This is a genomic window from Coleofasciculus sp. E1-EBD-02, assembly GCF_040218245.1.
Classification (GTDB): Bacteria; Cyanobacteriota; Cyanobacteriia; order Cyanobacteriales; family Coleofasciculaceae; genus Coleofasciculus.
In genome coordinates this window covers 1-57,671 of sequence record NZ_JAVJQN010000112.1, presented here as the reverse complement: position 1 = coordinate 57,671, position 57,671 = coordinate 1, and the positions used below count along the sequence as shown (strand labels likewise).

Here is a 57,671-nt window from a genome sequence, read left to right as displayed (position 1 = left end):
AAAAACCCTAGCTGCTATCGTCCGTTCTGACTTTCCCATTTTGCAGGAGAAAGTTCACGATAAACCATTGATTTATCTTGACAGTGCGGCTACCTCTCAGAAGCCGTTGGCGGTGCTGAATGCGTTGCAAAATTACTATGAAAAGGACAATGCCAATGTCCACCGAGGCGCTCATGCGCTGAGTGTCAGGGCGACAGAAGCGTATGAGTCAGCGCGGGATAAGGTGGCGGCGTTTGTGAATGCGGCGTCGCGGAATGAGATTGTTTTTACCCGGAATGCCTCAGAAGCGATTAACCTGGTGGCGTATAGCTGGGGATTAAATCGTTTGCAGCCAGGGGATGAAATAATTCTCTCGGTGATGGAACATCACAGCAACATTGTTCCCTGGCAAATCATTGCCCAGAAGACGGGGGCGGTGTTGAAGTATGTGGAACTGACGGAAAGCCAGGAGTTTGATTTAGAACAGTTCAAGTCTCTGATTTCTGAGAAGACGAAGTTAGTCAGTGTGGTGCATGTCTCGAATACCTTGGGGTGTATTAACCCGGTAGAGGAGATTAGTGCGATCGCACATCAGTATGGCGCTAAGGTATTGATTGATGCTTGCCAATCTGTCCCTCATACACCCATTGATGTCCAGGGGATGGATTGTGACTGGTTAGTGGCATCGGGTCACAAAATGTGTGCGCCTACAGGGATTGGTTTCTTGTATGGCAAGTTAGACTTGTTGCTGGACATGCCGCCGTTTATGGGTGGCGGTGAGATGATTTCGGAAGTCTTTCTCGACTATTCCACCTACGCCGAATTGCCCCATAAATTTGAAGCCGGAACACCTGCGATTGGGGAAGCGATCGCGCTGGGTGCAGCGGTAGACTATTTAATGGGGATTGGTATGGATAAAATCCATGCTTATGAAGAGGAACTGACGGCGTATCTGTTCCAGCAATTACGGGATGTTCCTGATTTGACCCTCTATGGTCCCCAACCGACAGCAGAGGGGAAAGGAAGGGCAGCGTTGGCATCGTTTAATGTAGAGGGACTAGCGGCGAGTGATGTGTCTACTCTATTAGACCATGAAGGCGTGGCGATTCGTTCCGGTCATCATTGTACTCAACCGTTACACCGAATTTTAGACGTAACGGGTTCGGCGCGGGCGAGTTTGTATTTCTACAATACGCAGGAAGAGATTGACGTTTTTGTTCAGGCGTTGAAAGAAACAATTGATTTTTTCAAAAGTGTAATGGAGTAGAGTTCCAATTAGCCCTCAACTCAAGTTGGGGCTAAAAGCTTAAACCCGTTAAAACGGGTTCAAAGTATTATAGCAGTAGACACATCGATTACGAACTGTTGTAGAGACGTTCCGCCGGAACGTCTCTTACCAAATGATGCAATGATGCGTCATATCATGTCCTGACGATTGCCCATAATTGCAATGCCGTAATAACAAGGGTTTCAGGCGTTTTTATTCGGGGTGTTTGACCGGACATGATATCATAACCGCTACGGCAATTGCTATACCCCGTAGGCTAAAGCTTAATTGAGGTTAAAAATAAGAAATTTATTTCCTAGCTCTATGAGTCAGTAACATTAAGGAGCGTGCCATTCAACTGAGATTATAGATATGCTGACAATCTCAACGCTAGCTGAACAACGAACTGTACTGCACAATATTAGCTGGCAAACCTTTGAAGCGTTATTAGCAGAAACGGGTGAAGACAGGGGGTATCGGTTTGCTTATGATGGCGGCACGTTGGAAATTATGACGCCTCGTTTTGACCATGAAAATCCTAAAGCTAATTTGGGTAATTTCATTATTGCATTAGCCGAAGAATTAGACATTGAGATTAAAAGCGCTGGTTCGACAACGCTGAAACGAGAAATAGTCAAGCGGGGGATAGAACCAGATAATTGTTATTATATCCAAAATGAACCTGCTGTTCGAGGTTGGCAAGATATTGATTTAGAAATTGATCCGCCGCCTGACTTAGCGATTGAAATTGATATTACCAGTAGTTCTGTAGATAAGTTGAGGATTTACTCGGCGCTAGGTGTTCCTGAACTTTGGCGGTATAATGGGCAGGTTTTGCGCTTCTATCAAGGGGTAGAAGGAGACTATGTTGAGTGTGAATCTAGTTTGGCTTTTCCTTTGGTAACCGTGAGTGCAATGAGCCGATTTATTCAGCAGAGTAAAACAATGGGGGAAATTGTGCTGTTGAAAGTGTTTCGCGCTTGGGTGAGAGAAAATTTATAAATAAAGTATCAAATACAGGTGTGGTACCGCTAAAATAGTGGAAGAAGCTTTCACGCATTTAAGTTGGGTATGAGTAGCGAGCAGGATGTTCGCACTACAGGGATTTCGTCCTTATCACCTTAGGAGTCATCAGCGATGGGCATTGAGAATAGAAGATGGAAAGGATTATTTGCTCCCACTGAAGTTGTTGAACTCAAACAGATGTGTCTAACCCCTGGACAGATGTTTCAACCGGGAAAATATAAGGCTGAAGATTTACCGGAAATTGCCTTTGAAATGGGTTTGGTTGAGAGTGTTAAAAATGGGGAAACTCAACAGGATAAAGTTGATCCGGCTGCTGAAAAAGAGTAAGCTAATACACATTTAAATTGTGTATTTCCTGTTGCCTGTTTCCTAATCTCAACCTTATGTGGAATGTCACTGACTTAAGTCTGGTGGGCAATGCCCACCCTACTGGCGTTACTATTGCCTATTGCCTATTGCCTATTCCCTCTCCCCACCACAAAACTTATTCAGCAGCCCCTACTTATGACAACCAATCCTTATGCTTGGTTAGAAGACTCTCTTTCTACTATCCACAAAGCCAACTGGTATCGTTCAGTGCAAACGCTGCAAAATCGTCCCGGTGCGGTGGTAAAACTGGAAGGGCGAGAAGTCATTAACTTTGCTAGTAATGATTATTTAGGATTGGCGGGAGATGAACGTTTAATTCAAGCCGCGATGACAGCGACTCAGCACTATGGTACAGGTAGCACCGGTTCTCGGTTACTCAGTGGACATCGGGAATTGCATCGAGAATTAGAATGTGCGATCGCATCTCTGAAACAAACCGAAGATGCATTGGTGTTTAGTTCGGGCTACCTGGCGAATTTAGGTGCGATCGCGGCTTTAGTGGGGAAGCGAGATCTGATTCTGGCAGATCAGTATAATCACTCTAGCCTCAAGAATGGGGCAATTTTAAGTGGTGCGACGGTAATCAACTATAGCCACAGGGATATGGAAGATTTAAAGCGTCAACTGGTTCACCATCGCCACAATTACCGCCGTTGTCTGATTGCAACTGATAGCGTTTTTAGTATGGATGGGGATTTGTGTCCCTTGCCAGACATTCTCTCACTAGCGGATCAATTTAGCAGCATGGTATTAGTTGATGAAGCCCATGCAACGGGTGTTTTAGGTGTTACAGGTGCAGGCTGTGTAGAACATTTTGGCTGTACGGAACACTCCTTAATTCAAATGGGAACATTGAGTAAAGCATTGGGGAGTTTAGGGGGATATATTGCGGGTTCAGCGACTCTAATTGATTTCTTGAGAAATCGCGCCCCTAGCTGGATTTATACTACTGGATTATCTCCGGCTGATACGGCGGCGGCATTAACGGCGATTGAAATTGTCCAAAAAGAACCACAACGTCGCGATCGACTCTGGCAGAATGTAGAGATGCTCCAGTTTCTGATTCGGGAAAAGTTATTTGATCTCCATGTATTGCCGTCTGAATCTCCGATTCTGTGCCTTCAATTTACTAGCGCCAAAGAGGTTATGAACACGGCACAAAAACTAAAATCCGCAGGTATTTTTGCCCCAGCTATTCGTCCTCCCACGGTTCCCACGAGTCGGATTCGCATTTCGGTTATGGCAACTCATGAAGCGACTCACTTTCAGTTATTAGTGCAATCACTGCTGCGGGGGTTGGCTTAATTAGAGGCTGCTGAATAAGTGTTGTGGTGAGGGAAGATGGGGAAGATGGGGGAGCTGGGGGAGCAGAGGGAGCAGAGGGAGCTGGGGAAGATGAGGAAATTGTAGGGGCGGGTTTTACCATTAACATTTGCTTTTCACCCTGATGTCACTAAACCCGCCCCAACGGATGACAAACATTCTGCGACGAATGACAAATGACGAATGACGAATGACGAATGACCATCTCCACCGTTAGTTTGTATTGTGTCCACCTACTAAGTGCTATATTATTCAGACTCAGCATTTTCTGGTTCAAACTTAACCTTGTTGTACGCATCAGTTAAGGAAATTTCAAAATCGAGTGAGGAGAACGCGATCGCCTCATCGGATTCATCATATTCGCGCAATGACCATTGTTTAGTGTCTGTCTTAGAAAAATGTTCAACATATCGTTTAGTTTGATCCAGGAGTAAATATTCCCGAAAACTGGAAATTGTACGGTAAGCCTGAAACTTGTCACTGCGGTCATACCCTTGGGTTGATTTTGACAAAATCTCGATAATCACTTGAGGATTCGTAATTGTGTCAGTGCGGTTATTGTAATAGTTGGGTTCTCCTGCAATAACCATGACATCGGGATAGGTATAGATACGTCTTTTCGGTATCCACAGACGCACATCACTCATGAAAACCCGGTAATCGAGTTGCTTGAAGGCAAAATTAAGTTCGGTACTAAAGTTAAGCGCGATCTGATTGTGATTTGTAGATCCACCTGCCTTATGGTAAATTTGACCGTCAATGTACTCACTTTTATAGTCGGCTGCTTCCTCCAGGGTTAGATATTCCTCTGGAGTGTAGTATCGCTGTTCAGTAACCTGCATGGTTAAACCGGGAATATTGAACGAAGGCTTACTTTTACTGTACCTCCTTAAGGATTAAATAATCAGGATTTACGCAGCAACACTACTTATGGGGGTAAAGGTGCGTTACGCTACGCTAACGCACCCTACGAGTCTTTACCTCCTTAACGGTTAAATAATGACAAATGACGTAGCTTGCTTCTCGCTTGCGCGAGTATGACAAATGACAAATGACTCAGAAGTCGATGAGAACTCGATAAGAACTCGAACAACTCCATCGCGAACTCAAATCACCACCGGGTTTAATAGCAATTAGCAAGAGAAAACCCTTGCTATTAACCGAGTTCACGAGGACATTCATGTGTTATTCCAAGTTTTGGCACAGGCGACGACTCAATCAACCTTTCGGATTACTCCCCCTATATTTTGGCTGATTGCAGGTGTTCTACTTTGCCTAGTTGAATTCTTTATCCCCAAATCTTGGGCGAAGCGATTCCGGTTTATTGCCCTGATGATGGGTGTAGGTGCGCTACTTGTCTCATTTATTGTATGGCAGGGCGCGATCGCACTGGGGTTTGAGTGGCAATTCCTGATGTATGACGGGTTTAGCTTACAGGTGATGTATTGGATGGGATTATCCTTTGCGTTTGCGATCTGGTTGCGCCCTATGTTGATTCGGCGTCCTAAATATACTATCCCAGAGGCGACTCAAGCCCAGGTGTTAACCGAGATATTACCGGGAGAAACGGGACGAGTGATGTATGAGGGTTCCTCTTGGCAAGCCTGTTGTGCCGATCCGCATCTTGCGATCGCACCTAACCAAACGGTTTATGTGTTGCGGCGAGAGGATAATACGTTGATTGTCATGCCATGAGTTGGTCATTCACCATTTGCATTCATCCTTCTATTTGAAAATAGTCAGATGTTCACATTGCTGTTAATGCAGACAGAAGTGAATCGCATTGATGCCCAAACAATTCTGGCACAAGCGACTACGAAATCCGCATTTATTCCTCATCCATCCTTGTTCTGGTTAGGTAGTGGTGTTGTACTTTGCCTACTGGAGTTGTTTCTGCCAAAAGCCTTCAGCAAAAAGTTCAGACTCGTGCCTCTGTCGATGGGAATTATTTCCCTAATCATAGCGTTTAGCTTGTTTAGAATGACAAGATTTATCGCATTTCGCTGGCAGGTGGCTTACTGGATGGTATTGTCTACCGCCTCGGTTATCTGGATACGTCCGATGTTGCTCAAGCGGAAAAAATTTAAAGTTCCAGAAGCAACGGAAGCCAAAACATTAACGGAAATTTCACTAGGAGAAACCGGACGAGTTCTCTATGAAGGCAGTTCTTGGGCAGCGCGTTGTCAAGAACGGCAAATGAGTATTCCTGCCAATCAAACCGTTTATGTTGTCGGACAAGAGGATAACACATTAATTGTTTTGCCGGAACATTTATTTCGAGCGTAATGGGTTCATTATCCGTGGTATTCGCCAAACATCAAGCCAGTACCATTTAATGGCTGATCGGTTCACATTCAATCAAATTGTATCTCAAGAGGATAATTAAAATGTATCAGTGGTTTTTTATGGCATTTATCGCGCTAACAGGTACAACTTTAGCGGGGAGTGTCAAGATTATTAAACAAGGGGAAGAGGCGTTAGTTGAAACCCTGGGTCGATATGATGGTAAAAAACTAGAACCGGGTCTAAATTTTGTTATCCCATTCCTGGATCAAATTGCTTGTCAGGAAACGATTCGCGAACAAGTTTTAGAAATCCCACCGCAAAATTGCATTACTCGTGATAATGTTTCAATTGGAGTGGATGCTGTGGTATATTGGCGGGTAATTAATCTGGAAAAATCTTATTACAAAGTTCAGAATCTTCAAGCAGCGATGGTGAATTTAGTTTTAACTCAAATTCGCTCAGAAATGGGGAAACTTGAACTGAACCAAACCTTTACCGCCCGCACTGAAGTGAATGAAATGCTATTGCGGGAATTAGATATTGCCACAGCTCCTTGGGGAGTCAAGGTAACGCGGGTAGAATTGCGGGATATTGTTCCATCTAAAACCGTGCAAGGGGCAATGGAATTACAGATGTCAGCCGAACGGAAAAAACAGGCGGCAATTCTGACATCGGAAGGGGAACGAGAAGCAGTGGTTAATAGTGCCAGAGGGGAAGCTGAGGCACAAATCATTGAGGCAGAAGCGCGTCAACGAGCCGCTATTTTAGAGGCGGAAGCGCAACAAAAGCAGCAAGTTCTCAAGGCGCAAGGGACAGCCGCCGCGATGGATATTCTTAGCAAAAAGTTAAACACTGCTCCCTCATCAGCCCAAGCACTACAGTTTTTATTGGCACAAAACTATTTGGATATGGGGATAAAAATTGGTAGTAGTAACAGCAGCAAGATCATGTTTATGGACCCGCGCACGATTCCAGCGACGTTAGATGGGATTGGTTCGATAATAACAGAGGAGAGTAATGGAGAGTTAAGTAAGTTGGCTTAGACTTAATTTCATCGGGTGCGTTAGCGAAGCATAACGCACCTAAAATGCTGATTTGCTGTCGTCCTCACCAGAAACCGGGGTTCTGGGAATCTGATCAGCGTAAAGTACGGAGTTTAGTCAGTTTTGAATGTATGCGATCGCGTATTTTCGGATGTAGAAACCTACTCCAATTTTCTGTTTGTTGCGTGTTGTCTTTGTCGGCTAATCTATTGAAAACAATAAACGCAGCTTGATTGAATAAGTAATCCAGAAAAGCCCCTAATCTTAATGGTCATTTTCTACAAACTCGCTTGACTGACATAAACGGAATTAGCTGGATTAGCGATTAAGTCTTGTGCCTGTTTAGAAAGGTTAGTGTTCCCTTCAATAAACCAAATTAAGATATGAGTATCAATTAAATAGTTCAGGGTAGCATATAGTCTTCAAAACCCGGAGGCGTTGCATCAAAATCATCTGCCACATAACTAAAAATACCTTTGCCACAACCAAATTGGCGAGGCTTAGTAGGGACTATATTTTCCGCTGAATTTTCTTTGATAGTCTGGATCTCATTTAAAAGTTGAACATCTTGTAATAATAAAATCCACTGAATCAGTTCTAGTTTTAGATCTTGTATTTTCATGGCTTGTACAGACATCAGTTTTATCTGACGTATAACTATTATAATATTAATTAGCTAGCCAAACTGCGCCACACCCGAACAAATGGGAATGACAGGAATCGAACCTGCAACCCAGTGATTAAGAGTCACCTGCTCTGCCAATTGAGCTACATTCCGTTATATAAGATTTACCCAAACTTATCCAAAGCATGGACATCATTGGAACTTACTTCCTGCTTCATCCTGGCAGTGACGGCACTTAACCAGTCCACAGGCTAACACCACCTAACTGGCGGCTATATAAAGTCACCTATCTAGCTGTGGTTTTTGGCTGGATAGGTACACCAAAAAGTATACATAAGTAGTCGGACATAAATAAACGGCTCTGTGTTAAGAAATGTAAAAAAGCACGAATTTTTATGTCACAAGCGTTGCGGTAATGCTTACAAAACTTTATACAGTTCCCAAAACTTGTGTCCGACTACTTACTCTTGTCGAACCCATTCCATCGGGACAAGTCTCTACCCAATGCATGGGCAATAATGGGTAAATGTTTCCAGCTTTTTGATTACAGCTACTCACCCCCGATCAAACCCCTCTGGATGGAATTGAACCACCGCATCCGATATTCGTAGTATCAGTGCCAGAATCCACTGGCAGAGGGATGAATCCACCGGGAAGGTACTGCCCCTTCTACCTCTGCGTTATCAGCACAGCGCCTCACTTTTCGGCTTCCGGTGGATAGAGGAAGATGGAGGAATCGAACCCCTACGACATCGCTGCCGTACCACGGTTTTCAAGACCGCTTGCCGTCCATTCAGCGGCATCTTCCAGTTAAGGGTGTCTGACGGGACTTGAACCCGCTATTGACTTGTTCCACAAACAAGCGCCGCGACCGCTTTGGCTTCAGACACCATCATGGATCTGGCGGGAGTTGAACCCGCAACCTCCTGTGTGCAAAACAGGCGTTCTTCCATTGGAACTACAGACCCTAAGTGGGTGGACATAATAAAAGCTAACGGTGGAGATTGTCATTCGTCATTTCTCATTTGTCATTTGTCCTTTGTAAGAGGTTGACGCAATATCTCTCGCACTGCCATTAAAATCTCTCCCAATTTATTTTTACCACTGCCATCTTTACCGCATCCCCAGTAGTAATCTCTGGGGGCATTCTCGACAATCAACTCATTCCCTGTCGCCAAAAGTATCTCACGGATATCAGCATGAGTTTCAAACTTCTGCAAAACTCCTCCCTTCATAATTTCGTCCTTGACCTGTTCCCAATCGCTCCGGATAGGGTGTTCCCGACTTCTGCCCATCTTGGCAGCGTCTTTAGGCGTTTTTACTTCGCGGATTTTGTCGAACCAAGGACGATCTGTCTCGACAAATTTCTGTGCTTGGAAGTAATATTCACTCGTTGCCCACCAACAACTATCTAACTCAAAACCATGGCGAGAAAAATTGGAAAAGCAACCGTAGGGTTTTTCGCGGGTGCTGTAGAAGTAGACGGGCATAATGTTATTTAGTAATTTTGTACTATTATAGTTCAATATCTTGTAATTGTGCGATCGCCCTCGCGTGCAAGTTACCAGAGCGTTGTGATGCGTCTTCTCAGTTACTAGAGGACTCCGCCGATGAGTTATTACACACTCTTTAAAGGATGGCTACCTCTAAGCCAACCTATCGGGTTCTTCGCACTCCTCGTTCTCAAACGCCCACTGTTAATAGAACAGCGTTACTCTTCCTCTCGTACTAAGTATGTAGGCTCTTAGAAGTCAGGGCACGCAAGGCGCGATCGCATAGTCTGTTGAGTCAAAGAAAATAACCTCCTTTTTGAACAGTATTCAACGCCCCCACCAGGATTTGAACCTGGAACTCTCAGCTTAGAAGGCTGCTGCTCTATCCCTTGAGCTATGGGAGCTTATATTTCGTCCTTTGTCCTTTATCATTTGGCTGAAAATCGATTCTGAAATTCGGTGATTATCCTTTTTTGTTGGGTTGAATCAAGGACAGAAAATAACACTTTTTTGAATTGTCCCCAAAACTGACCATTGGGTAATAAAAAAACAGCAAACATTTGGGCAACCATTGAGGGTTCATTCTGAAAAACACCACACCCCCAAGCGCCTAAAACTAGCGCATCACATCCCTGATAAACGGCTAAACTCAAGACTTTAGCACCGCGACTATACAAAACTTCGCCTATTTTTGCACCATCTTTCGGTTGATTTCGCCAAATTGCACCCGCATTCGGAGCAGGACTTGTAATGAAATCGACACAATAGGGTTGCTCTAGTAATGTGCCATCATCGTTACGGAAAATTGGACAACCTGGGGAATAAATGATTCGATCTGAGTAGAGGAGTGATTTATGGGAACGATGATACTCATAGTATTCTGGACATTTTAACAAGCTTTTATAAAGGGCAGAACTTCTAGCTAGACTTTCTTCCTGGGCTTGTGCGCCCTTGATAAAGCCACCGCCTGGGTTTTTAGCTGAAGCAAAGTTGAGGACGCCAATCTTGTGAAACTGTTGAGATTGTGCCATGCGTTTTGAGCCGATTAACGTTGTCTCATTTCTGGCTTCAAATTCAGTTGTAGAGAATTTAGGAGTGCTGGAGAGAACATTTTGTTCGAGAGTCGAGAGGCTGTCTGGGTCATAGTATTTTGTCTGCGCCAGACAAGCGTTTAAATCTTGATTAATATCAACCCGTTGACCCGTCGGAGAGTCGTAATAGCCAGCATCAAGAATCTTGAGTGTATCTTGCGCGATCGCAATCCGGTTCATAAGTAATAATTTATACCTTATACGTCAATTGTAGGGGCGGGTTTAGCCACAATTGCAGGGGCAGGTTTAGCCACAATTGTAGGGGCGGGTTTAGGGACTAAAGTCAGCTATTCACCACTAACGGAACAACAAAACCCGCCCTCCCCACTGATAAATGAAAAACAAAACCCGCCCTCCCCACCGATAAATGAAAAACAAAACCCGCCCTGAGTCATCAATCATCAACTGGAAAATCTGATGCTAGAATTAATTAATCTTGCATTAGTATCAACTTAAGGTGAACGGCGCCCTCCTTAAGCAAACTTGGACGCCAGGAAATAAATTTCCGGCTTAAAGCTTAAGTAAGCTAAAGCTTACTACATGAAAGGCTTTGAACCCGTTTTAACGGGTTTTAGCTTTTAGCCTGAACTTTAGTTCAGGGCTTGAGTTGACTCTCCCGAAAACTTAAAGCTCAAGTAAGCTAAAGCTTACTACATGAAAGGCTTTGAACCCGTTTTAACGGGTTTTAGCTTTTAGCCCGAACTTTAGTTCAGGGCATAAGTTGACTTACTCCCCCGAAAACTATGTCCTCGCCACGCCCTGTGAGAATTGAACTCACTGTTTCTGCCTCCAATCCCAAGTTGCTCGAAGGTCTAGATACCTGGTTGCGCTTGGGTTTAATCAGTGATGCCCAAGTTAAACAACTCGGTCGAATCTATTTATCTTGTCGCCTCCCTGAACCAGAGATTGCGCCCCTGCCCTCTCGCCCCCCATCCCGAAAGGTGGAACCCAAGGTCGAGGAACCCGTTGCTACAGTGTCGCCTGTATCCCGCATCTGGCAGTCATGGCAAGAGGAACTGAGTGTGCGCTGGCTGCTGTTTCTGGGTGTCTTTCTGGTTGTTGTCTCCTCCGGTGTCCTCGCCGCGACTCAATGGCAGAATTTTCCGCCAGCGGGACAGTATGGTGTGTTATGGACATATACCATTGTCTTTTGGGGAATTAGCCTGTGGGCGGGAAAACGTTCTAATTTAAAATTAACCTCTCAAACCTTACAACTGATTGCCTTACTTTTAGTCCCGGTTAATTTTTGGGCAATAGATGGTTTTGGGTTATGGCGTCATCCCTGGGAATGGATTGTTGTTGGGGTGGCGGCGTTAAGTTTAACGGGAATTACGGTTATCAATTCGTCTATCCAAACCAACTCATTTCGGCTTACCTCCCGCGCTTCTCTAATTTTATGGTTAAGTTATCTACACTGGGGTTGGAATTGGTCACAGGTTCCATTAGTCGCTGTTTATTTAGGCGTCATCGGAACCGCAATGTTTCTCCCCGCCGCCGCTTCAAACCCTCGCGCTTCTCCATCTTTGCCGAATAATGCACCCACGGGTAGTTTAGTGGTGATTTATGCCCTCACGGTGTTATTAGGACGGGCAATTTTCGTGATGAATGTGCCAATTACCCAACTCGGTTTGGCGATGGGAATCTGTGGTTGGTTGTTGGCGCGACAGGGAAAACCTCCAGCCGTCTCACGAGAGTCTGTTTCCTCCTTTAGCACAAAACTCTGGGATGGAATTGGTGGTGGGTTACTGTTGATCGGTTGGTTGGTTTCGGTAGGAGAAGACATTCCTTGGCAAGCCACGGCGGTTAGCGGGTTGGCGATTGGGTTTTTCGCCCAGCGCTTACAGTATTCTCGGCGGCGTCTGGATTTAGCTGCCATCTTTTTGATTGGCTTGCAAACGCTATTTTTACTATGGCGATTAATCCCTGCAGCGGTACAAGAACAGGTAATCAGTTTCCTCTCTCAACAGATGGGTTCAAACGTGGAAGCCTGTTGGGGTGTCGTCCTATTTCCCTACATTATTCTCTGGGTAGGTTTGACCGATTGGCTATATCGGAAGTCGAACCCTAAATTAGCCCGGTTTGGGGAAGGACTCACATTAGGATTGGGTGTGATGTTAACGGTAATCAGTAGCCTGAATCCGACGGCGCGATCGCTTAATCTTTTACTCTCCACTGTCACCCTGGCTATTGTTACTCATCGCCGCCCTCCGCTGCGGGTTCCTCTGGTTTATCTCACCCATATCGCCGGATTATTAACCCTCTGTTCGTTTATTGATGGATGGTTTCCGACTCTCAGTGAACCCCTCTGGGCAAGTTTATTGTTGGCGTTAATGGTGGGAGAATGGAGTCTGAGTATAAGGCAGGAAGGGCAAACGGTAGCAGCAAATCCCCCATCTCCTGTCCCCCAACAGAGTTGGTATCGCAGTTGTTGGCACATTGGTTTTGTCCTCGCTGGAATTAGTTATGTTTTACTGGCTGAGGAAAGCATTACATATTTGATTCCCTTTCCCACGCACCCTTCGACTTCGCTCAGGGTTAACCCTTGGGGACTTTTATGGTTACTCACCCCATTAACCTTAACTGGAGTTGCCAGTCTGACTCAGCGATCGCGGCGCATTCAGGCTGCTTCGTGGAGTGCGATCGCTTTATTTTTAGTACAAGGGCTAACCCTAGCCTCACCGCAGAGTCGGCTGATTGGCTTAGGGGTTGCCACAGTGTTAATGTTCCTGAATAGTCGCTATTTACGCGAAACGGTAGCCGCCGCGATTACGATTGGATTTGCCCTCAGCTTTTTGGCGGCATGGCTATGGCAAGGAGTGCCTGGATTACCCGCCCTATCCGTCGCCGATTGGTATGTGGTGGGCGCGATCGCAAGTTTCGGATTATGGGTGCTACGAGCTAGTTTAATTTCCCAGTCTGGCGATTTAGCCGCCTTGTATGCCCAAGCCTCGGATAAATGGGCAATTGCCCTGTCTTGTACAGAATTAGGCTTTCTGACGCTGCACAGTACCCAGAGTTACGAGGGATTGATGCCATCGAGTTGGCATTACCTAGCCGCATCAATGTTAATTGGCGGTGCAATTTGGTTTCGCTGTTGGCGATCATTTACAGAGTTTGGTGTCTATGGCATCAGTTGGGCAATCGAATTAGCGATCGCGAATACCATTCTGTTACGAAATGGTTCATCCTTAACCCTAGCCACCGCCAACATTATCCTGGCACTTGTGATACTATTCCTCACCGATTGGTGGTTTACCCGTTTAGAGGGAGACACCGAGGAAGAGGTAGGCGCTAGAAATGCACTGGAGGGTTTACCCTTAATTTATGCCCTAATTGGCATTAGTTTGCGCTGGACGTATTTCACCCCTTATACCGGGTTACTCACCCTCGGTGCAGCGTTAACGGGGATAGGCGTAGGGCGTCGCCGTCTTCCCTGGAAAGGGATCACCTATCTTTCCCTAGCAGGTATTTCCATTGCTTGGTATGAATTGGTAATTTACCAGATGATGCAAGCCGATGGCGGAAATCCGGCGGATGGCTTTACCATTTTAGGAGGTGTAGCGGCTGCGATCGCGATTATTTATCGGCTGTTAGCTTGGTTTTGGCAATCGCGCGATCGTTCCACCCTTCTCAACCTCAGTCTCACTGAAATTAAAATCACCGCCCACATTCACTGGGCAATTGCCAGTTTCCTGATGGTGTTAACGGTGGGAATGTCGGTGTTAACCACACCAAATCTGAGAACCATCGGACTTGCCATCAGTTGGATACTGGCTATCTATGCGTTATTACAGGGGCGTACAAAACACACACGCCAGTTTTCCCCCTCATCTCCCTCATCACCCCCATCATCTAACCTCTGGATATACGCCGGATTAACCGAAGTCGCCGCCACAGGTGTTTATGCGCGTTTGACATGGACACAGTTGAGTATATTTGACCCCTGGAGAGGGGTAATGGCTTGTATATTCGCGATCGCGCTTTTTCAACTACCCTGGCGACGCTGGGGATGGAATGATAAACCTTGGCAACATTACGCCATCATCTCTCCTTTGCTAACAGTTTGCCTCAATTATCAAACCCTATCTTCAATAAATTTACTGGCGGTTGCTGGGTTTTATGCCTGGGTTGCCAACCGCCAGTCTAATGTACGCTGGACTTATTTGAGTCTATTTTTTGTTGATTGGGCAATCTGGCGAGTTTTCGTCAATCAACAGATCACTGAACCCTTGTGGTATGCTGCCCTAATTGGCGGATCTTGCCTCTACATTGCCCAAATTGATCCAGAATTAAGACGTCCCCGACAACGACAAACTCGTCATTATCTCCGCTTACTGGGTAGTAGCATCATTTGTTTAACCGCCTTATTTTTCCATCAAGAGACTGGACTGATTCCGGGAATCATTAGCCTGATTGCCATATTTGCTGGATTAGGACTGCGAATTCGGGCATTCTTAATGGTTGGCACAGCAACATTTGTGCTAACGGTTTTTTACCAGTTAGTTGTGTTAAGTTTTCGCTATCCCTTTTCCAAATGGGTCATTGGCTTAATCGCTGGCATTATTTTTATTAGCATTGCCGCTAACTTTGAACAGCGACGGGAGCAAATTTTGGGCATTTTCCAAAACTGGGCGAACCAGTGGCGAGAATGGGAATAGAAACTAGCAATTTTAGGGTACACCTAAATGTAGGGGCGCAAAGCTTGCGCCCTTAACGATGTATCGCATCAAACCGGAAATTGCTATATATTCCGCTTCCCTCCCCTCGTAATTGAGGGCTAGGGAGAGGTTTTGGGAGAGGTCTTTCCCCTAGTTAATTAACCAACAGAATCATAAATTTCCGCGTCAAAGCCAAAGTAAGAATCGAACTTACAAAGGAAGCCTTTGAACCCGTTTCAACGGGTTTAAGCTTTTAGCCCCAACTTTAGTTGAGGGCTTAAGTGAGTGCTGACCACTCAGCCAGGTGGAAACCTCAAGGTTTTATGGAACCTACAACCAACACCCTGGATTTTATCGATCGTTAACCTTTATGGTTTGAGAGTTAATGGTCTAACCTTTAACGATTGAAGTTTAAGCGTTAAGCGTTGAGCGTTAAGCTTTAAAGGTAGTGGAAGATGGAGTCGGTTGCGAATCGACACCTCATGCTTCTACTAGCATGTGCTCTACGCCATTGAGCTATCCATCTAATACCATAAATTTAGAGACTTTCGAGTGACCAGCACTTCTAGTTTAGTCGGGAATTTCAATCATGGTGCGGGCATTGCTAATTGACAGTACCCGGTCAACCGTTGATTTAAACTCTTCAACAAATACTTGCCGTCTCTCGCTCTCTTCTGCGAGGTTAGTGGGATCGAGCATTTCGACACCTTCTCGCTCTAAGAAACTATCCGCCAGAGATTGATATTTTTCAGACGCCGCATTTTTACCCAACACCTCCTTGGCTAACTTATCCAGTCGATCTTTCACTCGCGTTTGAGCGGCTTTGTACTCATTTTTAGTGCGAGTATACACCGACACCATCGTGTGAAAAACGGTCTCATAGTACAAGATAAAATTCTTCATCTCGATAGCTTCAGCCACCGTCATTTCTTGACCCGCGACGGAAACCATGGTGGAGGCATTCGATAAAACAACAGCTCGTTTAATGGTGCGTCGTCTGTCAATTAAAGCATCAACTCGTTGCAAAGCAGCGCGTGCTTTAGAGGCATGGTCTTCTCTTGATTTATAGCCTGTTGGCACTTTACCGACTTCCACAACAGCAATTAACGTATTATTATCTAAATTCGCTCGTGCCGAATCAATCCGTTTTTCCAACAGCGTCAACTCTGCCAAAGCATCAGTTACCGTCATCGTCGTCATTTCTACACCTCCTTAATCTGAAAAACAAAACCTCCAGCATAGTGACAAGCAGACGGCGAGAGTTGAACTCGCATCGGCAGTTTACAAGACTGCTGTGTTGCCATTAACACCACACCTGCATAATCAATCTGAAGCAGGTGGCGAGAGTCGAACTCGCATCAGAAGGATACGACGCTTCTATGCTAGCCATTACACCACCCAAGTCGCGAGGGGCTGCGGCTTCAACCGGAACGAAGTGGAGGTAAGCCGTAGGGGGAGAGCGGGAAATACGAGGGTTAAACGCCCGAAGTATTTCCAAGTATTTCCCGCAAAGTGGTATAATAGCAGCCATGAAGCAAGTTCTCACGATAGTCGTAAAGCTTCAACCCTCCCCTGAACAGGTGGCCTTCTTAGAGGCAACCCTTCAGGCGTTTGCGGATGCTTGTAACTACGTCAATGAACATACAGATCCAAAACTGACCAACAAGATAGCCATCCAATCTTTGACCTATCAAACCATTAAAAGCGAGTTTAACCTCGTGGCAAATATGGCGGTTAGGGCTTGTGCAAGAGTAGCGGCTAACCGGAAAGTTGCCTCTTCAAAGGGAAAGCCTGTCAAAGGTTTTATGCCAAGCAGCATCGATTGTGATAAGGACTTGTTTCGACTTCGTGAATACGACTGGACGGTAAGCCTTGCTACCGTACATGGTAGAGAGCGAGTTAAGTTAAAACCGGGTAACTATCAAAAAGGGAAACTCAAAGGAAGGAAACCAACTTCAGCACAACTATGCAAGCACCGCGACGGCAATTTCTACCTGCATGTTCAGATTAAGGACACCCCTCCCGATCCCCAAAATGCCGATCAGGTAATTGGTGTCGATTTGGGGCGTCGAGATATTGCTTTTACCTCGGAGGATAAAAAGTGGGACGGCTTGCATATCCAGTCGGCACGAGATAAGTTTTCCAGAGTTAGAACATCTCTCCAGAAAAAAGCCTCGAAAGGCACCAGAACAACTCGACGCAGATGTCGAGAAGTTTTGAAACGGCTGTCGGGGAGGGAGAGACGCTACCAACAATGGCTCAATCACAACATCTCCAAGTCAGTGGTCAGACGAGCAGTTGAGTTAAGTGCCTCAATTGCTATAGAAGACCTCACGGGAATTAGGGAGAGAACCAACGAGCAACCCAGAAGCAAGACGGAACGTAGACGCTCGAATTCATGGGCATTCTATCAACTGCGAATGTTTATTGAGTACAAGGCTCTTAGTGCTGGTGTTCAAGTTATTCCTGTTTCCCCTGCTTATACTTCCCAAATGTGTCACAAGTGTCTGCATATTCATCCTGTAAAAGGAAAGTCTTACCGTAGTGGCAAGACTTTTAAATGTGGACATTGTGGTTGGCATGGGGATGCTGACTTTAATGGAGCCAATAATATTGCACTTGTGGGGCTGTCTATAAACCAGCCTGGAGGCACGGGGTTATCGTGCAAGTTAAACCGAACTATTGAGTATGTTCAGCTTAGCTTGTTTGATAACTTCAGGGCTACTGAAAACCCAGACCTCCGCGATAGCAGGTCTGGGTAGTTTATACCTGCATTTTGGTGGCGGGGGCAGGAGTTGCACCTGCTGATGTCCAGGATATGAGCCTAGCAAGCCACTCTTGCTTCATCCCCGCGTATCACCAATACCCCTGACAGGAGTTGAACCTGCAAAACACCGAGTCTGAGTCGGTGATGGTTTCCAATTACATCACAGGGGTTCATCGGGATGGCAGGATTTGTTCGCGAAGCGTTCTCGAAGAGTAGCTGCGACTCCATGCTCCCAAAGCATGGCTTCTCGCCACTGAATTACATCCCGTTATGCTCCCGGTGGGAGTCGAACCCACAATTTTAAGAAATCGGGTTTAAGCCGATCGCGTCTGCCAATTCCGCCACAGGAGCGAGTTTTGGTACTCAGGCGTGGAATTTGAACCCACATTAAGTTGGGCTACAAGAGCATCATTTGGCTGCCCCGCCAGGTTTTGAACCTAGACCGTCTGAGTCAAAGTCAGATATGCTGCCAGTTACACCACAGGGCAATAAATGGCTGCCCCAGTAGGACTCGAACCTACAACCCCCGCGTTAACAGCGCGTGGCTCTACCATTGAGCTATAGGGCAATGCCAGTCCCCCAGGTCAGTATTGAACTGACGACCTCTTGCTTTTCAGGCAAGCGCTCTACCCAACTGAGCTACCAGGGGAAATGATTGATTGGCGCAGGGACTGAGATTTGAACTCAGATCCTCGGTTTTGGAGACCGAGATGTTGCCGTTACACTATCCCTACATTCAATTTGAACTTTGAAACTAAAATTCAATGGGTCGGGCAGGATTCGCACCTGCAACGCATGAAAGCGGCTGTTTTACAGACAGTTGCCCACCCTAATAGGCGAGCCGACCCAGAGTCTATGTAGTATGGCTGGCTCGATATACTACATAAAGCGGAGAGGACAGGATTTGTTCGCAAAGCGTTCTCGAAGAGTAGCTGCAATGGGTTGCCCCACGCTTCCTTAGCAGGGAAGTGCTTTCACCAATTCAGCCACCTCTCCAGATAGCCCCAAGGAGACTTGAACTCCTCTTTCTGCCTTGAGGGGGCAGCGTCCTAACCACTAGACGATGAGGCTGGAGCAGTAGGAGTAGCAGGGATTGAACCTGCGACTGGCACCTTATGAGGGTGCTGCTCTGCCGACTGAGCTATACTCCCAAGCTATTGAGTGGGAGCAGCAGGACTTGTTCGCGAAGCGTTCTCGAAGAGTAGCCGCAACCAGACGGTTAAAAGCCGTATGCTCTGCCAGTTGAGCTATACTCCCCTTCCTCAAATAATCCGCTTCTTTTAAAGGTCAAGTTCGGAGCTGTCAGTATTCCCTTCAACCCCTCGATTACTTGACCTCGTTCATCAATGTCATAGCCCCAACGGGATTTGAACCCGTGTCTTCTGAGCGAAAATCAGAGATCCTTGTCCACTAGACGATGGAGCCAGATAGCGGGAGCGACGAGACTTGAACTCGCAACCTCAGACTCGACAGGTCTTTGCTCTAGCCATTGAGCTACGCCCCCACATTAATGAAAAAATGTGTTACATATTCAGTTTTCAAGGTTCGGTATGAGCGTTTGGAGTCAAGCTGTTTGGCTCTTTCCCCTTCGCTCTTAAATATATACTACAAATATACTACAAGTTCGTCAAGGGTTTGGGCAAAAAATTTTTGAGATTGGCTCAAAAGCTTATGGATAGGACGATTCAAGCGCGATCGCACAACCCATGCCCCAACGAAAAAGCCCGGAACGATTCCGGGCAACTAACAGGGATTTTTTCTGGGTTATGCATCAATTGGGCAGAGGTTGTACGGGACAATCCTTTCCACAATACACTTCGACAAAACGAATCGTCGCCGTATCCTTATACTCCTTCGTCTGGTTAAATTCCTTTTGGGGTGAGCGATAGACCCCAGCCAAACTATCATCATTCGCTGCACCCAGCCGAAATGTCATGTCAGGAGACGGGTGTTGGGCAAACTTGACGTATTCCCGTGACTCGTTAACAGTGTGATAGGTCAAAGTCGCCTCTCCGTAAACCTCTTCTGCTCGCTTGAGGGGGGTTCCGGGTCCAACACCTTCAGCCGTTTGATAATTGGGATTGTCTGTAACTAGCGCCTCGATGATATCGTCATCACTCATGGGTATTCCCGCCGGATACAAGATGTAGTATTGGGGTTTACCATCTTGAACGATCGCGATCGCATCAAAATCGACCATGAATGGTGACGTAACCCGAAACTCAGCTTGATCTGCCAGCAATTCTTTCAGTTCACCCAGCGTCATCCCCACTTGCGCCATTCCAATCCCCTTTGCAGATATCCGTTGGGTTTGAGCCGATTGAGTGGATTTAGACGGATCAACCGTAGGACTTTCGCCAGGTGAGGTGTCAGGGGATGATGGCTGCGCCGAGCGTGCATCTTGAGAAGACACAGGAGATGTATCTGTCGGGTTTGGAGAGTTGTTCTCGCAACTGACGAGTAGGCAAAAAATAAACGTGATTAGAGGGATTTTTAGTTGGCGCATGATTGACCCCATTTTAACTCCAATGGCACGCTCCAGTCAGCATTGTGATCTTATGGGCTTTTGTGTTTCTCTAATATTTTTCCCACACCCCACACCCCATACCCCACACCCTGCCTACCTTTGACGCGAGCTTGTCACCCCCTCAGGTCAATCAGGCTTCTTCCCTAATAATCGAACACCTATCCCCACAGCACCGAATACCAGCAACCCTAACACCGAACCCGGTTCCGGAACAGTAGCCGCTACAGCGCGATCGGCTTGAATTAAACCAAAACCACTGTCAAAGTCAAAACCAGGACTCTCCATATCCAGAGCAGTGGTTTCCAATATACGATAAATTTCACTTGGACTCGTATCCGGCGCAGCGTCCAACATTAAAGCCGCCACAGCCGCCGCATGAGGCGCCGCCGCCGACGTACCAAAGAAGTTGGGAAACCCATCACCTTCGGGATCTCTAGGATCTAAGAAAGGAGGTGGGAAAAAAGTTGTATTCGTTCCATCAGCCGCAATAATCTCTGGCTTCAAGCGAATCTCCGGATTTGCCAAGCGATTACCCGCCGTATCAAACAGAATCGGCGTGGGTCCGGCTGAGGAAAATGGCTCCAATAAAGCTGGATCAACACCAAATTCGGGTGTGTCCTGATAAAACGCCGCACCAACAGCTTCTGCTCCCCTAGCATTAGGATGCCCAAACACCGTTCCACTGGCAGTATCGTACTCGTTCAGCGTACCCTCGCCAAACAAGATGTACTTCATCAATCCAGGATCTAAACCCTCTACCTTTGATATCGCTAAGTTAAACGTATCGGTTCCTAATGAACCATCATTGAAGAACGAGAAAAATTCAACCGCATCATTCCCCACATTTTGATTAACACTGCTCGCCAATATATTCGTTCCTGACTCATCAAACAGGAAAATATCCAGATCATTAAGAGAACCTGCACCACCGCTCACCGAAAAGAATGGTGAATCCCACTGAAATGAGATGCCAAATCCGCTATTCTCAGGAAGCGTCAAACTTTGCAAAATATCAACGCCTGCACCTGAATCAAAATCATGAAATTCACCGCCGACTAACGGTTCAAACAAGTTACTTCCATTAAACGCACTTTCGTAAGACTGTCGAGCATCATTACCCGCCGCCGAGAAATAGGAAACACCCTGATCAACGACAGTATCAATCGCTTGAGCAATGACTCCATCCTGGAACATTGGTTCAGTGGGGTAAAAGATGTCATCGACAATAATGTCCGCACCTGCATCGGCGAGTGCCAGAATCCCCTGGGCAAAATCGGTTTCATTAAAAGCCGCCGTGTGGAACGCCAAATCCGCACCTGGAGCCACATCATGGATCAGTTGCATCATGGCACGACCTTCATCGATACCAAAGATATCACCTAAACTCCCATCATTGGGTAAATCTTTCAGCACGTTGATCCCAGAGGGCAAATCTCCATTCGCCACATCCTCGGCGGCTGTACCAGAAAAATTAAAGCTATCCGATAAAACTCCAATCGTAACCCCGGTTCCATCTACACCAAACTGCTCACGCGCTATATCTGCATATAATGCGACATTAGCCTGACTGGTTGTTTTGCCGACATTGGTTATAGGTTTATAGGCTGGTTTAGCAAATTTCAAGCTTTCTAACTGCGCCGCCGATGCCAAAGCCTCAATCGGCAGCATCCCTGACACAAAGGAACCAAAGGTCGAAGGATTTTGCAATCCTAATCCTTGTAAATCAGACAAGAGAGAATTTACGTCACTCGCAGCAACAGCATCAATGACTATGTTATTATTGTAGGTCTGCAATAAAGATGATGTATTCTGCCCAGAATAATTGCCTCCATTAACAGCCATTGGCGCTAAATCAAACATTAGCTTACTCAGGGAGCCTTGTTTAATGGCGCTTGTTTCAATAGCGTTTCCTCCACTATTGAATGTGATTGCCTCGGCTCTATTGGGTAAATAGCTAATCGTTGCCGTGGCAAGGATTGTAACTGATGCAGCGGTTTGAGCGAGACGTTTCATTTTTTCGTCCTGCCAATGAAATCATTATTTATCTATCTCTAGAATAAATCTTTTTAAAGTCAATATGTTATACGTCTCTGTTGCTTTATCAAGAATTTATTTTTTAATTCAACAGAAAAACTTATTTGTATGAAGATTATGTAAAGGAGAATGACAACTATTATAGTCGTTTAGTGGTAAAAATTTTATAATATCAGGGTTGTTGAAAAAAAAACAGGTAAATCGTTACTTATTGTTGCGAGACTTTTCAGTAAGAGGCAAACGTTGTTTTATTAAGTCCTGCCTTTGCTATTTTTCAATAAGATAAACTTATAGTTTTAGAACGGTTGAGTCCAGTAATTACTTTTACAGACGCTTTATACAAAAGCATCAAGTCTTTACAATCCAGCTATCCTGTTCCTTGCGCTTTTAGATTTTCCGAGTTTTCTGCTCTTGCCAGAACGCAATACTTTGATATAACCCCTCCCTAACCCTCCCCTTATCAAGGGGAGGGAACGTTTCCTGACAGGTGTAGGTTTTTTACATTAGGGTGGGGTCAAGACAAGGAGACTTTGAGTAGCATTGACATTGGCTCATCTTCCAGGAAAGAGAATAAAACTCATCAAAACCCTTGCACCACTATCACCGAAAATGTACCCTTGCTCCCCCAGCTCCCCCAGCTTCCCCGGCTTCCCCCGCTCCCCCTCACCACACCACTTATTCAGCAGCCCCTAAATTAGGTGTGCCACGCCACTACAATTTGGCTTGACCTTGAATAGTGAAAGATGTAGGTTAAAAGCTAAAGGTGGTGCGGATAGCCCCGATTACAATGTCCTCATTATCACTATCGTGATCAGGTGCCGTGAGCCAGATGATTCCCGGTGTGATGGCAATGTTATCGGTTAGCTGATACTGATAAAACGCCTCAATGTGGAGAGACGTATCCTCATCTTCTATATCGATCCCGCCAATATTAACGCTAGAATCCGTAACTTTCGGTTCCATCCCCACCAAAATTCCAGCGACACTCCCTTCTTTGCCTAAATCGGGGAAGGCTAAACTAACTGCCCAATTCCAAATATCTAAGTCACCGCGATCAATTTGTCCATCCAGCGTCGAAAGGGTTGTGGTTTGGGTATAGCCCACCCAACCGCCAAGGGCGAAGCGATCGCTTAACCGCCATGATAGTTCTACACCATAAGAATTGCTAGATGTGGGAACCGCATTACCGATCAAGTCTTCGGTAAAACTGCGAAAATTGGAGCGTCGGCTGCCAGTGTCGGTGTCTCGATTGTAGGCATGGATATAGGTTAATCCAATATTCAGTCTATCGCTTGGCTTAAACAAAATCTGGGCAAGCGCCCCATAAGGACCATTGAATATGCCAGTATCGTCTCCAGGATCAGCTGCCTCACTTGCTAAATATCCAGCACTGAGTTCTAGCTTGTCACCGAATGCGTGATTAATCCCGATACCTGCACCATCGAGATAATAATAGATGGGATGCCTTGTCCCAAAGCGAGACAGCGCCCCACTACCCCCATCACCATCGAGAAAAGGATTAACCGTACTGGCAAAGTCATCAGATGCACCCGCATTGGCGTCAATGACAACACGGGTATTTTCACCTAGGGGAAAATCATAGAGTAAAGCGTCTATCACGACATCACTATCGGTTGCACCGGCAAAGAAAAGATCGCCTTCAGGTGTAATTGTCTGTTCGGTTAGAGAACCTAAACCTTCAGCTTGTAGTCGGGTTCTGAGTACATCTTCCCCAGTGAAACTGGTATTTAATTCCAGGCGGGTACGGTGACCAAAAATGGTTACATTATCGATATCATCTCCATTAGCATCCTCTCCCGCAGCTACACCCGTCAAACCAAAGATGACTTCACCGGATAGTTTGGTGGTTGTGGAAAACTGATTATCCTCTAAGAACGCGACTCGTCCCTCTAAATTATCTACCCGCGCACCTAAGGTGGCGAGTTCGGCTTCAAATTCTTGGATTAACCGTTGCAAGGTTTCTAAGTCACCTTCGCCAACACCGTCAGTCCCCGCAATTAAGCGTTCGATTTGCTGCAAACAGGCATTTAACCCAGCGGCAAATTCATAACGAGTCATAGCACGGTTCCCCCGGTAGGTGCCATCGGGATATCCAGCAATACAACCATAGCGTTCAACGAGCGATCGCAAGGCTTCATACGCCCAGTCTCCAGGCGATACATCCCGTAATTGAGAGACATTGGTCACTTGATCTAAAGCGTTCGTCTCGTTGCTGTAGTGGTTAATTTGTTCCCAAATTTCATCACTGGAATCGCCCCGAGGATTAGGCAGTTGGGCGATCGGTGTTAGTGGAGCAAAGGTTTCGTTGTCTGGATTGGCTGGAACGGCTATGGATGCTTGTGTTTGAGGCGAATCCACTTCTGTTGCGATCGCACTAACTCCCACGCCAAGTATTGCCGCCAATATTGTCTGGCTCACTACTCCATAGTTCCACAGTAGACTGGATTGTTTCATGTCCTCACACCTATGACCTAATAGTTGGGAATTGATTTTCCCTGGACTTAATCAAAATAATGATTGTCATTATCAAAACAAACCGGGATTCCGTCAATCCCCGTACCGGGGACATGACCAGTTTCTTGGCAACAAAAGGGGCCACCCTTGCCGTACTGCCTCAAAGCAGACCGCATGAAGGGTAAGCTGGCAGTCAAGCAGTTCAACGTTTTCATCCCTCGCTTGTTGTTGACTAATCTTTAAAATTGACGAATCTTTGAACTCAATCGTTTGATGACACTGAAGACATACAAGATGATGGTGGTGTTTTAAACCCGAATAATTTAACTCATAATGCTTATGTCCTTCTGCTAGTTCCAGTTCTCGCAGCACACCGATGCGAACCATTAACTTAACGGTTCTGTAGACGGTGGACAGGCTGACATTTTTTCCTTGATCCTCTAACCAATCATGCAATTCTTCGACACTAAGATGCTCACCTGGGGGTAGTTCCTGAAACACTTGCAGAATCGTTTCTCTCTGGGGAGTCATCCGCAAATTTCTCCGGTTGAGGGCTAATTTGAGTGAGTTTGCCGTTAAGACTTCACGCATTTGTCATTTGTCATTTGTCATTTGTCATTTGTCATTTGTCATTTGTCATTTGTCATTTGTCATTTGTCATTTGTCATTTGTCATTTGTAAGACTGTAGGGTGGACATTGCCCACCAGCCGTCCGTGATTACTTAAGAGGGTGACGCCGTAGTTTCGCTTTCGCTAGTCGTTGCGGATGAACTGTTAGCCTCTGGCGTTGTCGGAGTAGAGGTTTGCGGGTTGCCACAGCTTGTCAGGGCAACTAGAGTGGCGGCTGCACCCGTGAGAGATAAAAAACGAACCGATGACATTGTTAAGAATTTTTTGCAATAACTGGGTGAATGGTTCTTAGTCTACAGCTATTGACAGTATTTGGCAATAACTGAGAAAAAAATAACTTTCGCTTACAAGGGGATCACGGTGAACCAACCCATACAGCCATTTTCCGCGATCGCATCTTGGTGAGGATGGAACATATACAGGACTTACGCAGCTACACCACATATCGTGGTAAAGGTGCGTTACCCTACCCTCTCCCCACCCTACATATAGAGGCTTTGCGTAAGCCCTAATATACTCACCAGGGTAGGGATAGGAAAATTCCAGGATATGCCGTCATCAAAACAATAAACAGCATTCATCTTATGTTAAAGATGCTCCTGGCTACTGCTATAGATGATAAGCAGAAAAAACTAATGATCAAAACCGTGGTTTTCTGCACAAATACCGCCACCGATTTAGGTGACGAAAGCCTTAGTAGTTATTTAGGTGGAGTATCTTACAGTTCCGCTGGAGAAACATCAGGACTAGGAACCTGACCATCTCCTAGTAAAAGATACCAGTTAGCTTTTTTTGACAGTAGTGTACCTGCGCCTCGATAGGCAATTGTTACTTGATCTTCAAAATTTTCTAGTCCTTGGTCATTAGTGACGTAACGTCCTTTGATGTTGGCTATCACAAAAACGGGTTTTATCTCGTTGTAGACAACGCTATATTCCTCTACTTCGTGACCCCCGAACTGAGAAATTTTGTCCTCTACAGCTTGTTGTGCTACATATTCTTTTGGAATCAGTTGAAGTATTACATTTTCTTTCTGTTGTTCTAAGCCCAGAATGTATTGCTCAACTACTCGCTCAGGAGTATCAGCACCACGAACACTGCCGAAATTACATCCTCCCAAAACAGCACAGAGAGAGAATCCTAAAAATATGATTGCATTCGCAGAGTTTTTTATCAAAGTCTTTTCTCTACTACATAACACCTTCAATTATAACTAGACAGCAAGCTCCAAGCGTAAAAATTTGCGTTACTTGGAACAGCATTATAAAACTGGTAGAAACTTTTGTCTAGCGTATTGTTAGTATGGTAAGCGACATAAATAGTGCCGTCGTTGGATTTCTTAGAGACTAGCATTGTATGATCCATACCATTGTTGTCCTGAGGATCGCTCACAAGGGAATCACCTTAAACGTACCCATACAGCCATTTTCGGCGATCGCATCTTGGTGGGGATGGAACATATACTCACCAGGGTAGGGGTAGGAAAATTCCAGGATATGCCGTTCAGCCGTCCCCATAGTAATCACATCCGTTTCCATTGTGGGGGTGAGGGTGCGCCCGGTGGGATAAACCTGGAACAGATTGGCATGAATATGAAACGTCGCCGCCGCATCGAATTCAATCATATTTAGCAGATACAGGCATAAACAGCCGTATTTTTGCCATCGTTTTGTTTTTTATGGTTGAAAGTACTGTCGGGGCTAGTTTAGGCTTCAATTCGGAGTTTACAGCTTTGTCCCCCTACAATAAATGTATTAGGACTATTTATCCTTTGACAAGTCGCTTGAGCGCTAATAAATTCAATGTTTTAACCTTGCCAAAGACAAAAAACTGATATCCACAGAATAAACTTAAAATTGACAAAGCAACTAACCCGACAACCTTTGTTAGCACAAAAAGCTGATGGGTCATTATCGCGATTGCCACGCCTGCCGCAATCAAAACCCAACCTAAATGACGTTTGCTTCCACCGTAATTTACAGTTAGCACTCCCAAAATCTCTACAATAACAAAGGGAAGGGCAAAATGTGAAAACCAAAGACTGGAACTAAGAAATGCTAATCCGGCTAGAATTAACCCTGTACCCGTTAACTTGGTAACAAAGGTTTCCTGTTCGCTAAGATTTTCCGGATTAGAGATCACAGCAAGATTGCTGGCGTCTTCAAAGATAAATGTGACTAAGCTATCTTTCCCTAATTCTATTTTGTCGCCCGGATTGAGAAGGTGTCGATTGGCGGGAGTGAGACGCATACCATTTAAGTATGTACCATTGGAACTGCCAACATCTTCGATAAAATAGTGGTTTCCCTCAAGGGAAATAGTGGCATGGTTTCGAGATACAATGTAGGAATTGGGGAAATTGGACACATCAATCTCCGGTTGTATGCTGCCCTCAGCCTTACCAATGTGAATCACCGAACGGTTGGGCGGTAACTCCAGGGGAGTGTTGGTTTGAACGTGGAAGAGTTTTGCCTGTTGTCCCGGTTGTATTTGTGTATTTTTCATAACGTTTGCGTGGAGATAGGTTCCTGAAAGACGGAGAAGACGATGGGAACGTGCTGCCGGATTTCCCAATAAAACAAGTTAGCTCTGATACTTATTATGTTCGATCAATCGGAAATTGAAACGGTTTATCCTCAAGTCGATTGTTAAGATATTCTAATTTATTATGCCAGTCCAACTCAGCCGCCAAGAACTCAAGTTCTTGGCTTATAGCTTAAGTCGGTTAAAACCGACTACAATTCTTGTCCAGAGGTAGGTTGGGTCGAGGAACGAGACCAACATAAGCTAGTACTCTGTTGGGCCCTTGCGAAGTCGAAACCCAACCTACTCACAGATCGCCATCTTAAAAGGTGTGTTTTAGCTTGGGTGGATAGGTAACAAATATAGCTTGACCTATCCAATAGCCTTTCATCTGATCAAACGTCAGGACTTGACGCCCATAAAGCGGATTACCAATGGTTACTGTTTGTGATTGTGTATTAATAGATAATAGGGCGACGGCATGGTTAAATATTACGCCATCTACAGGTTCTTTGACTGTCAGTACAGCCGGTTGATCCGCCGCAATTAAATCATCAATTGTTAAACCCCTTTGATAGTTCGGCGCTAAACCCAGCGTTTCCATTGCCCGAATTGAACCTAATGAGTAAGTTCCTTTTCGTGTCGTATGGGTGAGTTGGACTACATCCCGTTCCGATAAATTTGGATCTAATCCCACCAATCGGGCTAATGTAGCGATACTGGCTGGGGCGCAAGTGTGAGATGTGGTTTGGAGAACCACTCCTTCAATGACTAACGGTTCACTTGCCATCCCCGTAATGGGTAATGTGTAATACAGAATAATCATCAAGGGTAGCATCATTCCTACAACGACTCCCAGCAGCAGACGTAACCGTCGGCGAGAACGTTGTCCAGACAACTCAATTGATACGACTAGCCCTAATGTTAAGCATCCCAACGCCAGGATAATGGGTTTATGATAAGCACCTAGATATAAGCGGACAATTAAGGGTAGAATGCGGTAAACATTGAACTGTACACCGAGAATAATCAACGTTGCAATTGCCGCGATCGCGAGAAACATGCGATTAATCTTGCGGCGGTAATTCTTTGGGTTGTTAGAGAGAGTGATTTGGGCGGCTAAACGATTTCCTACAATTGCACCGCTACTGAGAGGAATCAGGCAAAACAGGGTAATAAACAGGATGAGATAGTGCGATCGCATTGCCCAAAGGGTTAGGGAAACCCCTAGGATATAAGCCGTGAGGAAAAGTTGAGGTAATGTGATATGCGGTTTAAGCGGAAGTTTGAATAGACTGTTCATGGTTGTTTCAACAACAGCAGCTTTGATTGTTTTGAACCCAAAAATTGGAAGCGTTTCAACCTTTGGATTTCTTGCCCACTCTCTGTTACATTAGTACATAATGGCGCAAAATTTGAGTGGTTTACCTATAGGAATTAACCCGGATTCGTCAGGCTGAGAATCCCGACTTGTGGGGAATCTAACTCCCAACTCGAATAGGATGGCTATAGGGTGCGATCGCACTCACCAAAGAAAGCTGCTGTATGGGATAGTAAATCCGTGGCGAGTGGAGGCTACTGCGATATATCTCTAGCCGAGTTGGGGTTATGCAGGTTCGTAGTAAGGGCTTTAGCCTGAGATTCTGTTGGGTTGACGAAACCCAACCTACAACGATATGAGTTGTTCATTTATCGGTGGGGAGGGCGGGTTTTGTTGTTCATTTATCGGTGGGGAGGGCGGGTTTTGTTGTTCATTTATCAGTGACAAGCTAAGTTAGTGGCTAAACCCGCCCCTACAATTATGGCTAAACCCGCCCCTACAATTATGGCTAAACCCGCCCCTACAATTATGGCTAAACTCGCCCCTACAATTATGGCTAAACCTGCCCCTACCATTGACCCTTCACTGCGTTCTAGGGCATACTTATGACTTTTCCATTGTAGTAGTTCAAAAGTATAGTCCCAGCTTCATCTAAGGTTTCGCCAAAGGTAATAATTCCTTCTTCATGTCCCGCCATTACCAGAATCTTTTTTGCCATCAGATTCTCTTGGTCAAATAATCGGAGAATTTCTCGTGCCATTTCCGGAGTGCCGTAGGGACAATCTTGGGCGGTGGTGGGGACTTGGTTGATTAACTGCTGCCACAGGGAGAGATTGTGAACGTGAATAATTGCGTTAATTGTCGGATTTGCAGCATAGAGAGTGGCATGAGTTAACGCTTCCGATGAGGCTTGGATGGGTCCGGTGCAGGTTAAGGAATTCTGGTCTAAATCAAAATCGGTGACAATAGTATAGTGGTGTTCTGTTAATCGGGGAAGACTGCCTGTTTTTGTGCCAGAGATGATAAACTCACCGGAGGGCGTATAACGAATACTGAGATTACCAAAACCAATCCCATTTTCATACATGCCGATTAGATGCAATTGATAGAGCTTATCGCGCCATTGATTAAGTTCGGCAATCTGTTTATAGGGGAGTGGTTTGGTTTCAATCCAATGGCATTGATACTTAACGTAACCTTCATCGATCATAGTCTTTTATTCCTATCGTTATTGGTAATGAAGAGGGAACAGGGGAAGGGGAACGGGGAACAGGGAATAGGGAAGAGTGACAAAGGACAAAGAACGAATGACCAAACTGCGGTAGTCTAGAGTAGGTGACTCTTTATATTTGTTTGACGCGATCGCTCTATGTCCTCCACTGTTACCAGTCCTGCTCGCACGATTCGTATCGGTTCCCGCAAAAGCCAATTGGCTTTGGTGCAAACCTATTGGGTACAGGAACAACTACAAAAACACTACCCGGATCGGGACTTTGAAGTCCAGACGATGAGTACCCACGGGGATAAAATCTTGGATGTGGCACTCTCCAAGATTGGTGATAAGGGACTCTTTACCAAGGAATTGGAAGTAGGGATGCTGAATCAGGAGATTGATTTAGCGGTGCATTCCCTCAAGGATTTGCCCACTGCGTTACCAGAAGGATTAGTGTTGGGGTGTGTCACGGAACGCGAAAACCCCGCCGACGCATTGGTACTTCACGCCAAGCACCAAGGTAAGCAACTGGATACCCTTCCCGAAGGTGCGGTGATTGGCACCTCATCCCTGCGGCGTTTGGCACAATTGCGCTACCACTTCCCCCATTTCACGTTTAAAGATATTCGCGGAAATCTGAATACCCGACTCGGAAAACTGGATGCTGGAGAGTTTGACGCTTTGATTTTAGCCGCCGCCGGGTTAAAACGATTGGATATGAGCGATCGCATCCACCAAGTTATACCCTCGGAGATTTCCCTTCATGCCGTTGGACAAGGGGCGTTGGGCATAGAATGTCGGGGGGATGATCCAGAAATCTTGGATGTACTCAAAGCCATTGAACATTCCCCAACCGCACAACGGTGTTATGCAGAACGGGCATTTTTACGAGAACTCGAAGGCGGTTGTCAAGTCCCCATTGGCGTAAATACAGAGATCAAGGGAAATAATCTGATTCTCACAGGTATGGTTGCCCGTTTAGATGGGACAAGCTTAATTAAAGATACCGTGACCGGGGAGGTGACTGAGGCGGAAGCCTTAGGGGTTGAACTGGCTCAACTATTACGTCAGCAAGGGGCGCAAGAAATATTAGACGAAATCTTCGCTCAAATTCAGCGATAAGGTAGGGGCGCACAGACGTGCGCCCTCCCCCCAAAATTTAAATATAAGCTTCGTGTTAATTCTCATGTAGGGGCGACCCGCTTGCACAAATCAACAACTGTGTCCATTTAAATTGATCGGGTCGCCCTTTACAATTAATATTAATATAGACAAGTTTAACAAGATTAGGGCACGATAATATCGTGCCCCTACCAAATAAATTATCCCTAGGCTGTGGTAGGGGTACGGCACTGCCGTACCCTATTATCTGATACATTAGAAGACGTTCCACAGGAAAGCTAAAATAATGGAATGGATTTTATAGCAGTCGCCAGGGTCATCAGGACATCAGATGAATGCCGCTTATTGTGTCGATGCACGTAAGCGTGTCCTAACCGTTGTGGCGGTTGCTATACTGTTAAATCGGGCGCACATCAGTGCGCCCCTACAGTGTTTATCAGGATACATTCGCCTTCCAGCATTCTAGTTTCAGATTTCTGACTTGATTCATCACTCTGAAATCCCTATCTTCTGAAACAATGATCAAATTATGTTGTATGGCTGTGCAGGCTATCCATAAATCGTTAATTCGCACACCTGCATCCTTGATGTCATACTTTCTGCGCTTTGCCTTATCTTTCGGGGCAAATTTATTAAATATTTCAGCATAAAACCTACCATAAATCCTAGATGTTTCTTGATCTATGGGATAAATATTTAATTGTTTTACAAATTCATCAAGCAAAGCGAGATTTTCTTGTCTTCTTTGAGACTTCTCAACCATTGTCATTAGTTCGCCATAGATGATTGTATTTATAGATATTTCCGTGTCTACAATCAGTGACTCTAGTTTTTGAATCACCTGAGCATCTCTTTGAGCAAACACAAAGCTACAGTGATTTGTGTCTAACAGATACACAATAATTTTACCTGACTACTTTCTCGTTATATTGACATATTCCAAACACTCATCCAAATCATCTCCCTTCCAGGTTGGTGCGCTGTCAAGCCAATTTAATAACTCTCCAACTGTGTTTTTTTTATGCTTTTGGTAATTCTCAAGCTGCCATAGTAAACCTCTTGAGGTATGCTTAAGAGCGGTGAGATAATTGACAAGTTCTGGTAAAAGACCTGGTTGCTCAGGCTGAAGAGTTGGATCTGCCAGAAATTCAAGTGCTATCGTTTTGATGCTCTCAATCAACTGCTCAGGAAAGAAAAAAATGTACTGTTCTAATACGTTTGATAATTTAACCATTCCCGTGTTTAGTTCCCCAGCTTTATCGACTGGATTTTCGTCAGAAAAAGCCTGAAGCATATAGACCTGAGTAATGACCAGTTCTTTAAATCCCTCCATATATTTGTCCTCAGCTTCCAGTTTTTTGACAACTCTGCTGGGCAATAAATCACTGTATTTAGTTCTGAGGTGTTTAGAGAGAGGTTTATACTCAGAAAATAAAAATTTCGTCTTTTCGGCTAGATTATCAGTTGACTTTATATGCTCCGAAGTTTCTACAAGCTTGATCAAGTCATCTCTGATTTCCTCTCTAGATAATTGCCCTGTGCCAGATTTAGACAACTGTTCTAATGCTAGCTTGGCTGTAGCTAAACCATTAACAAGGTTGTCGCTCTTATTTGAGAGTAACGTTGAAAGTGATCGGATTGAATTTTCTGTTGCTATATGCATAATCAGATTCCTTAGCTATGGACTAAAGAAGGTTGAGAGATAAACTCTACTGCTATTATGCCTTGTCCTGGGTTGTAGACGGTGAGGACATTATCATTAAAATTGGCGTAAGTCCGAAGATATGAGAATCCCACGCTAAAACGAGCTAGAGTAACAAAGTCAGCAGGTATTACATTAGACCAATGGGGACACTGTATGTTGTCGGGACGCCAATTGGCAACCTAGAAGATATGACCTTCCGGGCGGTACGCATCTTACAAACAGTCGATACTATCGCCGCCGAAGATACCCGCCACACGGGAAAACTGTTGCAGCATTTTCAAATTAAAACCAACCAAATCAGCTACCACCAGCACAATCGCCAGCAGCGCCTACCCGAATTGCTAAATCGGTTAACGGCGGGAAAAACTATCGCCCTGGTTACGGATGCGGGAATGCCGAGTATATCTGACCCCGGTTATGAACTCGTCCAGGGGGCAATAGAAGCCGGAATTACAGTGATCCCCATCCCCGGTGCTACGGCGGGAATTACCGCCCTCAGCGCCTCTGGACTCCCCACAGACCGATTTGTGTTTGAAGGCTTTTTACCTGCTAGTGGACAAGAACGCCAACAACGATTAGAGGTGTTAGCGGCTGAATCGAGAACGTTAATTTTTTATGAATCGCCCTACCGTCTCCAGCAAACCCTACAAGATTTCGCCAACATCTTTAGTCCTTCCCGTCAAATCGTCCTTGCGCGGGAGTTAACCAAATTACACGAACAATTCTGGCGAGGCACCATTGAAGACGCGATCGCATATTACACTGACCACGAACCCAAAGGTGAATTTACTCTTGTCCTCGCAGGCGCACCCCCTGAAACCCCTGTCCTCTCTGAAGCCGCCCTCAAAGCGGAACTCAGCCAACTGATTAACCAAGGACTTTCGCGATCGCAAGCCGCCCGTCAATTATCTCATCTCACTAATCTGCCGCGACGCCACCTTTACCAAATGGCACTATCGTTAACCGAGATACCGTAGGGGCGGGTTTAGGGATTCAATGAACAGACACACTTTAAACCAGACAACGAAACCCGCCCTCTTCTTGGCGCTGAATTAAGACTGGTGGGCCCTTGCGAAGTCGAAACCCACCCTACGGTATATCAGACGAAGGACGAATGACGAAGGACGAAGGACGAATGACCAATGACCAATGACGAAGGACGAATGACCAATGACCAATGACCAATGACCAATGACCAATAACTGAAAAAGACCATCAACTTGACAGATGGTCTTTCTTGTGCTACAGATGTCGTTGTTGTTCTTGGAGGAAATCTGCTGCCCGTTCCCAAGCGCACAGCTTAAGATTTCTTCATGTTTTTATCGTAACAGAGAATACGTTTTTTATCAAACTTTACATTCTTAACCAGAAATATCTGCCGTCCGATAGTGTTCAGCCTGTTGAGGACGCCCCCACAATATCCGTTCTCGCTTGTAAATCGCCATTCCCGGTTTAGCGCCTTTGGGCTTATAAACATACTTCGGCTCAGTATACACCACAGGCACCACATCACTTTGACGACCTCGACTATAATGGGCAGCTAAGTCAGCCGCAAACTGGAGATCCGCCTCATCCGCCACCGCCCCCGGATCTAACCGTAATAAAACATGACTCCCAGCAATCTCTTGGGTATGAAACCATAGGTCATAATCCCCAGCCGTGCGAAACGTGAGCTGGTCATTTTGGCGATTGTTACGACCAATTAACAATTCAAACCCACTGGGCGTGCGGTAGCGGTACGGTTCCGAGGCTTCGGTGACATCCCGACTGCGTTGATCTCGAACATCCAAATACCCTTGCCCAATCAACTCCTCGCGGATTTCCTGTAACGCCTGCAAATCTTCCGGCGTGGTGTAGCGATCAATCTGAATTAAAGACGCCTCAACCTGTTCCAAATACTCAACTTCCCCTTGCACCTCTTGCAGTAACGGTACAACCGCCAGACGCGCCCGTTTCAGCTTTTGATGGCGTTTATAGAGGGCTTGAGCGTTTTGAACGGCATTTTTGTCGGGATCGAGGGAAATCGTCAACGGTTGATTGGTTTCAAAATCCAGAACCGTTATCTGGTTCATTCCCGGTTGCCAATCTTGCAGATGCGCCATCAATAAGTCAGCCTGTTGACGATACTCATCCGCCTGTTCCGATTGCTGTAACCGTTGTTCAAAGCCTAACGCCTTGGAGCGCGATCGCACTAAAAAATTGTTGACTTTCTGAGTCAATTGGTTATGCAGTCGGCTAAACTCTTGTCGATTCAGTTGGTCAGTATAGTAATGATGCAGTAAAACCTGGACATTTGGGGCAGGTTTAATCACACCCCAACCCAGCACATTATATCCATCCTCTGTCCAACCCGGTTGTAATGGAGGGGATTGGGGATTGGGGATTGGGGATTGGGAAAATTCTCCCCCAGCTTCCCCAACAAGGGCGGGTTTAGTTAAGTTATCAGTTTTCTCCAAAACGTTATCCGTAAAACCCGCCCCTACAACTTGACGCCCTGACGCCTCTGCACCTCGGCTCCCCTGCACCTGTGATCCCCAATTCTCCAGCACCCACAGCCATTCTTGCCAGCGCTGAAATAGCCGTTGCCAATCTTCTGTCTTTAACGTGTCTGTGGATTGGTTGGGATCTAAATCAGCCGTTTGGATCATGGAACGCACCAAGGCGGGACTTAATCCCCGATAAGTTTTAAGTAATTGCCGTTTTAACGCTCCGGGAACTAAGCTAACTCGTTCTTGCCAACGCTCCTGGGACTCACTTAAATTGGGTAAATCCCCCAACAATGCTGGCGGATGTTCGTAAGGCTGACCGGTTTGAATCGGACGGACGCTCGATTGTTGGGAGCTAACCTGATGGGCGGCGGTGACAATGATATTTTTATCATCTGTCAGAATAACGTTACTATATTTACCCATAATTTCCACATACAGATGCCAGAGAATCGGATCTCCGGGGCGTCGGGCAAATTGCAAGTCTAACACCCTCTCCCAAGGAGCAATGAACTGAATCCCGACTAGCGCCAACCCATTTAACTGATGTCGAAGTTGGTCACTAAATGTAAACGTATCCGGTAGGCGAGGCGGCGGATCAGCCAAGCAAATTCGGGCGGCTTGGGGATGCCAAGCCAGCGTCAGCCATCCTCTACCCTGAAGCGTTCGTAAGCATAGAGCAATAGTAAAGCGATCGCGCTGATAAACCTTTTCCAGTCGTCCTGGTATCCAACCAGCTTGTAACTCTGCACAAGCGGCTGTCAAGGTCGTAAAGTCAACCTGTTGCATGTCTTCGTGATGGGGTGTAACGGTGTCTGGTATAAATTGGTGTCCGTTGTCGTCTGACTATCTACTCAATAGTCGATGACAAGTAAGCCGCATTTATGGCAAGCAAATCTACTCTTTTTTTAGCGTCAACCCGAAAAGTCAGGTTTTCTGTGTGATTTAACCTTGTAAGCCTAAATTTTTGTAGATAACATTGAAATCAAATCCCTCGTAATCGCTCCTCAAGCGGCTTTTGCCGTTAATTTTTCATGGACATTCAACTGATCAATATCGGTTTTGGTAACATTGTTTCGGCAAACCGTGTCGTGGCAATCGTTTCTCCAGAGTCTGCCCCGATTAAGCGTATCATTACAGATGCTCGCGATCGCGGACAACTGGTTGATGCAACGTATGGGCGGCGCACTCGAGCTGTCATTATTACCGATTCTAGCCATGTCATTTTATCAGCGATTCAGCCAGAAACGGTTGCTCATCGCTTTGTCATTGGCAAAGAGGGAGCAACCAGTACCAATTAACTCGACAAGTAACCGATGATCAAACCAGGCAGACTTATTGTAATAACGGGTCCAAGTGGCGTGGGGAAAGGAACTCTAGTCCGTTTACTCTTGACTAGACATCCGCAACTGTACCTATCGATTTCCACCACCACCCGTCAACCCCGCCCTGGTGAAGTGGAGGGACAACATTATTATTTTGTCAGCCAGGATACGTTTCAGGAGATGGTCAGCGCCAATGAGTTATTGGAATGGGCAGAGTATGCGGGAAATTATTATGGTACACCCCGCAAACCCGTAGAACAGCATATTCAACGGGGTGAGTCTGTCCTTTTAGAAATTGAACTGGAGGGAGCAAGGCAAATTCAACAAACCTTTACCACCGCCTTGCGTATCTTTATTCTGCCCCCCAATATGGCGGAACTCGAACAGCGCATTCGGGGGAGGGGTAAGGATAGTGAGGACGCGATCGCGCGACGCCTAGAACGAGCCAAAGCTGAAATCGAGGCGGCGGATGAATTTGATCTGCAAATTGTCAATGACAATCTAGAAGAGGCGCTATCGAAGCTAGAAGCAGCAATTTTTTGAGGGAGATGGGGTTGTAGAGACGTTCCGGTGGAAAGTCTGGGAGATAGGGAAGATGGGGAAGATAGGGGAGATGGGAATGTCCCCACCCCACAGTTTGAAATGGTGCGTTACGCTTTGCTAACGCACCCTACACCCTATCGTTTGAAATGGTGCGTTACGCTACGCTACCCTACCCTACCCTACCCTACCCTACCCTACCCTTCGGGAACGCTTCGCGAACGGGAACGCTTCGCGAACGGGAACGCACCCTACACCCGCCCCGACTTTACGTAGCTTGCTTCTCGCTTGCGCGAGTAGGACGAATGACCAAGGACAAATGACAAATGACAAATGACGAATGACAAATAACAATGCCAGTATGGAAGAACCGATATCAGGGGCATCACCATAATCTCTCACCTTTGAAAACCGCAGGTAAGCATGCAAAGTCAATTAAATACCCCTGTACTCGAACAATTGATTGATTCACTTCAATCCAGTTATTCGGTGGAAGAGGCATGTAAAACCATTGAACCCTTAGTCCAACACCTCTTTCCTGATGAAATTGGCGCGATTTTTGTCATGAACTCCTCAAAAAACTTACTGGAGGCGATCGCGACGTGGGGTTCTGTCCCGTTGACGAGCGATTCGGTCTTTTCGCCCCACGAATGCCTAGCATTACGACGCGGACAGGCTAATTTGGTGGATGACACCCAGTATTGTTTAAACTGCCAGCATATTCGCGCTAATTCTCCCGCCGTGGAAACTTTTTGTGTTCCCATGATTGCCCATGGAGACACCGTGGGTTTGTTGTCTGTCAGTTCACTCCAACGGGGGCGAATTGCCCAAACTCGACAGTCAGCAGAGAAGGTGGCGAAGCATATTGGCTTGGCATTAGCTAACTTAAAACTGCGAGAAACGCTGAAAACTCAGACGTTTCGAGATCCGCTGACGAAACTTTATAACCGACGTTACCTGGAAGAATGCTTTGAACGAGAAATCCGCAAGTCTCAACGTCAACCCAAGCCTATCGGGGTAATCTTATTGGAAATTGATGAGATGGAACAGTTAAATCAGCGATTTGGCAAATCTGTAGCTGATTTGCTGTTGCGCGAGATTGGGTTTTTATTACCCAGCCAAGTTCGGGCGTCTGATATTGCCTGTCGTTATGGTGGTCAACAATTTCTCCTACTCTTACCAGAAGCCGCGTTACCCGTCACCCAACGACGCGCCGAACAACTGCGACAGAGGATTGAGCAACTCAGCTTAGACTATCGCGGTCAATCCCTGGGTTCTCTGACCATTTCTGCGGGGATAGCCAGTTTTGCTGAACATGGTAAGACGGCAAAGGAAGTGCTACAAGCGGCTCAGATCGCCCTGAATTCGGCAATTGCTGGAGGACGCGATCGCATTGTCATAGCGTCTTAGGTGTCGGGTGTCGGGTGTCGGGTGTCGGGTGTCGGGTGTTGGGTGTAAGTAGGTTGGTGCAAATGAACTCAACCCTATTAAGTTATGTTAACAAGCCTCAAACCTTTACAAATGACGAATGACGAATGACGAATGACGAATGACGAATGACAAATGACAAATGACGAATGACGAATGACGAATGACGATCCCCACCGTTAACTTTAATTGTCCCCACCTACTTAGCATGATACGTCTCTACATTGTTCCCCTGCTTCTGGGATAACGCGAGCGCACAATGGTTAAAGCTGCTACTCCTAACGTGACTAGCACCATACCCACGACTTGAGGAACCGTTAATGGACTTTGAATTAGAATCCAAGCCAAGAGTGCGGTTAAAATCGGTAACGTAGCCCCCAAAACCGAAGCGCTAGCTGCACCACTTCTGGCAATTCCCATGGTGTTGCAGACATAACTAATTAGAGTAACACCGCCTAAAACCAGACCACTAATTACTAGATTTGAACTTAAACTCGGCGCAAATACTACACCCCAGGATGCTGGGAAAGATATCATTACACCCAAGGCAGAAAATATCAGAACGATGGCTAAGTTCAGCAACAGAATTGGCATGGGATGAAGCTGTTTTGCCATGTTTTGCATCAGCATTAAATGTAGGGCAAAGGCGATCGCCGCCCCTGATGCCAGGGTAACGCCGAATGGTGACAGTTCCCCGCTACCACTGGGTAGAGTCGTCAGCACAAACCCAGCAATTACCATAGCGAAGGGAATGAAGTGACTCCATCGATTAAAGCGATCGCTTAAAAGTAATAGCACGATGGGATAGATAAAGAAAACAATGACAGCCACACCGGGCGCAATGATTCCTAATGCCCAATACAGCAATACTTTGGATAAGAATAGGAAAAACCCGCTACATAGGAGAGTACCGAATAAACCCCAATTGCGCGATCGCACAACCTGTTGAATATCTCGCCACACCCCCCGATAAAATCCCCGACTCAAGATTGCCGCCATCGGTACAACGACCAACATCCGTGACCATAGTACCAGTAAGGTATTCCCTAACGTCGGCATCCAAAAACCACCGTAGGGGCTTGGTAACCAAGCCCCTACTGGGAATCCCTTTGCTGTTCCCGAAGGGTCGGGAATCGCTGTGGCATTAAAAATAATATTGACAAAAACGTTTTCAAATGCTATAGCTAGCAACGATAACAACACCAGCACTAACCCAACTAGCTGTTTCCCCGTGGATTGTTTTTGCGGGCGTCTTTGAAACTGGGTAGGTGGAACAACAGGTAAAGGTGATTCAGCAGGCGATCTGACGATTTCTCCCTGATTGGAACGAGGAGAAGATCCATTCTGATCCGGCGCTGGTAACGTTAGCGGATGAGGGGCGGCGGGAGGAATTTGAGAACGGGGTTCAGAGGTAGAGGATGGGGGAGGAATTTCAGCTTTGAGTCGATTCACCAGTGTCTCTAGAATCACCTCGGCTTGTTCCTGGAGACTGTACATCTGGCTCAACTGTTGAGACATTGAGCTTTGATAGCTATTCAGATCCTGTTGCAGGGTTCTAAATGTAGTTCTCAGCGTGTTATCTAAGGAAGCCACTAATTCCTGGATAGTTTGCTGATGATTTCCCATCGTCTGATCAACGGATAGTCTTTCTGAGGATTGGGCAAGTTGTTGGAGTTGCTGGCTAAGTAAGTCCTGCAATTGGTTGGCGAAGGCTGGGGTAATCTCAGACGTCAGTGCTGGCGGTTGAGTCAAGTGCTGCTGTCGTTGATCGTGCAGCGTTTTAATTTCCTCGCTTAATTGGGCTTTCTCTTGTTGTAGCTGTTCAATCTCCTGAGTAAACTGGGTGATGAGACTGTGACGCAATGTCTCTATGCCCTCAATACTCTCGGTCATGGATTGCAAGAGATCGGCAGCTTGTTGTTCTCGATTCTCCCCGTTGTCCGGTTGATTGTCTAGTTGCCCCATTTCCAATACCACTCGGTTAGTCTATGCCTTACAGTAATTAAGTTCACTGCTTTGAGTCGGATGTTGAATTTTAGCATAATCGGTAAGAAGCCTCACGGTCGAATCTTTGATTGACTGTGAAGCTTCCGGTGAGCGTCAGCGTTCGACGGCTCGACTGAGCGCTCGCCGAAGTCTGAGCGCTCAGTAGGTGGGGACAATTAAAGTTAACGGTGGGGATTGTCATTTGTCCTTTGTCCTTCGTCATACTCGCGCAAGCGAGAAGCAAGCTACGTAAAGTCGAGGCGGGTGTAGGGTGCGTTAGCGAAGCGTAACGCACCATTTCAAACGATAGTAGTGAAACCCGCCCCTACACACTCTCCCCCAGCTTCCCCAGCTTCCCCAGCTTCCCCAGCTTCCTCCGCTCCCCCAGCTTCCCCAGCTCCCCCTCACCACAACACTTATTCAGCAGCCCCTAAGTAGGTAGGGTAATAGTAACAGTTGTGCCGACGCCGACTTCACTCTCAATTTGGATTTGACCACGATGTAAGTCCACATATTTTTTGACAATGGCGAGTCCTAATCCAGTGCCGCCAATGGTGTTAATATTACTCCCCCGGTAAAACGATTCAAATAATCGGGATTGATCCATGTCTGGAATGCCAATTCCTTCATCTTGAATCTGGAAGGTTACATAATCTGAGTTACAGCCTAACTGGAAGGTAATCGTTCCTCCTTTGGGGGAATATTTGACAGCATTGGAGAGTAAGTGATTGAGTAATTTCCGTAACATAGCCTCGTCGAATAACCCTTTGATGGGAGGTTCTGCAATAAAAACGTTGAGGGTATAACGCGGATCTAGATTACTTTTGAATCCCTCGATCAGGTCACGACATAAATCTGCTACCTCCAGGGAAATAGGATTAAAATTCATTTGTCCGGCTTCCGATTGACCAATCAGAATCACATCATTTAGGAGTTGGGTAATATGTTCGACACACAAGCCAATTTTTTGGAAATGTTTTAGCTTTTTGTCCTCGGTTAATTTTTTATCGTAGAGTTTCAATAATTCACTAGAGGATTGAATCGTGGTTAGGGGAGTCCGGAATTCATGGGAAATGGTGGTAATGATGTGAGATTTCAATTCACCCAGTTCTTTCTCTTTCTCTAAGGCTTGGCGAATCATCGCCTCGCTGCGCTGGCGTTCAATTATTTCCGTTTCTAGCCGGATTTTTTCTTTTTCTAAGGCAGCGGCATAGATACGCTCTGTGATATCTTGCAAAATACCGGAAAGACCCGTAAATTTACCGTTAGCGACCTGTGAGGCATGGGCATGAATTTCTAGCCAACGAGTTTCTCCGGTTTTGGTGACGTATCGAATCTCCCGTTGAAAACAGTCTTTTTTCCCGGTCATGATAGATTGCCATAATTCTTTCTGGAGTTGGCAATCATCAGGATGAACACACGTAAGAAAATGAGTTCCTAAGGTTTCTTTTAGAGTAAACCCCATCAATTTTGTCCAAGCTGGACTGAGAAATTCCCAGTTACCATCGGCATCAATTTGAAAAATAACGTCTTTGATATTTTCTACGACGGATCGATATTGTTGTTCGCTGCGTCGCAATGCCTTTTCTGCCCAACTTGCGGCGAGGAGACGGCGAATACGCTGGAGTAAGACGGGGACATGCAGGGGTTTGGTTACATAATCGATCGCGCCAGCAGCAAATGCTGAATCAATGGACTTTTGATCCTCAAGCCCGGTAATCATCAGTACAGGGATACCCACCAACGCGCGATCGCTCTTTTTTTCAGAAGTCTGTGTCAAAGCTTGTAGTTTTTGGCAACAGATGAAACCATCCATCACCGGCATCAACGCATCCAACAGCACCATATCCGGCTGGTACTGCTGATACGCCGCTAAACATTTCTCTCCATTTTCTGCCTCGATCACCTGATATCCCTCTTTTTCCAGCAGTTGACGCAACATCACTCGTGTGAAGCGATCGTCATCAGCAACGAGGATCAGTGGCGATTTTTGAGGATCATTCCCTGTTGCGGTTAACATCCTTGGACTCCTATTTAGCACGCAGACAAATCTGGACTCAGTATTCCCAAGGATGGTTTATAGGTAACATTCGCTTCGTAGAGACGTTTCGGTGGAACGTCTGGGAGATGGGGAAGATGGGGAAGATGGGGGAGATGGGGGAGATGGGGGAGCTGGGGAAGCTGGGGAAGCTGGGGAAGCTGGGGAAGCTGGGGAAGCTGGGGAAGATGAGGGAGATGAAGAGGTTAAATCAAAACCCTACCTTACCTATTGCCTATGACACACCGAGCGAAGCCGAGGTGTTGCCCATTGCCCATTGCCTATTCCCTGACAAATGACAAATGACAAATGACAAATGACAAATGACAAATGACAAATGACAATCCCCACCGTTAACTTGAATTGTCCCCACCTACTTAACCCTTAATAATCGCTTCACCGCGTTGGTAAAGTTCACGGGCATAATCTGTCCACATTCCTTGTCCCCAATAGCGAAAACAACTGGTCTCCAGTAACAACGTATACAATAACGCTTGTTGATAATCACTCCGCTGCGTCACTGATGGATCTTGCTGCACTAAGGGGTCATACTTCAGATGAAATGCGGCACTGAGTTGATTCATCGGTTCTAAGACATTTTCATAGCCTTTGACCCAACTTAAATCATTGGTCCATGATGCCCCATCAACATGGAATTGATCATCCGTGGCTGTCAACTCCGCGATCGCACTGGCGACGGCATCAGGTGTAATATTATCCAGATCGACTCGTTGCCAAATCTTATGCTGACCAACGGCTTGACAAGGAGGATACTCATCTGGATTAACACCTGCTGCTTCTAGTAATTCTAAATACTCCGTCCCATTCATCGGCACGACACCCGTTTTTCCGCCGCCTTGGTCACGGATTTCATGGTAAATGCGAAACAAATCACGGGGATATTCGTTCATCATCACGCCCCCATTTTCGCCATCGGCAATTTGGGTGACTAAGGAGGGAATCGAATGATTGCCAATTGACTGCTTACCCCGCCCCTTTGCCTCAAAATAGGGCTGCATTTGTGCCACTAATTTGGTATCTGACCCTTGTGTTTTAACCAAAATTGTGATAGAAATTGTTTCCCCCTGAGAATTGCGAGCCACTAAACGATTGGGGACATATTTCTGATCTTGTGATAATCCCGAACCATCCAGATTTTCCAGAGAATGTTCCTGTACCATCAACCAGCGATAGCCACAGTCTTTCAGCGCTTTGATGTATTCATACAAACTATCAGGATGATTGGGTAAATGCATCTCTGGTGGGGAAAAGCCTTTCACCCGCTTCAGCGCATCGTAACCAAACATAGCGGCAAAATAATGTTGCCATGCCTGAATATGCAGTTTAATATCGGGAATTGGGGTAGAAGGAACAACCGCATGACTCCACATTGTTCCCAGCCATTCCACATAAGGCTGATAAGCGCGATCGCAGGTAATTCGCTTAAGATTATTCAGGATATCCTCCCGCCCCATTTGCTGGAATCCCCACAATAAATTCCCCGAATAGTCCAGCATAATCCGAGGATTGCACCCCTCAGCCACCAGTTGGGGAATAAAATCGCCCATACGACGATAACACCCGGCGAAGGGTTCGGCATTATGGTTATCCCCTTCCTGGGGATGTTCAAACATATATTGGAGATTGCTAATCAATTCACCATTCGCCCCGGCGGGAACCGTGGGTTGGTGCATGTGTAAGGCGCAAGCGAATCCTGACGTGATATCCTCGAGGCGCAGATTGGTTGTCGGTAAAAATACAGGTTCGTCTTGTTGCACCACTTCCCGAATGTTTTCTTCCCACCCGCAAATATTGGGTAATCCTTCTCGTAATTCCGTTAAAGCGGGTTGATTCGGGGTTGAGGTTACTGCACTCATGATCCTTTCCTCGATGATTGTGCTATTGCTAGCATACACAATTAGTCATTTGTCATTTGTCATTCGTCATAATCGCTACCCTTGAGAAGCCAGCTACGTCATTCGTCATTTGTCAGAGTTTGAGGATTATTGATACAAGTTAATATATTGGGTTTCGACTTCGCTCAACCCACCAGCATACCAGTCAGTGACATTCTATTGAGGTTCATTTCCACTGACTTACTGACGAATCAGGCAGAGGGTATAAAAGTAGAGATTAATCAGCTAGTTTCTGTGGTGGCATACCCAGGAATTGGCGAATTAGGTTAACGGTTTCCAGCTTTTGCTGTAGAGATGTTTCTCCTGATTTGAGCGGCAAGTGTTTACCTGATTTCAAAATAATCGCGATTTGATAGTTGCTTGTTTTATCCTGATTCCAGCTTGTGGATTTCAGTTGCACCTGAAAAATATCACTCAGGGGATATAAGCTAACTTGAGTTTTAAACAATCCCCGACGTTTAATCAAGAGACTGTTTGTCTCTTTGTCAAAGTGATAGATAAAAATACGTCCGGCACAAACCAGTAATAGAATACCCGCCACTAGATTAAATGCGAATAAGGCATACAAGCCTAACATATAAACAATCCAAGGTAGGACTAAGCTGACGAGAACAATGAGTAAAGGAACGCTAAACACCAAGCATCCAGAGAGTTGCCAAATAAAATAGGGGCGATGTCGAAGTTTCAGTTGGGTAGAGGTTTTTTCCAAAATAACCATAGTTCAATCCGTCATAAGAGTTCAGTCTAAATGTAGGGGCGCAAGGCTTGCATGGGTGTCAAGTTAAGCTTGAAAAGTAATACTGGCAAGGTTTTAAGCTGTGTCTATCTACTCAGCGGCATTTTCCCCCTCATCCCCTAACCCCTTCTCCCACCGTGGGGAGAAGGGGAACCGGAGTTGGGACAGAGGATACTTCGCTTTTTTTTCATGGGAGAAGGGGAACCGGGCTCTCTTGCTCTTGCTCCCCTCTCCCAAGCTTGGGAGAGGGGCTGGGGGTGAGGGCTGGCGTGGGATAGGGGTTGAGCTTAAGTTGACACGGATGAAGGCTTGCGCCCTTATCTAAATACTTCATTAATGTAAGCAACCCTAAATTAACGAAGCAGTTGCAGAATTGTTCAACTTATTCCTATCTGAGTAAATCTGTTGTCCCTTCACCGCAAGCCAGTTCACCATTTTGATAGGTAGGTACTACAGGTTTAATTGAACCTGGTGTATCCGCTTCACATAGAATAGCAACTGTAGTTATTTCATCCGATGCAGCATCAACGTCAGTTGCGGGAACGACAAAAACACCACCGACATAACTCCGAACGTTGTCCTTACGAGATATGCCATAGTTAAATGCAGCATTATCAGTTATCTGAGTTGAGTAGGTGTAGCTTTCGGTTTCAGTTTTGATACCCAAACCTAGATCAGGAATATTGCCACTGAATTTTTGTTCATCTAAATAGTAAGCTTGCTGGGCGCGATTCATTGAACCAATATATTGTTTACCTTCTGATTGGGAATGTTTATGACTGTGATTCAAAAAGATGGGTGCAGCTATGTAAATAAATCCAGCTATCAGTAACATCAATCCTAGAAAGCATCCTTGACACCGCTAAAATTGTTAAACAGATTTGACGTTTAAACCGGGCGCACGTCGTCAGAAATTGGGCGCACGTCGGTGCGCCCCTACAATTTTAATCCACCAATTAAGGTGTACCAGCCGTAGTGCCGTGACCCAACTAAAATGGTGCAATAGATTGGGTACGTAGTGAGGGCTTTAGCCCTCTCCAGCTAGGCGTTAGAGAACTAAAGTTCTCACTACAAACAAAGTCCTATTTTAGCTGTGTCAGTCCGCCATCGTGCGTTAGCGTCAGCGTAACGCACCTGCTAAGGTGGAATTGCTGAACTCCAAATGCCGTGTTCCGAGGTCAAAATTCCCTGTTCCGATACCCTGTAGAGACGTGCCATGGCGCGTCTCTACATTATCACCCTGTAACCATTCCCCTAAACCCATCATGACAAACGAATCTGGACTCCCCATCAGCAAGCCAACTGCATTGGTTCACAAACCAATGGAACTCAACTTAAAAGAATTCTCAAAAGCCCTAGGAAAAGGAGGGATTGATTTCTTTTTTGGCAAATGGGATAGTTTAGCCGGGGATGGGGTTGAAGCCCTATCTGCCCTGGGTTTAGCTGAAAATGCCAGTGAAAAAGGGTGGTGGCTGGTTTTGCGCTCATTACTTCAAGCCATTAAGAATCTGGTTGATGAGAAAACAGAAATTGAACCTAAACACTTTAATCTCAAACCCTTAAAAAATGGGATTGAACAGGCATTAGAGAATAGCCACTTAATTTTAAATCAAAAGTTTTTTAATCATCCCGATAAAAACCCGATTATTCAAGCGGTTAAACCTGCTTTTATGGACTGGTTAAAGCAGTGTAACCTCAGTGAAGCCGACGCCATTGCCATTAGTGACAGACTCCCCATCTACTTTGCCGCCGCATTACACGATGAGTGGAGGCGTCATGCTAAAGACTATGCTGGACTCAAAGAACAGTTAGATACTCCGTTTACCCAAGCCAATGACCGACTTCAGGCATGGTTTCGCTATGGAACTTGGCTACAAAAACAGGTGGAAGAGCCCCTACACAATTTATTCTTGAGAGGTAACGCCGTGAAAAGAACTGAAAATGTAGAGCGATGGGAAGTTCCCAGACAATTAGAACAGAAGATGATAGAAATTGCTCGTCAGTTTCGCAAGGAACCAACGCCGAGTGAGGCAATATTATGGCAAGCCTTGCGGAAAAAGCAGCTAGAGGGGCGAAAGTTTCGGCGTCAGCAACCCATCGGGCGATTTATCGTTGATTTTTTCTGTGCGTCTGAGCGGTTGATTGTGGAGGTTGATGGTGGAGTTCATGAGTCTCAGAAATATTTGGATGAGCAACGACAGCAACTTTTGGAGTCTTTAGGATTACGATTTGTGCGAGTGAGTAGTGAGGAGGTGGAGAGGAATTTGGCAGGGGTTTTGAGTCGAATTCGCGGGGAGTTTGGACACCCTCATCCTCCATTGGTGTCAAGTTAAGGGGGGTGTCTGTCTACTTCTTGGCATTTTCCCCCTCATCCCCTAACCCCTTCTCCCACCGGGGGGAGAAGGGGAACCGGATAGTGCATCAATTTCTTCCTCTTTTATCAAGTGAAAATAGAGCTAAAAATAATCTTGCTATTCTCTATTTTTAATTAAAAATACATAACCTAAAGTTACCTTTATTCTCCCCTCTCCCCTTGTGGGAGAGGGGCTGGGGGAGAGGGATTTAGCTTAAGTATACGGATGGAGGACAAAGGATGCAAGAACTTGGGTTTCATGGGGAGAAGGGGAACCGGACAGCACATCAATTTCTTCTTCTTTTATCAAGAGAAAAAAGAACTAAAAATAATCTTACTATTCTCTATTATTCATTGAAAATACCTAACCTAAAGTCCCCTGTATTCTCCCCTATCCCCTGGGTGGGAGAGGGGCTGGGGGTGAGGGGTTTTAAGTTAAATGTCGCTGAGTTAATCTGGGTTCGTAGTAGGCACGAAGCGTGCCAGAAGCGCTAAAGCGCTTACTACAAACTCTAAAGTCAGTGGCATTCGTTTTAAGTTAACCGATGTTCCAAACGCTGAAACCAGCGCGATCGCACAATCCAAATCCCCACCCCAATCGGTAACACTAGCAATAGTCCAAACACTTCCAGCGCGGCGATTCCCTGACTAGCAACTTGACCAATATCTGCACGGCGCTGATCTAATAAAACAATAAGTAACACCACCAAAACTCCGATTAATCCGGCGTCTTTTCCAGAGACTTTACCCAATCCAGTTACAGTTAGCGGACGACGTAACCATTGCACTAGCCAAATCCCTACTTTTTCCACCCCGGTTAAAATAATACCGGGTTGAATTAACTCACATCCGATAATCAGAAACAAGAGCCAACTTGGTTGTAACGTGAACGTGTACGTCTCTAAAACAGCCACTTTCATCGCGATGCCATAGTTATAAACAATAAAAATAATCCATTGCAGTAAAAATTGGGGTAATTTGAGCCAGGATAGGGGATGATGCCACAATTCAACCGCACCCCGAAGTAAACCCGATAAGCAGAAAGCGGCTAACCCTAAACCGACATACAATCCAGTAATTCGTACCGCTTGGCTAATCTTTCCCGGATGACGTAAACCATAATTACTGACCAATTGCAGCAGACTACACAAGACTAAAAGATTACTGGTTCCGGCTATCCAGCCTATAAGGAGAACAATCCCCCAAAATCCAGTTACACTGTATCGAATTCTTGCTTTTGATCCTTTCTCCATCCCCCCTAGCCCCCCTTTGAAAGGGGGGAATGAAAGGGAGGTATAAAGGGGGTTAGAGAGAGAAGGCTTTGAATTATGCCAACGCAGAACTAGCCAAACTCCCCCCATAATACTGCCGCTAACTGTACCAATCCCACCAACAATAAACCAGGGAACAATTAAAGGCTTCTCTTGAAGCGGTAGATCAAAAGCTTGTTGTGTCCAGCGAATTACTTGGCGGATTAATTTGGGGTCGTAGGGTGCAGTAAAATGATCCGTTGTATCGGAGATAACTAACCGACGTGCGGTTCCATTATTAAAATTATCACAAATACCATCCGGACAAACCGTTTGCCACATTTGGCGCAATTCTGACGGCGGATTCAGTTGTTCGTATAAGCCAACACCCAGGAAGAGATTGTTGGGAATGGTGGGCGTGGCAAATCCACTGATACTCAGGACAACTGTCGCTTGTAGTTGAGACTCAAGTTGAGCTAACTTTAATGCTGTGGTTCCCCCCATGGAATGACCCGCAATGCCAATACGTTTAGCATCAAACTGGGAGGGATGCGATACGTCCATATCGGACACGCTTCGCGATCGCACAAAATCTAAGACGGCTTTCGCATCAGCGACGGTACTGGCTTCTAGGCTGTTAATCGATTTATTTTGCATCCCCACCGAATAGGATTCTCCATAGCCGCCAAAGTCAAAGGGAATGGCTGCAATCCCATGTCTGGCTAACTCTATCGCTAAAGGGGTCATGCTTTCTTTACTCGCATTCACCCCATGACATAAAATCATCACAGGTTGGGGTTTCGGTGTCGTTTTAGGCGTATAAATGCGAGTGATTAAATTCTGTTTAGCGTTGATCGGAATCGCGACGGATTGAGATTCAATACCGAAAGTTAGCTGAAAACCTGTCCATAGCAGAACTCCCACACAAACCAGGAATAAACTTAATCCTAAAATCCGATAATAACGCTGATTCATCCCATTCCATCTCAACGACTAACTAATAAACTATCTTCCTGACGAGAGGAACGCGATCGCACTCGTGATCCGGCGTTGATATCGGCTGACTGAACCAGGAGTTCAAACCCGAATACCAGCAAGATAAGTAGTAAACCAATATAATAATGATGTTCATTCATTGTCCTTCGTCCTTTGTCATTTGTCCTTTGTCATTTGTCCTTTGTCAGGGTTTGAGGACTATTTACAAGACTTAGTACAGAGCCGTTTCCTCTTGTCCAACTACTTAAGGCGATCGCGCCACTTATCCCCAATACCGCCAAGAGAATCACCACACCAACAATCCCGAAGACTCGCTGCGGCGATTTCGGTGTCGCCGGAATAAATTCAAAGAAAGGAAGCGATTCCGGGTTAGTCAGTGATACATCGTGCAGATTTCCATCCAGTTGCTTTTCATCTAGAGCGTATGTACTATTGAATACCTTGAGACGCGATAAGCGGGTTGAGGATTCATCAGTGTATTTTTGATAATGCATCATTAATCTCCTTCTCTCAGATGAACCGTTTCGCGATCGCGTTCCGGGAATCAATAGCCGAATACATCCTGTGTATGTTTTTGTTGTAATCGGAGAATAGAGAGAGTAGTGGCTTTGTGTAGGGACATTCACAGATGTGCATTAGAATCTAGAGGATAATCGATTTGACCATCCTCATTCAAACGGGTAGTTATCGGAGTTTAGGACTGAAAACTTTGAGAACTCATCGGCTTCTCATCGAGATGCAGATATAGCGCTACGCGCCAGGGAATAGGCAATAGGCAACACTTCCAGACGTGCCATGGCACGTCTCTACATTGGCTCCCCCAGCGTTCGACTGAGCGCTCACGCCGAAGTCTTCCCCAGCTCCCCCTCAAGCAAACAAACCCTACTTACTGTCAGAGGGTACGGATTGAATCGGCGTCTCTGAACTCACGAGATTTTGAAACGTAACGATAATTAAAGGTAAACCAATAGCCAGCGCCAGAATCAGCGCAATCCACTTTAACCAAATCGTCTTCGGGCGTCCTTTCGCCGGATAGCCACAAATCATGCAAATTTCATCATTCGTGCTAGTTAGGGAACCACACACCTTACAGGGTTCTAAAGCCATTGTTTTCCGGGAGGTCAAGCTATATTCATCATCCTCATCCTAAACCAGCACAGCCAATTGTAAATCAGCCATGACGACCCAACCTGGACGTCTGATCAGCAAGCTGACTCCGGTTTGGCAGAAACCACTTAACCCGCACGTCTCTCAACTTAAGTTGAGAAGGTGATTTGAAGGTTAAAAGTATGTCATTTTCAGGAACCGTGAGTAGCTAGATTTCATCCTAATGAAGGATGATTTTGGCTACAAGTTGAGCTTACGCTGGGAAACATTCACCATTATCTCAAGTCAATACTCCAATTATTGTTTCGATAGATAGATTACATTATGGCTCAAACTCTTTACGTTAATCCCGCTACCGGAAACGATAGCGCGACGGGTGACCAATCTGCTCCCTTTAAAACCTTGTCCAAAGCCCTGCAACAAGCCCAAGCCGATACAACTATACAACTGACGGCGGGAACCTATAATGCGACGAGTGGCGAGATTTTCCCACTGCAAGTCCCATCTGGCGTCAAACTGGTAGGCAATGAACAGAATAAAGGCGATGGTATTGTAATTGAAGGGAATGGCGAGTATATTAGCCCCACGCTGGCTCAACAAAATATAACTCTTTTACTGGAAGATACAACCGAAGTGCGCGGTGTCACGGTGACGAATAAAGCCACACGCGGCACAGGGATTTGGATCGAATCGACTGATCCAACTATAACAAACTGTACCTTTACTCAATGCGATCGCGAAGGGGTTTTAGCTACCGGAACCGCTAAACCTAACGTTGTTGATAATGACTTTATTGATAACGGTGGCAATGGCATCTCGTTTACCAAAAAGGCTCAAGGAGAAATTAAGGATAATACATGTAAAGGAGCAGGTTACGGTATTAGTATTGATGGCGAGGCGACGCCGCGAATTGTAGATAATCTTATTACCGAAAACCGATTCGGAGTGGGAATTTCTGTCGATTCTAAACCTATCCTGCGAGATAACACCATTGAAGATAATCAAGAATACGGTATTGCTGTAACAGGTAATGCTGAGCCTGATTTAGGCAAAAGCCAAGACGATCCGGGTAATAATATTTTTCGCAACAACGGCAAGTTTGCGATTCTCAACTCCAGCAAAAATACGCTGCTGTCTTGGGGAAATCAGTTGACGACTAATCAAGTGAGTGGATCAATTAACATTGAAGGCAGTATCAGCGATGGTGGCGGTGGAAATGGTGATGACGATGATGATGGAGGTCAAGCACCGGATACCTTCTCCGATATTGAAAACCACTGGGCAGAACCCTTTATTCAAGGATTAATTGACAAAGGAGTAATTAGTGGTTTTACAGATGGCACATTTAAGCCCGATGAAAAAATGACCCGCGCTCAATATGCGGCGTTATTAGTGAAAGCCTTTAATCCCTCGGCTAAACGGGATGGCATCAATTTCACCGATGTTGCTGATGATTTCTGGGCAAAAAATGTGATTCAAGAGGCTTATCGCGGCGAATTCCTGTCTGGTTTTCCTGACAATAGCTTTAAACCCAATGATAATGTGCAACGGGCGCAAGTGATTGTATCTTTAGTGAATGGATTGGGGTTATCGGCAAGTGATGGGACAGTGTTGAGTACCTATAGCGATCGCGCGGCTATTCCAGATTATGCCAAAGATGAAGTCAACACGGCAACCAAGAAAGAAATTGTGGTGAGTTATCCGGATACGAAACAACTTGATCCGACCAAAGATGCTACCCGCGCTGAGGTGGCGGCGATGGTGTATCAGGCGCTGGTTGATGCGAATCAGGTGAGTGAAGTTAACTCAGACTATATTGTTAGCGCTAGTCCCGATGATAACCAACCTAAAACCTTCCCTGATATTCAAAACCATTGGGCAAAACCCTTTATTGAAGGATTACTCGACAAAGGCTTAATTAGCGGGTTTGGCGATGGTACATTTAAACCCAATGAAAAAATGACCCGCGCCCAATATGCAGCGTTATTGGTTAAAGCCTTTGACCCTGAACCTAAACGGGAAGCCAAAAACTTCCTGGATGTTAGTGATAAGTCTTGGGCAAAGGATGTGATTCAAAAAGCTTATCGCGGCGGATTTCTGTCTGGTTATCCCGGTGATATGTTCCGCCAGGGAGATAATGTGGAACGGGTTCAGGTTTTGGTGTCTTTGGTGAATGGATTAGAATTATCAGAATCCGATGATAATGCCTTAGATTTTTACGAGGATAGTGATGATATTCCGGAGTATGGCAAGGAGGAAGTCGCCACAGCAACGAAGAAACAAATTGTGGTGAATCATCCTGATGTCAAAAAACTCGATCCAACCAAAGCGGCTACCCGTGGTGAGGTGGCGGCTATGGTGTATCAGGCATTAGTGGATGCGAATCAAGTGAGTGCGATTGATTCGGATTACATTGTGTCCGCTTAACGGGGGAAAATATAGCAGTAGACACATCGATTAGGACTTTCGGCACCATTGTAGAGACGTTGCATGCAACGTCTCTACAATGGTTTGTGCAAAATAAGTCAGTGTTACAGGACGGTTATCAGGTTAGGTAACTAGGTATTTTTGGCTCTTCATATATTTTTTGATAAACCAATAAGGTAGGTTAAATGATATCCGCTTCAGCATTAATATTGGTGGGTTACGGCGGAGAATTCATTCAATGGTTATTATCCTGATGAGAAACCCGCCTAACCCACCCTACATACAATAATTTTTTGTGGAGTGATTGTTTAAGGTTAAGAGAGTTCTAAGTTAAAACGCTGGTTTCCCATTGACTGGGAGTCGGGGAGACAAGCTAACCTGGAAGGAGGAGATACTTGTAGTTGTTCTGTTAACGTTTGACACATTCATGGCACAGTCTTATTTTGATTCGGATCAAAACGGTCACAAGTCCTTTGAATTACCCGGTGCTAGACCCCACTACAACCCCGATCGCCCGGGACAAGTGAATCATATTTTCCTGGATTTGGTCTTGGATATCCCCAAACAGCGCTTAGAGGGGACTTGCACTATTACCCTAACGCCTGTGCGTGATGATATCCGTCAGTTTGTCCTGGATGCGGTGAACCTGACGATTGAATCGGTGCAGATTGATGGGGAATCCCAACCCTTTGACTGTGACGGGGAACAACTACAGATCCAGCTTCGCAACCCGACTGAGGCGGGGAAAGAAGTAAAAATCGCGATCGCGTACCATGTTGAACATCCGCAACGGGGTATCTATTTCATTACTCCCAGCCAAGATTACCCCAACAAACCCACCCAGGTGTGGACACAGGGCGAAGATGAAGACTCCCGCTTCTGGTTCCCCTGTTTCGATTATCCGGGTCAATTGGCGAGTTCGGAACTGCGTGTCACGGTTGCGAAACCCTTGATGGCGATATCCAACGGGGAACTGATCGGAACTCAAGAATCGGGCGATCGCACAACTTATCACTGGTTACAAAACCACGTTCATCCGACCTATTTAATGACCTTAGCAGTGGGTGACTTTGCCGAAATTCGCGATGAATGGCAAGGAAAACCTGTTACCTATTATGTCGAAAAAGGGCGGGAAGAAGATGCGCGGCGCAGTATGGGGAAAACGCCACAGATGATGGAATTCTATAGTCATGTCTTTGGCTATCCCTATCCTTATCCCAAATACGCCCAAGTTTGTGTTGATGACTTTATTTTTGGGGGGATGGAAAACACCTCCACCACCCTACTCACCGATCGCTGTTTACTGGATGAACGGGCGGCGCTTGATGGGATGCGTACTGAAAGCTTAGTCGCCCACGAATTAGCACATCAATGGTTTGGTGATTTGGTCGTGATCAAGCATTGGTCTCATGCTTGGATTAAGGAAGGAATGGCATCCTATACGGAAGTCTTGTGGACTGAACAGGAGTATGGGAAAGATGATGCGGCGTATTATCTACTTAATGAAGCCCGCAGCTACATCCAGGAAGACACCTCCCGCTATCGTCGCCCGATTGTTACCCATATCTACCGAGAAGCGATTGAATTGTATGACCGCCACCTTTATGAAAAAGGGGCTTGTGTTTATCATATAATCCGGGCAGAATTGGGGGATGAGTTATTCTGGAAGACGATTCAAACCTTTGTCCAAGATAATGCTCATAATACCGTAGAAACGGTTGATCTATTACGGGCAATTGAAAAAGCTACGGGTCGAAATCTCCTATTTCTGTTTGATCAATATGTCTTCCGAGGCGGTCATCCCGATTATAAAGTTAGCTACACCTGGGATGGGGATAGCCAGTTGGCGAAAGTTACGGTTGTCCAAACTCAAGTGAAAGAGAGTCAAAATGGTAGCAAGAATGAGCGATTTGACCTGAAAATTCCCATCGCCTTTGGCTACACTGACGCTGATTCCCCGCTGAAAACGTTTAAGGTTCGCATCCATGAACGGGAACAGAGTTTCTATTTCCCCTTGGAGAAAAAACCCCAGTTTATTAGTTTTGATGCGGGGAACAATTACTTAAAAACGGTGACGCTAGAGTATCCGTTAGCCGAACTAAAAGCCCAACTGAAATATGACCCTGACCCCGTTTCCCGGATTTACGCCGCCCAAGCGTTAGTGAAGAAGGGAGGGTTAGAAGTGGTTCAAGCGTTAGCAGAAGCCCTGACGGATGATCCCTTCTGGGGGGTGCGTGTGGAAGTCGCCAAACAATTAGCAAAAGTCAAACTGGATCAAGCCTCTGTTGCGTTAGTTGCTGGATTGCAGGATAAAGATGCGCGGGTGCGGCGATCGGTGGTTGAAGCTTTGAGTAAGGTGAAAACGGTTGAAAGTTATCAAGCCTTAAACCATCTGTTAGAAGGGGGAGATGCTAGCTATTATGTAGAAGCATCGGCGGCGAAGGTGCTGGGTAAACTGGCGTCTGGGAGTATGAAAGATAAAGCAGATGAAGTGCTGCACCTGTTGACAACGATTCTCAATGAACGTGCGGGTTGGAACGAAGTGGTGCGTTCGGGTGCGATCGCGGGATTGAGTCAGATGAAGTCTTCCCCCCAGGCGCTCGATGTGATTATGGAGTACACTAAGCTAGGTGTTCCTCAACCCTTACGATTGGCGTCCATTCGGGCATTAGGCACCATTTCCACAGGTCAAACCCCGAATAAGCTAGAGGAGATATTAGAAGCGTTAGAGGAGTTATCCGGGGAATCGTTCTTCCTGACTCAAGTGGCGGTTGTTTCCGCCTTAGCCCAAATGGAAACGGTTAAGGCGATTGGGGTTTTGCGATCGCTGTGTAATCAAACACCGGATGGGCGTGTGCGTCGTCGGGCGGAAGAAGCGATTCAAACGGTGCAGAAGCGAGTGGGTTCAGACAAAGCGATTAAACAGCTTCGCGAAGAATTGGATCAGATTAAGCAAGAGAATCAGGAACTCAAAAGCCGCCTAGAAAGCCTAGAAGCGAAGTCGTCTTGATTTGTTATTTGTCAACGGTAGGGGCGCATAGACGTGCGCCCTCTCATCTTGTCGTCATTGTTTGGGAGTTAGGGGTGAATTCGATAATTTTATCGGGAAACGCAGAGGTTCGCAGAGGGTAGCGCAGAGGGTCGCAGAGGGGTTATTTTAGCGTTTGGGGTGCGATCGCGTTTGTTTTTTGAACTTTCTTGGGAGCTTTCACGCTCTTATTGATGAGACCAGCTTAACGTGACTTCACTCAATAGTGGTGTTGAATCGGGATGAAATTGACCCTATAGGCTGGCACATTGTTCCCATTATGAAGTAAGTCTCTCACCCAACTACGGCATTTGTCAATACTGAAATAGAAATTATTTTCCCAAAACTCCCCTAATGGGTTCATCCTATACCCAGAAACTGTAGGGGCGCACAGACGTGCGCCCTCTCATCGTGTCGTTGCATCGGGATAATTGAACGCTGAAAATCGTCTTGAGGAGGTGATCATTGTTTGGGAGTTAGGGGTGAATTCGATAATTTTATCGGGAAACGCAGAGGTTCGCAGAGGGTAGCGCAGAGGTTCGCAGAGGGGTTATTGTGGCGTTTTGGGTGGGGTGCGA

At 45.8% G+C, this 57,671-nt stretch carries 47 protein-coding genes, 22 tRNA genes and 1 pseudogene (1 of these 70 running past the window's edge); 18 read left to right on the top strand and 52 right to left on the bottom strand.

All coding sequences use genetic code 11. From position 1 onward, the window contains the following. The 4 genes from RIC07_RS18450 to bioF all read left to right on the top strand — a co-directional run. On the top strand, positions 1-1,246 hold the 3' portion of the coding sequence (locus RIC07_RS18450) for a SufS family cysteine desulfurase (RefSeq protein WP_446395794.1). The gene continues 17 nt to the left of window position 1, outside the view; 1,246 of the gene's 1,263 nt are visible here — the last part of the coding sequence; its start codon lies off the left edge, out of view; the stop codon is at positions 1,244-1,246. Positions 1,247-1,618: 372 nt separating this feature from the next. Beyond that, complete coding sequence (locus RIC07_RS18445; RefSeq protein WP_446395793.1) at positions 1,619-2,248, top strand: Uma2 family endonuclease; 630 nt, start codon at positions 1,619-1,621, stop codon at positions 2,246-2,248. A gap of 135 nt (positions 2,249-2,383) precedes the next feature. Continuing rightward, entirely contained in the window at positions 2,384-2,599 is a 216-nt protein-coding gene (locus RIC07_RS18440; protein WP_446395792.1) for a hypothetical protein, read from the top strand. A 177-nt stretch (positions 2,600-2,776) separates the two neighbouring features. Next, the gene (gene bioF / locus RIC07_RS18435; RefSeq protein WP_446395809.1) at positions 2,777-3,946 is read left to right on the top strand and encodes an 8-amino-7-oxononanoate synthase; all 1,170 of its coding nucleotides are present in this window, start codon (positions 2,777-2,779) and stop codon (positions 3,944-3,946) included. 266 nt (positions 3,947-4,212) lie between these two features. Here the strand turns inward: bioF and RIC07_RS18430 are convergent, their stop codons facing one another. Then, positions 4,213-4,806 carry a Uma2 family endonuclease gene (locus RIC07_RS18430; protein WP_446395791.1) on the bottom strand — a complete coding sequence of 198 codons (594 nt, stop codon included), beginning with the start codon at positions 4,804-4,806 and terminating at the stop codon, positions 4,213-4,215. Between the two features lie 340 nt (positions 4,807-5,146). Between RIC07_RS18430 and RIC07_RS18425 the strand changes: the two genes are divergently transcribed. The 3 genes from RIC07_RS18425 (at position 5,147) to RIC07_RS18415 (ending at position 7,293) form a co-directional block, all read left to right on the top strand. Then, positions 5,147-5,659 carry an NfeD family protein gene (locus tag RIC07_RS18425; RefSeq protein WP_446395790.1) on the top strand — a complete coding sequence of 171 codons (513 nt, stop codon included), beginning with the start codon at positions 5,147-5,149 and terminating at the stop codon, positions 5,657-5,659. A gap of 48 nt (positions 5,660-5,707) precedes the next feature. Continuing rightward, positions 5,708-6,250, top strand: coding sequence for an NfeD family protein (locus RIC07_RS18420; protein WP_446395789.1), 543 nt, complete (start codon positions 5,708-5,710; stop codon positions 6,248-6,250). 101 nt (positions 6,251-6,351) lie between these two features. After that, on the top strand, positions 6,352-7,293 hold the full coding sequence (locus RIC07_RS18415) for an SPFH domain-containing protein (protein ID WP_446378759.1): 942 nt from the start codon (positions 6,352-6,354) through the stop codon (positions 7,291-7,293). A gap of 403 nt (positions 7,294-7,696) precedes the next feature. Here RIC07_RS18415 and RIC07_RS18410 read toward each other — a convergent pair whose 3' ends face one another. From RIC07_RS18410 to RIC07_RS18375, 8 genes are all read right to left on the bottom strand, one after another. Further along, positions 7,697-7,930, bottom strand: coding sequence for a hypothetical protein (locus tag RIC07_RS18410; RefSeq protein ID WP_446340075.1), 234 nt, complete (start codon positions 7,928-7,930; stop codon positions 7,697-7,699). Positions 7,931-7,998: 68 nt separating this feature from the next. Then, positions 7,999-8,070, bottom strand: a tRNA-Lys gene (locus RIC07_RS18405). A 569-nt stretch (positions 8,071-8,639) separates the two neighbouring features. Continuing rightward, positions 8,640-8,726, bottom strand: a tRNA-Ser gene (locus RIC07_RS18400). Between the two features lie 7 nt (positions 8,727-8,733). Further along, positions 8,734-8,808 (bottom strand) — tRNA-His (locus tag RIC07_RS18395). Positions 8,809-8,813: 5 nt separating this feature from the next. Further along, positions 8,814-8,886, bottom strand: a tRNA-Ala gene (locus tag RIC07_RS18390). Positions 8,887-8,946: 60 nt separating this feature from the next. Further along, positions 8,947-9,408 carry an NADAR family protein gene (locus RIC07_RS18385; protein ID WP_446395788.1) on the bottom strand — a complete coding sequence of 154 codons (462 nt, stop codon included), beginning with the start codon at positions 9,406-9,408 and terminating at the stop codon, positions 8,947-8,949. A gap of 334 nt (positions 9,409-9,742) precedes the next feature. After that, positions 9,743-9,815: transfer RNA gene (locus tag RIC07_RS18380), tRNA-Arg, on the bottom strand. Between the two features lie 24 nt (positions 9,816-9,839). Continuing rightward, positions 9,840-10,682, bottom strand: a complete 843-nt coding sequence (locus tag RIC07_RS18375) for a TIGR02452 family protein (RefSeq protein WP_446395787.1) — start codon at positions 10,680-10,682, stop codon at positions 9,840-9,842. Positions 10,683-11,245: 563 nt separating this feature from the next. On the opposite strand from RIC07_RS18375, the gene RIC07_RS18370 reads away from it, so the two are divergent. Further along, positions 11,246-15,160, top strand: a complete 3,915-nt coding sequence (locus RIC07_RS18370; protein WP_446395786.1) for a DUF2157 domain-containing protein — start codon at positions 11,246-11,248, stop codon at positions 15,158-15,160. A 449-nt stretch (positions 15,161-15,609) separates the two neighbouring features. Here the strand turns inward: RIC07_RS18370 and RIC07_RS18365 are convergent. From RIC07_RS18365 to RIC07_RS18350, 4 genes are all read right to left on the bottom strand, one after another. Next, positions 15,610-15,686: transfer RNA gene (locus tag RIC07_RS18365), tRNA-Tyr, on the bottom strand. 44 nt (positions 15,687-15,730) lie between these two features. Continuing rightward, entirely contained in the window at positions 15,731-16,360 is a 630-nt protein-coding gene (locus RIC07_RS18360; RefSeq protein ID WP_446395785.1) for a hypothetical protein, read from the bottom strand. A gap of 47 nt (positions 16,361-16,407) precedes the next feature. Then, positions 16,408-16,479, bottom strand: a tRNA-Thr gene (locus RIC07_RS18355). Beyond that, entirely contained in the window at positions 16,464-16,691 is a 228-nt protein-coding gene (locus RIC07_RS18350) for a hypothetical protein (RefSeq protein ID WP_446395784.1), read from the bottom strand. Before RIC07_RS18350 ends, RIC07_RS18355 begins: the two co-directional genes overlap by 16 nt. On the opposite strand from RIC07_RS18350, the gene RIC07_RS18345 reads away from it, so the two are divergent. Further along, entirely contained in the window at positions 16,690-17,922 is a 1,233-nt protein-coding gene (locus RIC07_RS18345) for an RNA-guided endonuclease InsQ/TnpB family protein (RefSeq protein WP_446395783.1), read from the top strand. The two genes, RIC07_RS18350 and RIC07_RS18345, sit on opposite strands and share 2 nt — an antisense overlap. 15 nt (positions 17,923-17,937) lie before the next feature. Here the strand turns inward: RIC07_RS18345 and RIC07_RS18340 are convergent. The 26 genes and pseudogenes from RIC07_RS18340 to RIC07_RS18215 form a co-directional block, all read right to left on the bottom strand. Then, a tRNA-Met gene (locus RIC07_RS18340) sits at positions 17,938-18,013 on the bottom strand. 10 nt (positions 18,014-18,023) lie between these two features. Beyond that, positions 18,024-18,097 (bottom strand) — tRNA-Leu (locus tag RIC07_RS18335). A gap of 3 nt (positions 18,098-18,100) precedes the next feature. Next, positions 18,101-18,195: transfer RNA gene (locus RIC07_RS18330), tRNA-Pro, on the bottom strand. 3 nt (positions 18,196-18,198) lie between these two features. Further along, positions 18,199-18,278, bottom strand: a tRNA-Leu gene (locus RIC07_RS18325). Positions 18,279-18,340: 62 nt separating this feature from the next. After that, positions 18,341-18,415 (bottom strand) — tRNA-Gln (locus RIC07_RS18320). Positions 18,416-18,420: 5 nt separating this feature from the next. Beyond that, positions 18,421-18,495: transfer RNA gene (locus RIC07_RS18315), tRNA-Asn, on the bottom strand. A 7-nt stretch (positions 18,496-18,502) separates the two neighbouring features. After that, positions 18,503-18,576, bottom strand: a tRNA-Phe gene (locus RIC07_RS18310). 11 nt (positions 18,577-18,587) lie between these two features. After that, positions 18,588-18,661, bottom strand: a tRNA-Trp gene (locus RIC07_RS18305). 31 nt (positions 18,662-18,692) lie between these two features. Next, positions 18,693-18,775, bottom strand: a tRNA-Tyr gene (locus tag RIC07_RS18300). A gap of 41 nt (positions 18,776-18,816) precedes the next feature. Beyond that, positions 18,817-18,923 (bottom strand) — tRNA-Ser (locus RIC07_RS18295). 3 nt (positions 18,924-18,926) lie between these two features. Then, positions 18,927-18,998 (bottom strand) — tRNA-Glu (locus RIC07_RS18290). A gap of 7 nt (positions 18,999-19,005) precedes the next feature. Next, positions 19,006-19,078 (bottom strand) — tRNA-Met (locus tag RIC07_RS18285). Between the two features lie 11 nt (positions 19,079-19,089). After that, positions 19,090-19,184: transfer RNA gene (locus RIC07_RS18280), tRNA-Lys, on the bottom strand. Between the two features lie 95 nt (positions 19,185-19,279). Beyond that, positions 19,280-19,352 (bottom strand) — tRNA-Glu (locus tag RIC07_RS18275). 6 nt (positions 19,353-19,358) lie between these two features. Then, a tRNA-Asp gene (locus RIC07_RS18270) sits at positions 19,359-19,431 on the bottom strand. Between the two features lie 267 nt (positions 19,432-19,698). Then, on the bottom strand, positions 19,699-20,433 hold the full coding sequence (locus RIC07_RS18265; protein WP_446395782.1) for a hypothetical protein: 735 nt from the start codon (positions 20,431-20,433) through the stop codon (positions 19,699-19,701). A gap of 147 nt (positions 20,434-20,580) precedes the next feature. Further along, positions 20,581-22,467, bottom strand: a complete 1,887-nt coding sequence (locus RIC07_RS18260) for a S8 family peptidase (RefSeq protein ID WP_446395781.1) — start codon at positions 22,465-22,467, stop codon at positions 20,581-20,583. 771 nt (positions 22,468-23,238) lie between these two features. Then, positions 23,239-24,963 carry an iron uptake porin gene (locus RIC07_RS18255; RefSeq protein ID WP_446395780.1) on the bottom strand — a complete coding sequence of 575 codons (1,725 nt, stop codon included), beginning with the start codon at positions 24,961-24,963 and terminating at the stop codon, positions 23,239-23,241. Between the two features lie 93 nt (positions 24,964-25,056). Beyond that, entirely contained in the window at positions 25,057-25,554 is a 498-nt protein-coding gene (locus RIC07_RS18250; protein ID WP_446395779.1) for a transcriptional repressor, read from the bottom strand. 131 nt (positions 25,555-25,685) lie between these two features. Further along, a complete protein-coding gene (locus RIC07_RS18245; RefSeq protein ID WP_446395778.1) occupies positions 25,686-25,844 on the bottom strand; it encodes a hypothetical protein in 159 nt (52 codons plus the stop codon). A 467-nt stretch (positions 25,845-26,311) separates the two neighbouring features. Further along, positions 26,312-26,770, bottom strand: a complete 459-nt coding sequence (locus RIC07_RS18240) for a hypothetical protein (protein WP_446395777.1) — start codon at positions 26,768-26,770, stop codon at positions 26,312-26,314. 211 nt (positions 26,771-26,981) lie between these two features. After that, positions 26,982-27,233: pseudogene (locus RIC07_RS18235) on the bottom strand (multicopper oxidase domain-containing protein); the annotation flags it as partial. Positions 27,234-27,357: 124 nt separating this feature from the next. Further along, positions 27,358-28,098, bottom strand: coding sequence for an FHA domain-containing protein (locus RIC07_RS18230; protein ID WP_446395776.1), 741 nt, complete (start codon positions 28,096-28,098; stop codon positions 27,358-27,360). A 340-nt stretch (positions 28,099-28,438) separates the two neighbouring features. After that, positions 28,439-29,419: a cysteine peptidase family C39 domain-containing protein gene (locus RIC07_RS18225; protein ID WP_446395775.1), complete on the bottom strand. Its 981-nt coding sequence runs from the start codon at positions 29,417-29,419 to the stop codon at positions 28,439-28,441. Between the two features lie 455 nt (positions 29,420-29,874). Beyond that, a complete protein-coding gene (locus RIC07_RS18220; protein ID WP_446395774.1) occupies positions 29,875-30,012 on the bottom strand; it encodes a hypothetical protein in 138 nt (45 codons plus the stop codon). Positions 30,013-30,029: 17 nt separating this feature from the next. Beyond that, a complete protein-coding gene (locus tag RIC07_RS18215) occupies positions 30,030-30,647 on the bottom strand; it encodes a class II aldolase/adducin family protein (RefSeq protein WP_446395773.1) in 618 nt (205 codons plus the stop codon). A gap of 159 nt (positions 30,648-30,806) precedes the next feature. On the opposite strand from RIC07_RS18215, the gene hemC reads away from it, so the two are divergent. Next, on the top strand, positions 30,807-31,772 hold the full coding sequence (hemC, locus tag RIC07_RS18210; protein WP_446395772.1) for a hydroxymethylbilane synthase: 966 nt from the start codon (positions 30,807-30,809) through the stop codon (positions 31,770-31,772). A 436-nt stretch (positions 31,773-32,208) separates the two neighbouring features. Here the strand turns inward: hemC and RIC07_RS18205 are convergent, their stop codons facing one another. Both RIC07_RS18205 and RIC07_RS18200 read right to left on the bottom strand, forming a co-directional pair. Beyond that, positions 32,209-32,670: a type II toxin-antitoxin system VapC family toxin gene (locus RIC07_RS18205; protein ID WP_446395771.1), complete on the bottom strand. Its 462-nt coding sequence runs from the start codon at positions 32,668-32,670 to the stop codon at positions 32,209-32,211. A gap of 15 nt (positions 32,671-32,685) precedes the next feature. Beyond that, complete coding sequence (locus tag RIC07_RS18200; protein WP_446395770.1) at positions 32,686-33,435, bottom strand: hypothetical protein; 750 nt, start codon at positions 33,433-33,435, stop codon at positions 32,686-32,688. 182 nt (positions 33,436-33,617) lie between these two features. Between RIC07_RS18200 and rsmI the strand changes: the two genes are divergently transcribed. Beyond that, positions 33,618-34,454: a 16S rRNA (cytidine(1402)-2'-O)-methyltransferase gene (rsmI, locus tag RIC07_RS18195; protein WP_446395769.1), complete on the top strand. Its 837-nt coding sequence runs from the start codon at positions 33,618-33,620 to the stop codon at positions 34,452-34,454. A gap of 384 nt (positions 34,455-34,838) precedes the next feature. On the opposite strand, the gene RIC07_RS18190 is transcribed toward rsmI, so the two are convergent. After that, a complete protein-coding gene (locus tag RIC07_RS18190; protein WP_446395768.1) occupies positions 34,839-36,752 on the bottom strand; it encodes an Rqc2 family fibronectin-binding protein in 1,914 nt (637 codons plus the stop codon). 245 nt (positions 36,753-36,997) lie between these two features. Between RIC07_RS18190 and remA the strand changes: the two genes are divergently transcribed. The 3 genes from remA to RIC07_RS18175 all read left to right on the top strand — a co-directional run bounded on the left by remA (position 36,998) and on the right by RIC07_RS18175 (position 39,238). Further along, a complete protein-coding gene (gene remA, locus RIC07_RS18185) occupies positions 36,998-37,264 on the top strand; it encodes an extracellular matrix/biofilm regulator RemA (protein WP_446378804.1) in 267 nt (88 codons plus the stop codon). A gap of 15 nt (positions 37,265-37,279) precedes the next feature. After that, positions 37,280-37,831: a guanylate kinase gene (gmk, locus tag RIC07_RS18180; RefSeq protein WP_446395767.1), complete on the top strand. Its 552-nt coding sequence runs from the start codon at positions 37,280-37,282 to the stop codon at positions 37,829-37,831. A gap of 420 nt (positions 37,832-38,251) precedes the next feature. Beyond that, on the top strand, positions 38,252-39,238 hold the full coding sequence (locus RIC07_RS18175; RefSeq protein WP_446395766.1) for a GGDEF domain-containing protein: 987 nt from the start codon (positions 38,252-38,254) through the stop codon (positions 39,236-39,238). Between the two features lie 237 nt (positions 39,239-39,475). On the opposite strand, the gene RIC07_RS18170 is transcribed toward RIC07_RS18175, so the two are convergent. Together RIC07_RS18170 and RIC07_RS18165 are read right to left on the bottom strand one after the other, a co-directional pair. Beyond that, entirely contained in the window at positions 39,476-41,221 is a 1,746-nt protein-coding gene (locus RIC07_RS18170; protein WP_446395765.1) for an EamA family transporter, read from the bottom strand. Between the two features lie 451 nt (positions 41,222-41,672). Continuing rightward, entirely contained in the window at positions 41,673-43,262 is a 1,590-nt protein-coding gene (locus tag RIC07_RS18165) for a hybrid sensor histidine kinase/response regulator (protein WP_446395764.1), read from the bottom strand. 91 nt (positions 43,263-43,353) lie between these two features. Between RIC07_RS18165 and RIC07_RS18160 the strand changes: the two genes are divergently transcribed. After that, a complete protein-coding gene (locus RIC07_RS18160; protein WP_446395763.1) occupies positions 43,354-43,521 on the top strand; it encodes a hypothetical protein in 168 nt (55 codons plus the stop codon). A gap of 136 nt (positions 43,522-43,657) precedes the next feature. Here RIC07_RS18160 and RIC07_RS18155 read toward each other — a convergent pair whose 3' ends face one another. The 4 genes from RIC07_RS18155 to RIC07_RS18140 form a co-directional block, all read right to left on the bottom strand. After that, on the bottom strand, positions 43,658-45,157 hold the full coding sequence (locus RIC07_RS18155) for a glycosyl hydrolase family 57 (protein ID WP_446395762.1): 1,500 nt from the start codon (positions 45,155-45,157) through the stop codon (positions 43,658-43,660). 256 nt (positions 45,158-45,413) lie between these two features. Next, positions 45,414-45,914 carry a hypothetical protein gene (locus tag RIC07_RS18150; protein ID WP_446340101.1) on the bottom strand — a complete coding sequence of 167 codons (501 nt, stop codon included), beginning with the start codon at positions 45,912-45,914 and terminating at the stop codon, positions 45,414-45,416. A gap of 406 nt (positions 45,915-46,320) precedes the next feature. Then, on the bottom strand, positions 46,321-46,767 hold the full coding sequence (locus RIC07_RS18145) for a type IV pilin-like G/H family protein (protein ID WP_446395761.1): 447 nt from the start codon (positions 46,765-46,767) through the stop codon (positions 46,321-46,323). 285 nt (positions 46,768-47,052) lie between these two features. Beyond that, complete coding sequence (locus RIC07_RS18140) at positions 47,053-47,223, bottom strand: hypothetical protein (protein WP_446395760.1); 171 nt, start codon at positions 47,221-47,223, stop codon at positions 47,053-47,055. Positions 47,224-47,254: 31 nt separating this feature from the next. Here RIC07_RS18140 and RIC07_RS18135 point away from each other — a divergent pair, with 31 nt between their 5' ends. After that, positions 47,255-48,265, top strand: a complete 1,011-nt coding sequence (locus RIC07_RS18135) for an endonuclease domain-containing protein (RefSeq protein WP_446395759.1) — start codon at positions 47,255-47,257, stop codon at positions 48,263-48,265. A gap of 553 nt (positions 48,266-48,818) precedes the next feature. Here the strand turns inward: RIC07_RS18135 and RIC07_RS18130 are convergent. The 4 genes from RIC07_RS18130 to RIC07_RS18115 all read right to left on the bottom strand — a co-directional run bounded on the left by RIC07_RS18130 (position 48,819) and on the right by RIC07_RS18115 (position 51,638). Further along, a complete protein-coding gene (locus RIC07_RS18130) occupies positions 48,819-50,510 on the bottom strand; it encodes an alpha/beta hydrolase (RefSeq protein WP_446395758.1) in 1,692 nt (563 codons plus the stop codon). An 11-nt stretch (positions 50,511-50,521) separates the two neighbouring features. Further along, the gene (locus tag RIC07_RS18125) at positions 50,522-50,671 is read right to left on the bottom strand and encodes a hypothetical protein (RefSeq protein ID WP_446395757.1); all 150 of its coding nucleotides are present in this window, start codon (positions 50,669-50,671) and stop codon (positions 50,522-50,524) included. Positions 50,672-50,701: 30 nt separating this feature from the next. Next, positions 50,702-51,157: a hypothetical protein gene (locus RIC07_RS18120; RefSeq protein WP_446395756.1), complete on the bottom strand. Its 456-nt coding sequence runs from the start codon at positions 51,155-51,157 to the stop codon at positions 50,702-50,704. A gap of 256 nt (positions 51,158-51,413) precedes the next feature. Then, positions 51,414-51,638: a hypothetical protein gene (locus tag RIC07_RS18115; protein ID WP_446395755.1), complete on the bottom strand. Its 225-nt coding sequence runs from the start codon at positions 51,636-51,638 to the stop codon at positions 51,414-51,416. A 324-nt stretch (positions 51,639-51,962) separates the two neighbouring features. Here RIC07_RS18115 and RIC07_RS18110 point away from each other — a divergent pair, with 324 nt between their 5' ends. Next, on the top strand, positions 51,963-54,065 hold the full coding sequence (locus tag RIC07_RS18110) for an S-layer homology domain-containing protein (protein WP_446395754.1): 2,103 nt from the start codon (positions 51,963-51,965) through the stop codon (positions 54,063-54,065). Positions 54,066-54,492: 427 nt separating this feature from the next. After that, positions 54,493-57,075 (top strand): M1 family aminopeptidase, encoded by a 2,583-nt coding sequence (locus RIC07_RS18105; protein WP_446395753.1) that lies wholly within the window; start codon positions 54,493-54,495, stop codon positions 57,073-57,075. Positions 57,076-57,671: the final 596 nt, after the last annotated feature.

Excerpts from the sequence above, each read along its gene's own strand:
- RIC07_RS18155 (WP_446395762.1), bottom strand. The coding sequence starts at position 45,157 with ATGAGTGCAGTAACCTCAACCCCGAATCAACCCGCTTTAACGGAATTA.
- RIC07_RS18250 (WP_446395779.1), bottom strand. The coding sequence starts at position 25,554 with ATGCGTGAAGTCTTAACGGCAAACTCACTCAAATTAGCCCTCAACCGG.
- RIC07_RS18260 (WP_446395781.1), bottom strand. The coding sequence starts at position 22,467 with ATGAAACGTCTCGCTCAAACCGCTGCATCAGTTACAATCCTTGCCACG.
- RIC07_RS18220 (WP_446395774.1), bottom strand. The coding sequence starts at position 30,012 with ATGGTAGGGGCAGGTTTAGCCATAATTGTAGGGGCGAGTTTAGCCATA.
- rsmI (WP_446395769.1), top strand. The coding sequence starts at position 33,618 with ATGGGGACACTGTATGTTGTCGGGACGCCAATTGGCAACCTAGAAGAT.
- RIC07_RS18445 (WP_446395793.1), top strand. The coding sequence starts at position 1,619 with ATGCTGACAATCTCAACGCTAGCTGAACAACGAACTGTACTGCACAAT.
- RIC07_RS18165 (WP_446395764.1), bottom strand. The coding sequence starts at position 43,262 with ATGTTAACCGCAACAGGGAATGATCCTCAAAAATCGCCACTGATCCTC.
- RIC07_RS18145 (WP_446395761.1), bottom strand. The coding sequence starts at position 46,767 with ATGTTACTGATAGCTGGATTTATTTACATAGCTGCACCCATCTTTTTG.
- RIC07_RS18115 (WP_446395755.1), bottom strand. The coding sequence starts at position 51,638 with ATGGCTTTAGAACCCTGTAAGGTGTGTGGTTCCCTAACTAGCACGAAT.
- RIC07_RS18410 (WP_446340075.1), bottom strand. The coding sequence starts at position 7,930 with ATGTCTGTACAAGCCATGAAAATACAAGATCTAAAACTAGAACTGATT.
- RIC07_RS18370 (WP_446395786.1), top strand. The coding sequence starts at position 11,246 with ATGTCCTCGCCACGCCCTGTGAGAATTGAACTCACTGTTTCTGCCTCC.
- gmk (WP_446395767.1), top strand. The coding sequence starts at position 37,280 with ATGATCAAACCAGGCAGACTTATTGTAATAACGGGTCCAAGTGGCGTG.
- RIC07_RS18350 (WP_446395784.1), bottom strand. The coding sequence starts at position 16,691 with ATGGCTGCTATTATACCACTTTGCGGGAAATACTTGGAAATACTTCGG.
- RIC07_RS18375 (WP_446395787.1), bottom strand. The coding sequence starts at position 10,682 with ATGAACCGGATTGCGATCGCGCAAGATACACTCAAGATTCTTGATGCT.
- RIC07_RS18125 (WP_446395757.1), bottom strand. The coding sequence starts at position 50,671 with ATGAATGAACATCATTATTATATTGGTTTACTACTTATCTTGCTGGTA.
- RIC07_RS18420 (WP_446395789.1), top strand. The coding sequence starts at position 5,708 with ATGTTCACATTGCTGTTAATGCAGACAGAAGTGAATCGCATTGATGCC.
- hemC (WP_446395772.1), top strand. The coding sequence starts at position 30,807 with ATGTCCTCCACTGTTACCAGTCCTGCTCGCACGATTCGTATCGGTTCC.
- RIC07_RS18430 (WP_446395791.1), bottom strand. The coding sequence starts at position 4,806 with ATGCAGGTTACTGAACAGCGATACTACACTCCAGAGGAATATCTAACC.
- RIC07_RS18200 (WP_446395770.1), bottom strand. The coding sequence starts at position 33,435 with ATGCATATAGCAACAGAAAATTCAATCCGATCACTTTCAACGTTACTC.
- RIC07_RS18360 (WP_446395785.1), bottom strand. The coding sequence starts at position 16,360 with ATGACGACGATGACGGTAACTGATGCTTTGGCAGAGTTGACGCTGTTG.
- RIC07_RS18345 (WP_446395783.1), top strand. The coding sequence starts at position 16,690 with ATGAAGCAAGTTCTCACGATAGTCGTAAAGCTTCAACCCTCCCCTGAA.
- RIC07_RS18150 (WP_446340101.1), bottom strand. The coding sequence starts at position 45,914 with ATGGTTATTTTGGAAAAAACCTCTACCCAACTGAAACTTCGACATCGC.
- RIC07_RS18255 (WP_446395780.1), bottom strand. The coding sequence starts at position 24,963 with ATGAAACAATCCAGTCTACTGTGGAACTATGGAGTAGTGAGCCAGACA.
- RIC07_RS18110 (WP_446395754.1), top strand. The coding sequence starts at position 51,963 with ATGGCTCAAACTCTTTACGTTAATCCCGCTACCGGAAACGATAGCGCG.
- RIC07_RS18215 (WP_446395773.1), bottom strand. The coding sequence starts at position 30,647 with ATGATCGATGAAGGTTACGTTAAGTATCAATGCCATTGGATTGAAACC.
- RIC07_RS18265 (WP_446395782.1), bottom strand. The coding sequence starts at position 20,433 with ATGCGCCAACTAAAAATCCCTCTAATCACGTTTATTTTTTGCCTACTC.
- RIC07_RS18170 (WP_446395765.1), bottom strand. The coding sequence starts at position 41,221 with ATGGGGCAACTAGACAATCAACCGGACAACGGGGAGAATCGAGAACAA.
- RIC07_RS18440 (WP_446395792.1), top strand. The coding sequence starts at position 2,384 with ATGGGCATTGAGAATAGAAGATGGAAAGGATTATTTGCTCCCACTGAA.
- remA (WP_446378804.1), top strand. The coding sequence starts at position 36,998 with ATGGACATTCAACTGATCAATATCGGTTTTGGTAACATTGTTTCGGCA.
- RIC07_RS18140 (WP_446395760.1), bottom strand. The coding sequence starts at position 47,223 with ATGGGGAGTCCAGATTCGTTTGTCATGATGGGTTTAGGGGAATGGTTA.
- RIC07_RS18225 (WP_446395775.1), bottom strand. The coding sequence starts at position 29,419 with ATGAACAGTCTATTCAAACTTCCGCTTAAACCGCATATCACATTACCT.
- RIC07_RS18190 (WP_446395768.1), bottom strand. The coding sequence starts at position 36,752 with ATGCAACAGGTTGACTTTACGACCTTGACAGCCGCTTGTGCAGAGTTA.
- RIC07_RS18135 (WP_446395759.1), top strand. The coding sequence starts at position 47,255 with ATGGAACTCAACTTAAAAGAATTCTCAAAAGCCCTAGGAAAAGGAGGG.
- RIC07_RS18230 (WP_446395776.1), bottom strand. The coding sequence starts at position 28,098 with ATGAAAAATACACAAATACAACCGGGACAACAGGCAAAACTCTTCCAC.
- RIC07_RS18175 (WP_446395766.1), top strand. The coding sequence starts at position 38,252 with ATGCAAAGTCAATTAAATACCCCTGTACTCGAACAATTGATTGATTCA.
- RIC07_RS18105 (WP_446395753.1), top strand. The coding sequence starts at position 54,493 with ATGGCACAGTCTTATTTTGATTCGGATCAAAACGGTCACAAGTCCTTT.
- RIC07_RS18385 (WP_446395788.1), bottom strand. The coding sequence starts at position 9,408 with ATGCCCGTCTACTTCTACAGCACCCGCGAAAAACCCTACGGTTGCTTT.
- RIC07_RS18245 (WP_446395778.1), bottom strand. The coding sequence starts at position 25,844 with ATGTCATCGGTTCGTTTTTTATCTCTCACGGGTGCAGCCGCCACTCTA.
- RIC07_RS18130 (WP_446395758.1), bottom strand. The coding sequence starts at position 50,510 with ATGAATCAGCGTTATTATCGGATTTTAGGATTAAGTTTATTCCTGGTT.
- RIC07_RS18415 (WP_446378759.1), top strand. The coding sequence starts at position 6,352 with ATGTATCAGTGGTTTTTTATGGCATTTATCGCGCTAACAGGTACAACT.
- bioF (WP_446395809.1), top strand. The coding sequence starts at position 2,777 with ATGACAACCAATCCTTATGCTTGGTTAGAAGACTCTCTTTCTACTATC.